Source organism: Corynebacterium lipophilum, assembly GCF_024102595.1.
Classification (GTDB): Bacteria; Actinomycetota; Actinomycetes; order Mycobacteriales; family Mycobacteriaceae; genus Corynebacterium; species Corynebacterium pseudogenitalium.
The window spans coordinates 1-57,671 of record NZ_JAEUWV010000006.1 but is presented as its reverse complement, the minus strand read 5'-3'; the positions used below and the strand labels follow the sequence as shown (position 1 = coordinate 57,671).

The following is a 57,671-nucleotide window of genomic DNA, read 5'->3' as shown; positions in this document are numbered from 1 at the left end:
CCGGATATCAAGGCCACGTATAAGATTGCCGTCGACGCGCCAGAGGCCTACACGGTCGTACTCAACGAGGAGGCAACCCGTGAGGGCAACGTGTGGTCCTGCACCATTGATTACCCACTGTCGACGTACCTGGTGGCAATCTGCGCCGGCGAGTACGAGTTCGTCGAAGACGAGTACGTCGACGATCTGAAGCGTATCCCGCTTCGCATCTTTGCCCGCGCCTCACTCATGGAGCACCTCGACGCAGAACGCTTGTTCCGCCAGACGAAAGACGGCTTCGCGTACTACCACAAGAATTTTGCGATTGCGTACCCGTTTGGCAAGTACGACCAGATTTTCTGCCCCGAGTACAACATGGGCGCAATGGAGAACGCCGGCGCGGTGACCTTCCGCGATGAGTACGTCTTTACTTCCGAGCCAACCCCGTATCGCCTCGAGCGCCGCAACGACACGATCCTGCACGAGATGGCGCACATGTGGTTCGGCGACCTCGTCACGATGCAGTGGTGGGACGACTTGTGGCTCAACGAGTCCTTCGCGACCTGGTCCGCGGCCATTGCCCAGACTGAAATCGGCGAGTACCCGAATGCGTGGACGACGTTCGCGGCCGTCGAGAAGGCATGGGCCTACCAGCAAGATCAGCTGCCGACGACCCACCCGATCGCCGCTGACGCCCCGGACATTGAGACCGCCGAGCAGAACTTCGACGGCATCACCTACGCCAAGGGCGCGTCCGTGCTGAAGCAGCTGCACGCATACGTTGGCCGCGACGAGTTCTTCGCGGGCGTGCGCGATCACTTCAACAACCACAAGTTCAGCAACGCTACCTTCGACGATCTGCTAGGCGCGTTGGAGAAGTCGTCGGGCCGCGATTTGAGCGAGTGGTCCCAGCAGTGGCTGCGCACCACCGGTGTGTCCACCCTTCGCCCTGAAATCACCGAGGATTCCTTCGCAGTCGTGCAAGAGTCCGACGTACTGCGCACCCACCGGGTCGGCATCGGGCTGTACAAGCTTGACGGCGACAAGGTCGTGCGCACCCACCACGTGAACGTCGATATCGAGGGGGCGCGCACCGAGGTTCCCGAGCTCGCCGGCATCGACCACGATCTCGCGTTGGTCAACGACGAGGACCTCACCTACTGCAAGATGCGCCTCACGCCGGAACACACCGAGTTCGTGCTGGAGCACATCGGGCAGATCGAGAACCCGCTTGCGCGCACCCTGTGCTGGTCATCCCTGTGGGAGGCCGTCCGCGACACGCTGCTGCCAGCGCGCAAGTTTGTGATGGCTGTGGCCAACTTCAGCCGCCTCGAAGACCAACCGAGTGTGCAGGAGCGCCTCCTCGCGCAGGCGACGCTGGCGGTCAAGCAGTACGTGGCATGGTCCTGGCAGCGCACCGGCTTCTACATGCTCAGCGAGGCATTCCGCGGCCAGGAGCCTGCAGGTATCTACCAGCGCGCGCTCGCCCGCCTGCAGCCTTCGAAGCAGAACACGACGTACTTCCACGAACTCCTACAGTCGCTGGATAACCAGGAGATTCGCTGGCTCGTGCTCACGAACCTTGTCGCAGGCGGCGCCATGCTGGCCAAGACCGCCAAGAACGAGGAGGATCCGTCCTCCGAGGGTGCGCTGTCGCGCCTGCGCATCGACGCCGTCACGAACAAACAGTGGGCGTGGGATGAGATCGTCAGCGGTACACGCACAAACCTCGAGGTGCGCTTCCTTATCGACGGCCTCACCTTCACCTCCGAAGGCATGGACGGCTTGGCCGAGCGCTACTTCGAGATCGCGCCAGAGCTGTGGGACAAACTGACCAACGAGATGGCTCAGAACACGCTCGAGGGCCTGTTCCCGCTGTGGGATATTTCGATTGCTACAGTCGAGCGCGCCGAGGCGCTCCTTGCGCGGGAGGACATTCCGGCGGGCCTGCGCCGCATCGTTTCGGAGGGTAAGGCCCGCGTGGAGCGCGCGCTGCGCAACCGTGTTGGCGACGCAGGCGCGGAAGGCGCAGCGAAAACGCTGCGCTAGAGGCTAGAGCTCCTCGACGATGCGGATCTGCGCCGCATCCGTGCGAGCCACGATAGAGGCGAACATGACCAGCGTGTCACCCTCAAAGAGCTTGCGCGTGATGCGGTGCACCGGGGTGTTCGCCGCCAAGGAGAGGCTCTCGCGCTCCTTATCGGTCGGGTTGGCCGGGAACAGGATGTCCTCGCGGCGCAGGTGAGGAGTCACGCCACCCAGGTCGGTACGCTGGCCACGTGCGTAGTCGACGGAGCTACGGCTGTACTTGGACTCATAACCGGGACGAACGTACGTGGTTTCAGCGAACACCGGGTTACCGTTGGCAAAGTGAACGAGCTCGCTGGTGAGCAACTTATCGCGGGAGTCTACGCCGAATGCAGAGACGACGATCTGCGGTGCGGGCGCAGCGGTCTCCGAAATCAGTTCGGAAGAGACGTCCAGACCATGCGCGATAAACTGCTCCGTCAGCGATACCTTGCCCGTCAAGTCGATGATCGGAGGTAGCGCGCGAACGAATGTGCCACCGGTGCGGCCACGCTTACGCTCAATAATTCCCTCGAGTTGCAATAGGTCCAGTGCATGGCGCACGGTCATGCGTGCCACCCCGTACATGTCTACAAGTTCGCGTTCTGGGGGTAGCTTGTCGCCGGGTTCGAGCTCGCGCGATTCGATCTGGCTCCGCAGAGCGTCAGCAATCGCTACATACGCTGGCTTTTTCGCCATAAATTCCTCCTATTTTTGCGGCTGCGTTTAGGTTCACTGCCGCCCGCCCATAACTCCAGGTGTGACGCCAAAAGGTACAACACCAAAATCTCAGTTGTTTCTAATATAGTTCATTGGACCATAAAAGTACCTAACAATAAATTTGAGCAAAATGCGCGACACTTGATGCGGCCACAAATGGCAAAGTCATACTTTCAGTTGAACCCTATCGACGTGCCAAATTCAGGAATCTCCAACGCCAATGCCAACATCGCCCAAGCCACTGCGAACACCCCCATTTGCGGTAAACCGGGTGCTCGACAGCCACTCGAAACGTAGCGCGTAAACTAGAGCACAATGTTTTCTATTACGCAGTTATCTCCATCAGTCTTAGCCAAATCCGTGAGCGTTCCAGATGTCGACGAAGCCGTCGACTCCGTCACATCGTGGTGGAACGATCCAGCCACACGGGACATTTTTGTCACCCGCCCACTGTGGATCCTGCTCATCCTTGCAATTGCACTCGTGCTGCATCTCGTGGTGCGCAGAGTCATCACGAAAGCGGCGAACAATGCCATCAATTCCCCGGGTAGTGCCCTACCGTTACGGCGCCGCGCTGGCGCTTCAGAGCCAGATACTGCCCACTCTCGCTCGCAGGAGCAACGACGTCAGCAGCGCATTCTCACGCTGGCGAACGTCGGGCGCTCCGCGGCAGCCATCGTCATCTGGGTGTGGGCGGTGCTTGCGGTGCTGGACCAGCTCGGGGTCAATGTTGCACCACTCGTCGCCTCTGCAGGCGTTGTGGGCGTCGCCCTCGGCTTCGGCGCGCAGTCGCTGGTGAAGGACTTCCTCAGCGGCATCTTCATGCTGCTGGAAAACCAGTACGGTGTCGGCGATGTCATCGCCGTCAACGGTATCGAAGGCACCGTCGAGCACGTCACGATGCGTATCACCACCGTGCGCGATATTGACGGCACACTGTGGTACGTCCGAAACGGCGATATTGATCTGCTGGGCAACCAGAGCGACGTCTACTCCGTTGCCCGCCTCGAAATCCCGGTTTCCATCCAGGCGGACCCAGATCAGGCAGCCAGCGTCGTCGAGGCCGCGATGCAGGACGCAGTAACGCGCCCCGAGATCGCGGATAAGCTCGTCGGCGAGGCGACCATGCTGGGTATTTCCAAGTTCGACCCAGAGTGCGCGACTCTGCGCGTGATGGTCAATACGCTGCCCGGCGAGCAGTGGGGCGTCTCCCGTTTTATGACTGCGGTTATCCTCGAGGCACTCCACGCGAACGGCGTGCCGCTGCCTGGCACGGAACCGACCTATATCCGACACTTGGACCACACCCCTGGAGGCGAAAACAACAATGCAGATCAGCAATAAGAGCGAAGCGGAGCAGACGCTCTACGAGGCCGTTGGCGGCGAGGAATTCTTCCGCACGCTCGTCCAACGCTTCTATGCCCAGGTCAAGGAAGACGACCTCATCGGGCCGATGTACCCCGACGATGATTGGGAAGGCGCCGAATCACGCCTGCGCTGGTTCCTCTCCCAATACTGGGGCGGCCCGCGCACCTACCAAGAGCGCCGCGGCAACCCGATGCTGCGCCGCCGACACTTCCCGTTCGCAATCCGGGAAGCCGAAGCGGACCGCTGGCTCGAGCTGATGGGCAAGGCCGTCGCCGAGTTTGACGACGCCACCTTGCCCCAGCCATACCGCGATGCCCTGTGGAATCACATGCAGCGGGTCGCGTACATGATGATCAACCAGGGCCCGCGGTCATACGAATAGGCTCAGCGACTTGCTGTGGTAGACGGTGCCGAAGGGGGCGTCGATACGCACCCACCTGCCGGCGCTTGAAATCCGCAGGTAGCGAGGCACCTCGACCGGGGCTTCGAACCCGGGGATGAGCCCGAGCGAGGTGCAGGTAAACACCGCGCGCATAGGGATTTCGAGCTTCGGACCACGCTCATCTGCGTCGACGGTGATGACGACGCCATCCAGGAGCGAGACTGGCGGGCCGAGCGGGCCCGCGAATTGGCGCGCAAGGTTGCGGCCTTCGTCGGCGAGCTGGCGCGCGGTCGCAATCGGCACCTCTTCGCGCAGCGTGAACCCTTGCGCCGGTGGCAGTGCCCCAGGCCAGTTCTGATCCTGCGCCGCGCCAAGTGTTCCCGTCGCAGTTTCGAGTGCCTCGAGAACCCGGCGCGCAGGCACCACCGCACCGTCGCGGGAGATAGTTCCGCGGACCCGGCGCGAGGCGACGCAGTCGAACGGGGTGGTGACAAAGACGTCGACGTCGTGTTCCCCGACTCGCTGGAACCGTGCGTAGGCGTCATCCTGGAGTGCGAGGGCGCGCTGCAGCAGGGCGCGCAGTCCGCGCTCCCCCTGCTCAACAGTCAGCGTTTCGGTGGTAGCCACCTATGCCTGCCCCAGCTCGTCGTCACCGTCGAGCGTTGTGTAGGCGCGGGCAAGGATGCCGAGCTCCTGCGAGGTGATTGCTCGCGGGCTCGCCGTCCGCTTATCCACGGTGACCTGTACGCAATCAATCACACAACAGACGCTGCCTTGTGCGTCCTTGATCTCCTGACGCGTCGTAAACGACGTGTTGCCGAGGTGGATCACCTGCGTATCAACGGTCACTGCCTGCGTGTTCGGCAGCACCGGGCGAACGTAGTCCGCCTCGATGCGCCGAACGAACACCACAAACTCGTACCCCTGAGACTCGAAGAACTCCTGGGCAAACGCGAGTCGCGCCTGCTGCGCGATCTCGATGTAAGCCGAGTTTGTCACATGGCCGTACCGGTCAAAATCGTTCCACCTCAGCGAGATGGAGTGCGTGTGAATCCTGCCGCGCATATTCTGTTCCGACATAGCCAATTCCTACCTTTTCCACTGTTAGCGGCTGAGCTTGCGGTGCGTGACGCGCGATGGCTTCGCCGCTTCCTCACCGAGGCGCTCAACCTTGTTCTTCTCGTAGTCGCCGAAGTTGCCCTCGAACCAGTACCACTTGCCTTCCTCAACGTTGCCTTCCCAGGCGAGGATGTGGGTACAGGTGCGGTCCAGGAACCAGCGGTCGTGCGAAATCACGACGGCGCAGCCTGGGAACTTCTGCAGCGCATTCTCAAGCGATCCGAGGGTTTCGACGTCCAAGTCGTTGGTCGGCTCGTCGAGCAGGATCAGGTTGCCGCCCTGCTTCAGCGTCAGCGCCAGGTTCAGGCGGTTGCGCTCACCACCGGAAAGCACCTTGGATGGCTTCTGCTGGTCAGCGCCCTTGAAACCGAACGCCGAGAGGTAGGCCCGCGACGGCATTTCGTTCTGGCCGACCACGATGTAGTCGAGCCCGTCGGACACGACTTCCCACACGGTCTTCTCGGGGTCGATGTTTTCGCGGTTCTGGTCAACGTAGGACAGCTTCACGGTCTCGCCGACCACGACGGTGCCTGCGTCTGGCTCTTCCAGCCCAACGATTGTCTTGAACAGGGTGGACTTACCCACACCGTTCGGGCCGATCACGCCCACGATGCCGTTGCGGGGCAGCGTGAAGGACAGGTCCTTGATCAGGACGCGGCCGTCGAAGCCCTTGTCCAGGTGCTCGACCTCGACAACCTTGTTGCCCAGGCGTGGAGGCGTCGGGATCTGGATTTCTTCGAAGTCCAGCTTTTTGTACTGCTCTGCCTCGGCAGCCATTTCTTCGTAGCGCTCCAGACGCGCCTTGTTCTTTGCCTGGCGTGCCTTCGGCGAAGATCGCACCCACTCGAGCTCGTTCTTCAGGCGCTTCTGCAGCTTCTGATCCTTCTTGCCAGCAACCTCGAGGCGCTCGGCCTTCTTCTCCAGGTAGGTGGAGTAGTTGCCCTCGTATGGGTAGAGCTTGCCGCGGTCGACCTCACAGATCCACTCGGCAACGTTGTCCAGGAAGTAGCGGTCGTGGGTAATTGCCAGGACGGCGCCCGGGTAGTTCTGCAGGTGCTTCTCCAGCCACAGGACGGACTCGGCGTCCAGGTGGTTCGTTGGCTCGTCGAGCAGCAGCAGGTCCGGTTCGGACAGCAGCAGCTTCGCCAGCGCGACGCGGCGGCGCTCACCACCGGAAAGCTTGGTCACCGGGCTATCGGATGGCGGGCAGCGCAGCGCTTCCATCGCCTGCTCAATCTTGGAATCGACCTCCCAGGCGTCAGCGGCGTCGAGCTCCTCCTGGAGCTTGCCCATTTCTTCCATGAGCTCGTCGGTGTAGTTCGTCGCCATCTCTTCAGCGATTTCTTCGAAGCGCTGCTTCTTATCGAAGATGTCGCCGAGGCCCTCTTCGACGTTCTCGCGAACGGTCTTTTCCTCGTTCAGCGGTGGCTCCTGCAGGAGGATGCCGACCGTTGCACCGGGATCCAGGAATGCCTCGCCGTTGTTTGGCTGGTCAATCCCCGCCATGATCTTGAGCAGCGAGGACTTACCTGCGCCGTTTGGCCCAACGACACCAATCTTGGCGCCGGGATAAAAGGCCATGGTGACATTGTCCAAAATGACCTTGTCACCGATGGCCCTGCGAACGTTTTTCATCGTGTAGATGAACTCAGCCACGTAAAAACCCCTTTAACTGAAGCGGACATACATCGTTTCACAGGGTACATCAGCGAAAGGTGAACGTGCGCTTCCCCGGCGCCGAGCGGGAGCGCAACCGCGGGCGTCAGAACGGCGCGGGGCCGTCGTCACTTTCGGCGCTACCAGCACCCACAGCTACCGGCTCGAGTTCAGGCGACTGCGGTTGGGGTTCCGCAGCTGACGCCGAGTCCACCGACGACGCCGACGCCTGCATCTTCATTTGCTCGAAGTAGAACTCGCGCTCCTCCTCCGTCATGAAGTCCACCGCCGTCTTGATCTTCACCGCGGGCTGACCCTCGAGTGTGTGGCCGTTCTCGGTGATCTTCCAGGAGGAGATTTGGTGCATGCCGAGCTCAAACGCAACCTTGTCGGCTTTCAGCACGGTGCGGTACCGGTTGAGCTTCTCCCCCGCGTCGTTAGTTTCTACCCAGGTCTCCGTGACCAACCGGCCGGAGACCATCACCGGCGCACCGCGGAACAGTGAGGTGCGCGCGTTGATGGCGAGCTGGTTCCAACACTCGACGTCGATGTAGAGTTGGTCCGTGTCCTCCCAAATGTCGCGGCCTTGGTTGTCTTGTTCACCTGTGCGCCGCCTGCGAGAGGACGCGATGCGCATCTTGCACACCGAGTTTCCCGACGCCGGGAACCACTTAAAGTACGGTGCTGCCGTCAAGTTTCCGCATACGGTGACGTTCATTTGACTCATTGTTGTGTCCTTTCAATTGTTTGCTGAACTGGTACAACTCGGAGCTTTCCAGTGCAGAAACAGAAAAGAAAGGATACGGTCCCGCGGCCTGTGGATTGATTTTTAGAATTCCACAGTTCTCAACAGATCTTCGGTTAGCCCTTGTGCTGCGGTGTATCCGACGTGTACTGTGCGAGCATTTCGTTGTAGGCGCGCCACTCGGCGTCGTCAGTCTCGTCCGCAATGCGGTCAACCTCGGCGGTCTCTGCGCGGTCCTCGCGCCACCACAATATGAACAACACACCGAACACGATGACCAGAGGGAACGAGCCCGACGCCCAGGCGATACCGCCGCCCACCTTCTGGTCAGCCAGCAGATCCGGGTCCCACGGCAGCAGCAGCGAGCGGTAGAACTCCTCGCCCATCACGGTGTTGAGCTGCATGAGGTACACGCCCATGAAGAGGTGCACCGGCATGGAGATCCACAGCCACAGCAGGCGCGTCTTCGCCGTCACGCGCCCCTCGATATAGTCCGGGCCGATGAGCTCCCAGAAGTAGAAGTAGCCCGACACCAGGAACACCGCGTTCATGATGACGTGGCCCGCGTGCTCCGAAATCATCAGCTCGTAGAGATCTGTGAACACGTACATGACGTAGAAGAACACCAGGAACTGCACCGCGGACACCGGCGGGTACGTCACGATGCGCAGGAACTTACTGCGCTGGAAGGACTCCGCCCACAGCCGGGGGTTGAACTCGCCGGACGGGTAGGCGTCGATAATGAGCGTCAGCGGCGCGCCCAGCACGAGGAACACCGGCACACCCATCGACAGAATCATGTGGACGGTCATGTGCGCCGAGTAGGAGGCCGGCATGTGCAGCCCAATGCCGGAGCACATCGTGACTACGACGGTCGCGCAACCCAGCAGCCACCACGCCGTGCGCCCCTTCGACCATCCGCTCACCCGGCGCGTCAGGTGCAGGTAGTAGACGGCCAGCAGGATCGCGATCACGCTGTAGAGCAGCTCGAAGCGCCAGAGCCCAACCCAGTTCGACCAGGTCAGTGGGTCCTCGAGGTTGTAGCCCATCTGGATCTGCATCGGGGTGAGGTTCGGGTCCCGCGGCGGTGGCGGCGGAGTGCGCCCGAGCGTCACTGCAAGGCCAGTCACAGCAGACATCACTAGCACTTCCACCGCGCCGAGTCGCACGAACGCTCTGCGTTGCGACGGCCCCTCCGCCTCAAGTGCCGGAATCGTCCGCTCGCGGTGTGCATAGCCCATGAATCCAAGCACCAGGATGCCGACCAGCTTGCCCACGAGCACCCACCCGTAGGCGTAGCGGGTGATGTCGTCCAGGTGCACGCGGATCGCGCCGTTAATCACGCCCGACACGGCCATCGCCACGAAGGCGAACAGCGCAATGCGCGAGTATCTGCGCACTGCCGGGGCCAATTCCGGCCCCAGCCTGAAACCGTGCGCCACCAGCGCCATCAGAGCGCCAACCCACACCAGCAGGAACACCAGGTGCCAGATGAAGGAGTTCGTGCCGTAATCGTGGTCGCCACCGGTCGCGGAGTGACCAGTCAGCGCCAGCGGCATAATCGCCAACAACGAGCCGATGAACAACGCCACCTGCGACCACCAACTCGAGACCCGATACCCCGCCACGGACACACACGCCGCGATCGCCGCAACGATCAACCAGACGCGGGCGTCAGCAACCTTGTCCAGCGCCAAGGCCCAGGCGTCGACCTCAAACATCACGGTGCTCAACGGCTGGCCTGAGACGTCGGAAAGCACCAGCGGCACCATCACCACTCCGATCAGCGCCAACCCCGCCGACGACGCCGCCCCCGTCCGGGAAGCAATCACCCCGTCGACGGTCAGACGCGCGCCGTTGAGGTCAGCGCCCGTCTGCTTCGGCGGCAACAACCACGCAGAGAAAAGGAAGGACCCAGCTGCCAGCGCGGCAAGCACCCACGCTGCGCCCCGCAGGGCCGGCAGGCCGAACGTCGTCACAGCCCCTGGGTCCGGGATGCCCAACGCCGCGAGCGAGGCGCCCGCGAACATCTCCGAAATCACCCCGGCGATGAGCGCTGCGACGAGCCCCGCCGCAAGATACAACGGAAACGCCGCTTTCACCGCCGACTTTGAGGCAACCTGCGCATTTGACATGCTCACTACCCTACGTTTGCAATCTGCATGTTCCCAAGTTTTTCGACGCCCACTTCTCCCCCTCTACGTCACAAGTGTGAACAATAGCTTCTTGCTCTGCCCCACCAGGACTCGGACCTGTCGAGGACAGTTCACTTAAAAGAACGCTGCCATCCACCATTCGCTGATTCCGCGCCGCGGACACTCGGCTTGCCACAGTCTGTCCGCGGCAGCACGTTCACCAGCCATTTGAGAAAACTAACCATTTAACCTGTCCGCCGCGCGGACACTCGAATAGCATTCTGCTGTCCGCCCCGCGGACAACCGGCTTGCCACACCATGTCCGCGGCAACACGTTCACCAGCCGTTTGAGAAAACCAACCGCTTAATCTGTCCGCCGCACGGACACTCACTCGATGATGCCTCAACCCCGAAAAACTGTCCGCCGCACGGACACTCACCCGGGGATGCCCCAACCCAGAAAACCTGTCCGCCGCGCGGACACTCGGACTGCGTTCTGCTGTCCGCCCCGCGGACAACCGGCATGCCACACCATGTCCGCGGCACCTCTCCCACCTCGCGGATTGAGCAGAACCAACCATTTGCCCTGTCCGCCCCGCGGACACTCACCCGATGATGCCTCAACCCGGAAAAACTGTCCGCCCCGCGGACAACCGGCATGCCACACCCTGTCCGCGGCACCCCTCCTACCTGGCGGATTGAGCAGAACCAACCATTTGCCCTGTCCGCCCCGCGGACAACAAGCCAGCGCTAAAGCAATGGTCGCATAAAAACACCGAGCTGGTTTTATGGCTCCGATTCAGCAGCGCGGCGCTGACGCTGTAGCTTCCCGTGTGCACGGGCGATGCGGTAGAAAGTCCGCAAGCTCGCGAGCTGCAACCCGCTGTCTTGCGCCTTCTGATAAATGGCGTCCGCGCTCAGGTCGGGGTGGGCGTCGAAAAGATCGAGGATCTGTTGTACATCTGAATCCGGAATACGTGGGATGTTTCGTTCGCGGTGAGGGATCGGGTTTTCTTTCTTGGGCCTCGGGTTGGCCTGGTAGTAGCGCCTCGAGCGCGAGATCCTCAAAATTTCACACGCACGGCGCATGGAGTGGCCGACGCTCATGAGCAGATCCAGGAACTCATTTTCTTGACGTACGCCCTCCTCGTACCGCTTCGTTTCCTCGGGATTTAGGATTCTTCCGCCGCGTCGGAGGTCTCGCCATTCTTCCTTGGCAGAGACCCCATAGCTTTTCCCAGGACATCGCTGGTGTCCTTCCAAAGCTTTACCTCTTTGCGCAGTCGAGCATTTTCTCGTTTCAGCGCCTCGTATTCTTTGCGTGGCATCGTTACTTCGTCGTTGCTCATGGTTTTCCTTTCGCTTGGGGCATAGCCAAGATACTGCCACACAGTTAAGGGCAAACCCCCAGGCGCTACGCTGTAGTGCATGGACACACGTGATCGGGATGCGCTGACGGCTGCCAAGTTGTATTACCGCTCGGAGCTGAGTCAGGCGGAGGTTGCTGCGGAGATGGGCTGCTCCCGTCCTACGGTGGCGAAGCTTCTGCAGCACGCGAAGGACCGTGGCTACGTCACCATCGAAGTACACGACCCGCAGGAGGCGGACGAGATCCTGATCGAGGATCTCACTTCTCGGTACGCGCTGGAGGGTGTGCGGATTGTTCACCCGGCGAACCCATCTGCAGCGATCATGGAGGATCTTGGGGTGGCTGGCGCACGCTACCTGGAGTCGATGCCGTTAGATGGCCTTTCGGTGGGGGTGTCCTGGGGAAAAACGCTGCTCAACATTGCGCGGAATCTACGACCGACGAACATGCGGGCGCGCCAGATTGTGCAGTTGAAAGGTGGGTCGTCGCGCTCCAACCTGGCAACGAATGACTTTGAGACGATCACCGGTTTCTGCACGGCGTTCAACGCGCCCGCGTTGACGCTCCCACTGCCTGTCATTTTCGAGCGGGTGGAGACTAAGGAGATCGTGGAGCAGGATTCCCACATCGCGGACGTGCTGCAGCAGGGGCGAGAGACGGACGTGGCGGTGTTCACGGTGGGTTCTGTGCGGAAGCAGAGCCTGCTGATGAATCTGGGGTACCTCTCTGAGGAGATGTCGCGGGAGCTGCTTGGGATTGCGGTGGGTGACGCTTGTTCGCGGTTCTACACGCGGGAGGGGGATGTGGCGTCGAAAAGAATTGATGATTTGACGGTGGGCATTGAGCTCGACGAGCTGCGGGCGAGACCACGTCGAGTGCTGGTAGCTGGGGGTTTGTACAAGGCTGAGGCGATTGAGACGGCGCTGTGGATGGGGCTGGCCAGTGATTTGGTGATTGATCAGCCGACGGCAGTTCGGGTGCTGGAGATTGCGAAGACTCGCTGATTGACGCCTTTTCTCCCCCATCTGGGGTGGATTGCACCCCCAATCAGAACATTTGCAAACTTTGATATTGCCATATGTTCCGAACGGTCTTAGAGTGGACACCGAAAGGTCAATCAGATACTGCAAAAGGAGTTGCACATGTCCACCCCGACCGTCTCCACACCGCACATCGTCCCAACCGGACCTATCGCCGAAACCGTCCTCATGCCGGGCGACCCACTGCGCGCGAAGTTCATCGCAGAGACCTACCTGGAAAACCCGGTGCAGTTCAACGCCGTGCGCAACATGCTCGGCTACACCGGCACCTACCAAGGCCACGAAGTTTCCGTGATGGGCTCCGGCATGGGCATTCCGTCCATCAGCCTTTACGCCTACGAGCTCATTCACTTCTTCGGTGCAAAGAAGCTCATCCGCGTCGGTTCCTGCGCATGCTTCCAGCCGGACATGAAGCTGTTCGACATCATCGTCGCCTCCTCCGCATCCACGGACTCGCACTTCATCGAGCAGTACGACCTGCCTGGCACCTACGCCCCGACCGCGTCCTGGAAGCTCCTCGAGGCAACCTACAAGGAGTCGCAGAAGCAGGGCGTCGACATCCATGTGGGCAACATCTTGTCCTCCGACGTCTTCTACAACTTCAAGGACGACATCAACGACCGCTGGGCCAAGATGGGCGTGCTCGGCGTCGAGATGGAATCCGCCGGCCTCTACGCCGTCGCCGCCGAGGCAGGCGTTGACGCGATGGGCATCTTCACCGTGTCCGACGTCATCGGCTCCGGCGAGAAGGCCACCGCCGAGCAGCGCCAGAGCGCGTTTACCCAGATGATGGAGCTGGCGCTTCCACTGGCCGCCGTCTAACCCCAACCCGTCCCCACACGTTTGAAGGAACTCACCATGACATCTCAAACAGTTCAAAAGGCGCTCAGCCCGAAGCGGGCCGTGCCGATCATCCTGTTTACCTTCGTGTTCTCGCTGATCATCGATAACGGTTTCAAGTTCATGACCGACTCGATGGGTGAGGCGCTCAACCTTTCCCTCAACGAGGTCAGCTTGCAGGCCTCGCTTGCTGGCGTGATCATCGGCATCGGCGCGGTGGTGTACGCGGCGCTGGCTGACGTGGTGAGCATCCGCAAGCTGCTGATGGTCGGTATCACGCTGACACTGGTCGGTTCGGTTATCGGCTACCTCGGCCAAAACGTGTGGGGGCTGGTCCTGGCAGGTCGCGTGGTGCAGACTACGGGCCTCGCTGCGGCGGAGACGCTCTACGTCATCTACGTGACCAAGCACCTCAGCGAGAAGGACCAAAAGACCTACCTGGGCTTTTCCACCTCTGCCTTCCAGGGCGCGACGCTCTTCGGCGCGCTGACCTCGGGCTACATCGCTACCCACATCTCGTGGACCGCGATGTTCTTGATCCCGCTCATCCTGGTCTTCGCCGTCCCGGTCATTATGAAGACGGTCCCGGAGGAGGCCTCGCTGGAGTCGGGCCACGTCGACTGGCTCGGGCTCTTCCTGATCGCTGTTCTGGCCACGAGCGCCATCATGTTCATGCAGGCGTTCCAGTTCCTGTGGCTCATTCCGCTCGCACTGGCGCTCATCGCGTTCATCGCGCACGTGAAGAAGGGCAAGCGCCCGCTGGTCAACCCGGAGTTCTTCCAGAACCGCGCTTACGTCACCGCCATCGTGCTCGTCGCGATTGTTTACTCGGTGCAGCTCGGCTACCTGGTGCTCTTCCCCGCAATGGCGAAGGCCGTCCACGGGCTCAGCGCTGACGACGCCTCCCTGCTGCTCATCCCGGGCTACACCGGCGCCGTCATCGTCGGTGCGCTCTCGGGCAAGATTGGCAAGTTCTTGCCGACGCGCCCCGCGATCTTCACCGCACTCGCCTCCATCACCATCGCGTTGCTGCTTCTCGCGGTCGGGATGGAAGCCAGCCCGTGGGTGTTCATGCTCTCTTCCCTGCTCTTCGCTTGCGGTTTCGCCCTGCTGTACGCGCCACTGGTCGCGACGGCAATCGGCAACATCCCCGCTGCGAAGTCGGGTATTGCAATCGGTTTCTACAACCTCACAATCAACGTCGCCGTCCCGCTCGGCATCGCGTACAGCGCGAAGCTGGTGGATCTCGGCCTTGGGGTGCCAGGCTTCCTGCCACAAAACTCGGGCAGCTACCCCACCGTCATGCTCATCCTGGCAGTCATCGCAGTCGCCGGCACCGCGCTCTATGCAGCGCTCACCGCGCGCATGAAGCAACCGGCTTAACCTGCACACTTTCTACAACTCAAGGAGTTTTTCAACATGCTTACTCGCCAAAATGTCGCCCAGATGATCGACCACACGCTGCTCAAGCCGGAGGCCACCCACGAGGACGTCACCAAGCTTATCGACGAAGCTTCGCACCTCGGCACGTTCTCCGTCTGCGTCTCTCCATCCATGCTGCCAATCGAGACCCCAGCTGACCTGAAGGTCGCAGTGGTGTGTGGCTTCCCGTCCGGCGCAGTCCCAACTGAGGCAAAGGCCGCTGACGCCGCGCACAGCGTTGCCAACGGCGCGGACGAGGTTGACATGGTCATCAACCTGGGTGCCGCCAAGGAAGGCAAGTGGGACGTCGTACGCGACGACATCGCCGCAGTAAAGAAGGCGTGCGGCGACAAGCTGCTCAAGGTCATCATCGAGTCCGCCGTCCTCACCGACGACGAGATCGTCGCAGCGTGCAAGGCTTCCATGGAGGCCGGTGCCGATTTCGTGAAAACCTCGACAGGCTTCCACCCCGCCGGTGGTGCTTCCGCGCACGCGGTGAAGCTGATGCGCGAGACCGTCGGCGACAAGCTCGGCGTGAAGGCCTCCGGCGGTATCCGCGACGCCGCCACCGCGAAGGAAATGATTGAGGCTGGCGCGTCCCGCCTGGGTCTGTCCAGCTCCGCTGCGGTGCTGGAGGGGTGGAACTAACAATGGCTACTGATCTTCGTGCACAGGCCGAGGCTTGGATCGCGCAAGATCCCGACCCCGCCACCCGCGAGGCATTAACCGCCGTCCTCGACGACGAGGCCGAGCTTGCGAAGGCCTTCGCTGGCCCGCTCCAGTTCGGCACCGCGGGGCTGCGCGGCGAGATCGGCTTCGGCGAGTCCCGCATGAACCAGGCCGTGGTCATGCGCGCCACCGCCGGGCTCATGGAATGGCTCAAGCAGCAGGTGGACACCCCTCGCGTGGTCATCGGGTGCGACGCCCGCCACGGCTCCTCCAAGTTCGCGCAAGCAGCAGCTGAGGTCGTCGCCGGTGCGGGTGGGCACGCCATGCTGTTGCCGCTGGCCCAGCCGACCCCGCTGACTTCCTTCAGCGTGCGCGCGCTCAACGCCGACGCCGGCATCATGGTCACCGCCTCCCACAACCCGAAGTGGGACAACGGCTACAAGGTCTACCTCGGCGGCCGCGTCGTCGCCGCAGACAACGCCGCCGGCTGCCAGATCATCTCGCCTGCCGACGCCGAGATCGCCGCCTGCATCGCCGCCGCACCCGGCGCGACGGAGCTCCCCCTCGACACAAACATCGAGCAGGTGGACACCCGCGAGGGCTACGTCGCCGCCACCAGCGCGCTTAGCGACCTCGACGGCACCCCACCGATCACGATCGTGCTCACACCAATGCACGGCGTCGGTGGCGAACTCGCACGCACCACCCTGGAGGCTGCGGGCTTTGGGGACGTAGTGGGCGTCGAGAAGCAGTGGAAGCCTGACCCTGACTTCCCCACCGTCGCCTTCCCCAACCCTGAAGAAGACGGTGCCCTCGACCTCGCCGTAGAGAAGGCGAACGAGGTCAACGCAGACGTCATCATCGCCCTCGACCCCGACGCCGACCGCTGCGCAGTCGCAGTCCCGGCGCGCACCACCCCAAGCGCGGGCACCCCGTTGGGCAACGGCTGGGTGAAACTCTCCGGCGACGAGACCGGCGCGCTGATCGGCGAGTACGTGGCGTCGCGTGCGCAGGGCGGCTCGACGGCGTGCTCGATTGTTTCGGGCAGGCTGCTCGGCAAAATCGCGGCAGCTCACGGGCTGGATCACGCGACGACGCTCACCGGGTTCAAGTGGATCGGGCGCACCCCGCAGCTCGTGTTCGGCTACGAGGAAGCGATCGGCTACTGCGTCGACCCGGCGCACGCCCGCGACAAGGACGGCATGTCCGCCGCGGTGATTGTCGGCTCGATCGTGGCGCAGCTCAAGGCCCGCAACATGAGTGTGCTCGAGCAGTTCGACGCCCTGGCCAGCAAGTACGGACTGTACCGCACCCAGCCGCTGACCTTCCGCGTCGAAGACCTCTCCCTCATCAGCGACGCCATGCAGCGCCTCCGCGCGCACACTCCGACGGAGCTCGCCGGTTCTGAGGTTGTCGAGTACGTCGACCTCAACAACGGCTACGGCGCCACCCCAGGCACCAACGGCATCCTGATCCGCACCGCGGACAACGATCGCGTAGTCATCCGTCCGAGCGGCACCGAACCGAAGCTGAAGTGCTACCTCGAGGTGGTCCTGCCAGTCGAAACGGGAGAGGCGCCTGACTGGACCGCCGCCGATGCCCGCCTGGCCACCATCAGCGACGCCACCCGCGCGCTGTGCGGAATCTAACTGCGCTATACTATCGAAGGCTTGGGCGCCGATTTATCGACGCCCAGCTCAGCCTCCATAGCTCAGTGGATTAGAGCAACCGGCTTCTACCCGGTGTGTCGCGGGTTCGAATCCTGCTGGGGGCGCTTTTCGTTTACCCCCGCTGCCTGGCGTTTTGCCTGGTGGCGGGGGTGTTTTTGCTGGTATGGTGGGTTTTGAAGAAAGGAGCCACAATGAGATTTACCCTCCTCGGAGCCGGAACCGGCATCATCACCACCCTTGCAGGCGCCAACCCTCTTTTCGGTCTCGCCTTCCTTGCCGTCGGTTACGGCATCGACAAGAACAAAAAGACAGCGTAACCATGCACCCCATCATTATCGATGAGCTGACAAGGGCGCGCCTATGGCACGTTCCGGAATGTGCCGAGCACTGTGGCGTCTCCCCTGCCACGTGGCGCGCCAGCTGCCCCGGCAGTCCCGTAAAGAACAGCCCACGAACAAAACAAAATAACTCGTAGCACACTCGTATGTGCTGGTAGGATAGCGGTCTATTAGGTTCGAGTACCGGTGGGGATCCTGAAGGCTCTCTAAAAGTTGGTGATCACTATGTCCAATATTCTTGACGTCGGCCAGTATGTGACTGAGCTCATTCCCGGCGTTGACAAGATGAAGCTCTACAAAATCTGCTTCTTTTCCCAAGGCTGGCACCTTGCCTGGACCGGAATGCCATTATTTGAAGAAGAGCTGCAAGCTTGGGCAAAAGGACCCGTCCCCTATGACCTCCGCCGCAGTACAGAAAACGTTGCGCGTGGCTGGACCATTCCAGATGTTCCTGGAGGAGATTCTTCAACACTTTCGTCATTTGCCCGAGCAACGATTGAAAGCGTTGTGAACTTCTACGGCTCGCTGACATCCGCGGAGTTGTCAGACATGAGCCACGGTCGAGCTTGGCAGGAAGCACGCAGCAACGCGGTCGGGGGCACGCATTGTAGCAGCGCTTTGAGCATGACCACGATGCGCGAAGAGTTCACGGAGTTGCTCCAGTCAGGACATTCTGTCCCAGACTCGCCTTCCCTGCCAGACGTGGATCACCTTCCTAGCTTCGATCATCTGCTTGCCACTGCACATGAAGTCGAAGCGGAATGGCACAACACCCTTTCACTCCTCGCGGACCGGTAATCAACGCAATTGTCTGACCACAGTGAAGCTTCCAGAGAGCAGCTTTTAGCTCAAATGCTCGTGGAGTTGGCGTGCGCAGTGAATCAAGGCTGCGGGGATCGTGTAAACGCGAACGGAGAACCGGAGAGTTATCTTGGATTTACTGTGGACCGGGCTTCTTTGGAAAGTGCAGTTTACGCCCCGTCCCAGTTATTCAGCGGCCAGCCCCGGTACGCCTCGGTGTTTGATAGAGGAGCCGCGCTGACCGTCCATATAGCCAATAACCATCCGTTTGCCGATGGCAACAAGCGCACCGCACTTATCGTTGGGCTCACTTATCTGCGCTTGTTTTCGGTTCATGTCCGAGAGCCAGAGGGCAAGGGACCTGATTTAGCCGCAGGCGAAGAAGGCGCCCGACTGATGGAGTACATCGTTACACATGCCGCGGATTTGGATTCGGTCATCGCACACACCAGCCGCGCATTTCAACGCTGGGCCGACATTGATGGTCTAGCGCGACGCTACCGACAAAAATAGCATCGCCCCCGATGTACCATGGCGCCATGTCCGTCTTAATGTCTTCCGCTCAGGCCCGCGAGTTGCTGGCCGCAGCGCATGAAACCGAGGAACGCACCCGGGAGAAACCGGCCGTTCCTTGGGGGTGGATCTTGTGCGCGGCGGTCTGCTTCGGGGCGAGCCTGCCGCTGATCTTTGTTCTCGACCAGTTTTGGCCGTTCCTCCTGTTTGTGCCATGTATCGGGTGCATCGTTGTCATCGAGCGACGCAGGTCAAACGGCGTGCGCTCAAGCATCCGACAGCCGGTCAAAGAGGACCCAAAAATGTCGTTTCTTCCCTTCGGCGTGTACTTCCTCTGCATATCGCTCTTGCAGGTCGCCCCGCTTCAGAACAAGGTGTTCTCGAGTCTGCTCGGCGCGTTCGCGACCGTCGTTTTCGTCGTTACGTACGCGAGGAGCTGGAGGACCAATGCCTGATATTTTGTTGCAACCCTCGTGCTTGAGCATCTGCGCCGCACTCTTTGCCGCCGAGTCCACCACCAGCGACGTCGGCGCCGCAGAGAACAAGGAGATGCACCCCAAGCGGCTGCGTACTCTCACCCAGCTAGAGAGCGACGCCTACCTCACGGCCATCGACGCGCTCAAAGAAGCCGGCTACGTCTCCCTGTTTACGGACCGCAAGGCGAACCCGGACAAGAACGTGGACTGGGTCTCTCTGACCGCTACCGGTGCCCGCGCATACCAGGACTGTATCGAGGAGTTGCGCTCGATTGCGGAGTCGGGCAGTCGGGTACCCTGAGGTGCATGACATTTCCCTCCCCAACTACTGATTCGTTCGCGCTGATTACCGGCGCTTCACAGGGCATCGGTGAGGCAGTTGCGCGCCAACTTGCTGCTGCTGGATATAACGTACTGCTGGTGGCGCGTCGAGAAGCGGTGCTGATGCAGCTTGCCAACGAGCTGGCACAAGCGCACGGCATCAACGCCGAAGTCTTCGCGGCAGACCTGTCCAAGGAGCGCGACGTGACCGCACTGCTGGACTACATCGGGCAGAAGAAGATCACCATCTGCGTGAACTCCGCCGGTATCGCCTCCTTTGGTCCGTTTATGAAGCAGGACTGGAACTACGAGACGGACCAGTTCAACCTCAACGCCACGGCGGTGTTCCGCATCACGAAGGCGGTGCTCGACCAAATGGTGCCGCGTGGCGAGGGTTCGCTGTGCAACGTGGGCTCGGCAGCAGGTAACATGCCGATCCCGAACAATGCCACGTACGTGTTTACGAAGGCGGGCGTCAATACGTTTACGGAGGCCCTGCACTATGAGCTCAAGGACAGCGGCGTACACTGCACTCTGCTCGCGCCGGGGCCGGTGCGTGAGGCTGAGGTTCCTGAGGAGGAGCAGTCGATCGTGGACAAGGTGGTGCCGGACTTCCTCTGGACCACGTACGAGTCCTGCGCGAAGGACACCATCAGCGCGATGCGCAGCAACAAGCGCCGCGTAGTGCCGGGTCCGCTTTCCAAGGTGATGGATTTCGTATCGACGTACGCTCCGCGCGGCGCCCTCGCCCCGATCATGGGGCGGTTCTACGCAAAGATGGGAGAAGAATAGATGGATGTCCCTGCAAAAAACGACCGCATCGTGTGGGTCGACCTGGAGATGACGGGCCTGGATACGTCCCGCCACGTCATCGTGGAGGTCGCAGCGCTCGTCACCGATGCCCAGCTTGAGATTCTCGACGAGGGCTTGGACCTCGTCGTCCACGCCACCGAAGATGAGCTCGCGGAGATGGATGACTTCGTCCTGAACATGCACACCGAGAACGGGCTTCTCGACGAGATCCGCTCCTCCTCCGTGTCCATCAAGGAGGCTGAGGACGCGGTCCTCGCGCTGATTGCAAAGCACTGCGACCCAGACCACCCAGCGCCGCTTGCTGGCAATTCCATCGCCACCGACCGGTCATTCATCCAGGAGCAGATGCCGCGTCTCGACGCCGCCCTACACTACCGCATGATCGACGTCTCCACCATCAAGGAGCTCTCACGCCGCTGGTTCCCGCGCGCTTACTACAACCAGCCCGAGAAGGGGCTGGCGCACCGCGCGCTCGCCGACATCGTGGAATCCATCCAGGAGCTCGACTACTACCGGCGTTGCGTATTCACCCCGGAACCAGGACCGGATTCTGAGGTGGCCGCCGACGCTGCAGCCGCCGCACACGCCCACTACCAGCGGTTTTTGCAATCCTAGGCTTTCATTGTAAAGTAGTTCCCGCTGTTGAAAAACAGCGATGGTGGCTGTAGTTCAGCTGGTAGAGCACCAGGTTGTGATCCTGGGTGTCGCGGGTTCGAGCCCCGTCAGCCACCCCGAGAGTGCCCCGTAACCTGCACAAGCAGGTTGCGGGGTACATTGCTTTTGACAGCAGGTACGTTAAGCCAAGAATTGTTGGGTTAAGCGGCTTAAGGGACATTTTGTGTGTTTTTACGGCGTGTCGCGATAAGGGACATTTTGTGTGTGTTTAGCTGCGTCCAGCCCACCCTTTTCTCACGCCTAAGCTGGGGTTCCACTGACCATCAATGCCGGTATCGAATTCTTTCGGCCGCCCATCCAGGTGACCGCGGCGTTGTAATTCTTCTCTGGCCCACGCAGCTCGTGCGGCCTTCTCGCCGACGCGTCCGAAGTCTTGTTGCCGGGCAAGCTCAAGAGGCGGTACCGGGTCTTGCGTGTGCATGTATAGCCACCAATCCATGGTGATGCGTTGATGTTCATCGAACATGCCACGGTGCTGGCCAGCTTTGTCTTTGAGCTGCTTGTTTATCCCGCCTTCTAACAGGTTCGTGGTGGCTTTTACATCTTGTGTCACGCCCTCTGGTGGGGCGAGGAAGACAAAGAGTTGGTCGTCTTGGATGAGCTTTTCAAACCTGCGCAGTGCACGACGTGCATTGCGGTGGGTGTACCACCATTGTTGGGTGTCGTTGACCCATGTTGGTACTTGACCTTGGGGGATATCACGGCGATAGGTGCGTTGTTTGAGCCAGTCGTCAAAGGTGATGCGGGTGGTGTGTACAGCGGCGATAAACCGTGCGGCATCATCGGTATCAGCAACGTTGACGAGCATGTAGCCAAGCTTGCGGATTGCTTTATGTGCTGGGTGGATCGGGTTTTTACTGATATCGCTAAACGTGTTGCGTTGTACGTGGACTAAGCAGCGCTGGATGGCTACGTGGGGCCATTTACTCCGGATTGCTTTTAAGGCTCCTCCTGAGCCGTCAGTGGTGATGATTAGCGGTGGGGCGATCTTGTCGAGGAGTTTGAGGTACTCCGATGAGCTTTCCCGCAAACACCAGTGCCAGGCAATGACGTGTGTGTCCGTACATGCAACGAGCAGGCATTTCTTGTGGAAGTAGGTGCCGTCGATAAAGACTTGGTCGTAGACGCGATATGGGTCTGTCATGTTGGGCACGGTGATAAACCACAGCAGTTGAAACCATCTGGTTAAGGTGCGTCTGGTCACCTTGTGTCGTTGAGCGACGCGGTCTGCGGGTTCCCCGGAAAGGATCCAGTCGAGAAAGATTTTGAAGTGGCGTACATCGTTGGTGCGGGCGCGGGGGTTGATTGTGGATGCGTTGCAGTTCGGGCAGCGCCAGCGTTGTGTGCCTGCGGTTGTGGTTCCGTTTTTTATCAGTGTGTGGCCGCATAGTGGGCAAGACGGCCGGTTTGTGATTGCCATAGCAATTGGCCTTACCGCACCACGGTCGGAGCCTATACCACAGGTGTGGTGGTATTCGGTGTTGATTTCTCGAAACGGGCGAATGGAACTGTTTTGAAAACCATATCTGGTTGCTGGCCGAGGTCATCCCGGGAAACCGGATAGATTTACACACACAAAATGTCCCTTAAGCCGCAGCAGCTAGGTAGGGCCTACCCCCAGGTCATCTCCTGCATCTCCGCGCAGGTCGCGGCGACAACGTCATGCCAAGAGCCGGTCATCTCGTAGATGCGGCGTTGCCGCTGGTAGCCGGCGCCGCGTTGCATGATCTCCAGCACCAGGTTCAGCTCGCGCGTGCACCCAAGCTGCGCAGCCACAGGCTGCAGGGTGTCCACCAACGTAACGAGTTCGTCGCGGAGCCAGCGTTCGTCGGTGTCGCGGCTGGTGATCACCAGCGCGTCGAGGCCGTAGCGGGCCCCGCGCCACTTGTTTTCGGCGACGTGCCAGGGCTGGAGCGTGGGGAGGGCTTCGCCGGCGTCGAGAAGTTGGTCGTAGTAGACGACCAAGCAGTGAGTCAGTGCGACGACCGCGGCGAGTTCGCGCAGGTTGGATGTGGCGTCGCTGATGCGGACTTCGATGGTGCCCCACTTGGCCGCGGGGCGGACGTCGAAGTGCATGGAGCCGGTGTGGTTGATCACGCCGGAGGTGCGCTGGTCGTCCATGAATTGGACCCATTCGGCCCAGCTTTGGAACTGGTACGGCATCCCGGCGGTGGGAAGCTGCTGGTAGAGCATGGTGCGGTTGGAGGCGTACCCGGTGTCCAGCCCGTCCCAGCCGGGGCTGGATGCGGAGATGGCGAGCAGGTGCGGGTAGTGCGTCATCACCGCGTTGATGATTGGCCAGACGCGGTCTTCGTGACTGATGCCGACGTGGCAGTGAATACCCCACAGCAGCATTTGCTGACCCCAGTACTGAGTACGGTTGATCATTTCCTTGTAGGAAATTTTGGGGCTGAGGGCTTGCTCGCGGAAGTCGGAAAATGGGTGGCCGCCGCTGGCCCACAGGTCGAGGTCGCGGGCGTCAGCTTCGGCGCGCACGACGGCCAAGCTCTCCGCCAGCTTATCGACGGCCTCTTTCGTATTCTTACATACCGGCGTCACCAGCTCGACCGTGTTTTGGAGGAACTCCCGCTCGAGGTGCACGTTGGGGTTCGTGGCGGAGATGGCGTCGATAATTTCGGGGGCGCGGGGTACCAGGTCCCGCGTCTCCTTATCGACAACACAGATCTCCCACTCCACTCCCAGTGTCGGCTCGGGGGAACGGGCGAACTCGCGGTATGGATCCATAAGTAGCCAGTCTAAACGCTGCGCTGGGCCCGCGCGGGGGTTTTATTCTCCCGCAAGGACGACAGTGATCGCCTCCGGCTTCTCGACGGCCTCCCGCGGCAAACTCGTATTCGCCGGCACATCCGTCGTCGCCCGAGGCGTACCACCGATCCGCTGCGCGAGCTCCGCCGCAACCGCGTCAGCACCCGGAGTGTTCGGGTTAAAGAACACGAAGGTTTGCGGGAACGCGCCGTAGGTCTGCTCCGGCATGTTCATCGCGGCGGCGTCATTGGAACGGTTCGCCACGTTGTAATGGGCGGCGAGGTCACCGGCGGTCCGGTTCGCCAGATCCGGGATGCCGGAGTTGTTGTAGACGTACACCTGCGCCTGCTCCCGGGCCAGGCCGGCGGGGGCTGGCGCTGGCTGTTCCTGCTCGGCTGGCTTTTCGGTGGGCTTGGCTTCTTCGGCTGGTTTTTCCTGCTCGCTTGGTTGCGCCTGCTCCGACGAGTTCGCCGGCGCCGAGATCGCGGTCGTTGCCTGGGTTGCTTGGGTGGCTTGGGCGGTCGTGGCTTCGGTGGAGCCCGGCGCGGCCGCGTCCTGGTTTCCGTCGCCCTTGTTCATGGCGTAGATGCCCCACAGCAGCAGAAGTGCCGCGACGGCCAGCAGGATCATCGCGACGCCCCGCTTCGGGAACGCCGCCGCCGGCGCCGCTTCGTAGTTTTGGTCGTAGTCGTCCTCTTCGGCGCGGCGGTGGGCGCCCTGGTACTCGTTCTCAGGATTCACATTAGTCACATGCGTCACTCTAAACGTTTTTGCACACGTTTACACCTTCCCACGCGCACCGCGTTCCCGGTTTCGCCAACCGTCAGTACATTCCGGTCGAGGTGTTTAAGGAGTGCGACGCTGGTCGCCGAAAATCGACCGGGCTGGGTGAAAATGCGCGACCTGCATCGCACGCTTCTAAGCGCACGCTACGAGCGAAAAAGGTATCAAACCTGGCGGTTGCGAGCCCGTGTCGGCCGCAAGTTGAGCGCTACATACAGTGCTCTCTCCTGTCGCTTTCGTTCCGGTCGAGGTGTTTAAGGAGTGCGACGCTGGTCGCCGGAAATCGACCGGGCTGGGTGCAAATGCGCGACCTGCATCGCACGCTTCTAAGCGCACGCTACGAGCAGTTTGGGGCGAGGAGCGGGCCGGGTGCGCACCAAATTCCTGCATGGAATTATGCGACCTGGACTTTCGCAGATCCGCTTGCCGAAAAACAGGAATGTGGTGTCTGAGTGGGAGGGACGCGCACCAGATTCCTGGTTTTTGGCGGGCACGTTTGGAAAATCCCAGGTCGCTAGGGGAAAACCCGGAATCTGGTGCGCGATCACGCCGGGTCGGGGAACAATCTTCGTAAACAAACGTCGCGACCTGGGGAAACGAAAGCGTTGGTCGACCGGAGCCGGCCCCAAACGCAAAATAGTTCCCGGGCGCGGGAACTTTTTCACAGCTCGAAGAGAGGAGCGGCTCAACGGTCGCGGAGGCGCTGCAGGCGGCGTACGAGTTGTGGGAATTCGGAAAGGGCGGAGGGGTCGTCGAGAAGGAGGTTGAGTTTTTGGTAATAGCGAACCGGTGTGAGCCCGAGCTGGGTGGTGATGGCCTCTTCTTTGGCGCCGATGGCGCGCGGGGCGTGGGCCTCGAAGGTGAGGATGGCGCGGTCCGAATCTGAAAGCTGCTCAGGCATGCCTATTATGGTAGCCATGACCATTCGACCGATCGTTATTTATGGCGACCCTGTCCTGCACAACCCGACGAAGCCGGTGGAGCAACCAGTCGAGGAGCTGCAGGAACTCATTGCGGACATGCACGAAACGATGGACGCCGCCAACGGCGTGGGCCTGGCCGCGAACCAGATTGGTGTGCCGCTGCGCCTGTTCGTGTACCACTGCCCTGACGGCGACACGATGCGCCGCGGCACCGTGATCAACCCGGTGCTGGAGACAAGCGAGATCCCGAAGACCATGCCGCGCGACGACGGCGAGGACGACGAAGGCTGCCTCTCCGTCCCGGGCGAGGGCTTCCCCACCGGCCGCGCGGACTGGGCCAAGGTCACCGGCCTGGATGAGAACGGCAACGAGATTGAGGTCGAGGGCACTGGGTTCTTCGCGCGTTGTCTGCAGCATGAGGTCGGCCACCTGGACGGCTTTGTGTACACGGACGTGCTCACCGGCCGCTACAAGCGCGAGGCAAAGCGCGCGATTAAGGCGAATGGGTGGACGGAGCCGGGCAACACATGGCTGCCTGGCACGGACGAAGACCCATTCGGACACTAAAGGCACTATAGCCAAGATGTTTCGCCAGGAAGCGCCCACTGTTGGGGGCAGGGTGACGGTCCGCTACCGCACGGAGTCCGGGGTCAATGAGGCGCTCGGGGAGGTCGTCGGGGTGGACCCGTTACGGGTGCGCCGCCGCGATGGGCGCGAGGTGACCATCACGGAGCCGGTGGCGGTGCGTTCGTTGGCGCCGAGGACGGTTCGGAATTCGGAGATTCGTCGAAAAGAAGTGGAGCTCGCGGAGGCGAACCCGGCACCGGTGCAGGAGTGGGTCGAGGGGTGGCTGGCCCGCGCGGGCGCCGCGAACCCGCAGGATAATACGGCAGTGCCGTTGGGCCCGTCGGCGGCACTCGCACCGCTGCCACTCACCGAGCTCAAAGATTTTTACGACGCCCACTCCCTCCCAGTGCGCCTGTTGGTGCCGGAGCGCATCGGCAAGGCGGCGGAGAAGCACGCGGCGCGACACCCGGAGCTGTGGGAGGTCGGCCCGGAGGAGATCGTGGGCGATGACCATCATCGGCGGCGTGTCCTGCGTCTGCGCTAGGATATTGGCATGCGCATCGCCACTTGGAACGTGAACTCTGTACGTACGCGGGCGGAGAGGATCGCCGCTTTCCTCGACCGCAACGACGTCGACGTGTTGGCCATGCAGGAAACGAAGACGAAGGACGCCACGTTCCCCTACTCAACGTTCGAGGCGGCGGGCTACGAGGTCGCACACGTGGGCTACGACCAGTGGAATGGTGTGGCCATCGCGTCGCGGGTGGGGCTGGAGAACGTGCGGACGCACTTTGAGCGCCAGCCGTCGTTCGCGAAGAAGGGAGATCCGGTTGTGGAGGCCCGGGCGGTTGGGGCGAGCTGTGGGGGCGTCGATATCTGGAGCTTGTACGTGCCGAACGGGCGCGAGATCGGCGACCCACACTACGAATACAAACTCGAGTTCCTCTACTCTCTGCGCGAGACCGTGGACCCGCAAACGTTGCAGCTGTTCACGGGCGATTTCAACATTGCGCCGCGCGACGAGGACGTGTGGGACATCGCCTGGTTTGAGGGCAAGACGCACGTCACGGAGCCGGAGCGCGCCGCGTTCCAGATGCTGCTGGAGTCCGGCTTGGAGGAGATCCGCCACGCGGACCCGTACTCGTTCTGGGATTACAAGTCCATGCGCTTCCCCAAGAACGAAGGCATGCTCATCGACTTCCACTTAGCGACGCCCCCTCTCGCCCGCCGCCTGCAACAGGCTTGGGTGGACGTGGCGGAGCGCGACGACAAGGGCGCATCGGATCACGCGCCCGTCATCGCTGATTACGACACCGCCGACCTCGCACTCGACCAGGTGCGGTAGCCATGTTGTCTCTGTTCAGTGGCCTCTCCCTGTGGCAGCTCATCGCCATGGGCATCGACTACGCCATCAAGTTCGTCATGATTGGCGTGGTGCCGTCGAACCGCAAGCCGTCGAGCGCGAACGCTTGGCTGCTGCTCATTCTGCTGCTCCCGTTCGTGGGCCTGCCGCTGTACCTGCTGATGGGGTCCAAGTACGTCTCGCAGCGGCGCCACCGCATCCAGAAGGAAGCGAACGCCGTCCTCAACGACGTCTACTCCGACATCCCGGACATTCCCGCCGGTCAGCAGGCGAACCCGGAAGTGACCTCGATGATCACGCTGAACCGCACCCTGACCGGCTTCCCCGCCGTGCACGGTAGCGCGGTCGCCATGTGGGCGGATTACGAGAAGACGATGGTGCGGATTGCGGAGCTCGTCGATAAGGCGGAAGAGTACGTCGACATCGAGATTTACGCGGTGGCCTGGGACAACACCACCGCCATTGTGTTTGAGGCGTTGGAGCGTGCCGTGGCCCGCGGCGTCCACGTCCGCCTCCTCTTCGACCACATCGGCTCCATGAAATACCCCGGCTTCCGCGCGCTCAAACGGCGCCTGACGAAGGCCGGCATCCACTGGCACCTCATGTTGCCGCTGAGCCTGCTCAAGGGCCGCTTCCGCCGCCCGGATCTGCGCAACCACCGCAAACTCATCCTTATCGACGGCCACACCGCCATGATGGGCTCCATGAACCTCATCGACCGCACCTACCTCACCCGCCAACACCGCGCCGCCGGACGCCAATGGGTCGACGCCTTCGTGGAACTCCAAGGGCCCATCGTCACCTCCATCGAGGCGCTGTTCGCCGTGGACTGGTACTCCGAATCCGGCGAACCCATCGAGCTCACCGCCCCCTTGGACCTCGGCGCCCCCGCGGATGCCAACCTGGTCCAGCTCATCCCCTCGGGACCCGGCTACCAGGCCGAACCGAACTTGCGGATGTTTAACACCCTCATCCACCACGCCAAAGAACACCTGGTGCTGTGCTCCCCCTACTTCGTCCCCGAGGACTCACTGCTGGAGGCCATCACCACCGCCTGCTACCGCGGCGTGCGCGTGGACCTGCTCGTCGGGCAGAAGGCGGACCAGTTCATGGTGCAACACGCCCAGTCCTCCTACTACCAACAGCTCCTCGAGGCCGGCGTGCACATCTGGGAGTTCCCCGCCCCCTACGTCCTGCACACCAAGTTCCTGCTCGTCGACCCCACCTCGAAGGAGCCCGGCGCCGCCGTCGGCGTGCTCGGCTCCTCCAACATGGACATTCGCAGTTTCTCACTCAACTACGAAAGCTCACTCTTAATTTGCGACGGCCCCCTCCTCCGCAACCTCAACCACCTCGCCGACACGTACTTGTCCGTGACGCGGGAGCTCACGCTGGAGCGCTGGAACACGCGGCCGTGGTACCGCCGCTACATCGACAACGTGATGAAGCTGACCTCGGCGCTGCAGTAGTTCACTGGCAGTGCCAAAGGACGCAACCACATCCGAAAAACCCGGCAAAAGCCCAGGTCACGGAAAACTGGTTGCGTCCTTTGGCACTGCCCCACAGCCAGGCGCACCAAATTCCCCCACGACCGACCAGCGACCTGGGAAAACGCCGAGGCCCCGTGCTCGAACCCGGGAATTTGGTGTCCCCCCATCTAGCTAGACACCAGATTCCTGGATTTTCGCGAGCAAACCCTACGTTTCCTCAGGTCGCGCATTTGGGGTGAACTGGAATTTGGTGCGCGCCCTCACACGCCAAACACCAAATTCCCCCACGACCGACCAGCGACCTGGGAAAACGCCGGAACCCTAGCCAAAACCAAGGAATTTGGTGCGTCGGGCGAATAAGCGACCTACTTGTTCGCCATCACGGCGGCGGCCGCGCCGCCCAGGCCCAGGATGCCGAGCAGCACGCCGACAACGATCAGGATCGTGTTGCGCGTCTTCTCGTCGACGCCGCCCTTGTCGGTGGCCTTGGCGTCTTGCGTGGTTGGGTCAGCTGGCGCCGCGGTGCTCGGGGCCGCTGAAGGCGATGGCTTTGCCGACGTGGTTGGTGGCGTCGATGGCCGCTTAGGTTGCTTCAGTTCCTTGGTGTCCGCGAGGTTGCGGCGGTTGGTGTCCTGGAAGTCGCCGAGTTTACCTTGGGAGAGCAGTGCGGATGCCCGCTGGCCCAGCACGGAGTCACCGAGTTGGGTGCTGACTTGGCGCAGCTCGTCCTCGGTGTAGTCGAGGAGGCTGATGTCGAAAAGCTCGCTGAAGACGATTTCGCCGGACTCGTTTTCGATCTGGATGTAGACCGGCACGTAGGAGCCGTACAGGCGCTGCGTGTCCGGGATTGGGATCTGGATTTCCTTGCGGGACTGCGGCCCGGCTTCCTTGGCGTCGCCGATGCCCTTGACCTTGATGGTCTGGACTGGGGCGATGCGGGAAAGTTCCTTGCCGTAGAATGCGCGCACGGTGAACTCATGGTCGTGGTAGCCACGGTTGCCGATGGTGCCCACAACCTTGTTGTCGGTGCGCACGGTGGCGATGCTGTTCTCGTCGGCCATGTAGAAGTCGGCCTTGCCGTCGTTCTTGAGGGCAGCGGCGGCGTCGAGTTCGCGGGCGTCGCGTTCGATGCCGCGGCGCTTCTCGGCGTCCTTGTCCGACTCGGAGTCGGACTCGGCGGGCTTGACGGAGACGTCACCGATGCCGCCAGCCTTGACGTTGAGGTTCTTCCACTCGGACGGGACGGACCACTCGCCGACGTAGCAGTCGGGGGCGCCGGCGCAGCCTGGGTGCGGGGCCTCCTGGTTGCCGCTCTTGTCTTCCTCCTGGTAATCGAAGGTGACGAACTGGTAGGCGTAGTTCATGGCGGATGGGCGATCGCTGAGCCAGTCTCCGTACTTGGTCCATTCGTAGACGGATTGGCGCTTGCCGTCGACCCACAGCATGCCGTTGTGGTTCAGGCCCAGGTTGTGACCGAGCTCGTGCATGATGGTGTTGCGTACTTTGTCCTCGGCGCCCATGCGGGCGTTCTTGGACACGTAGAAGCTCGTGCCGCCGATCAGTGCGCGTCCGGTGGCGTAGTTGATGGAGCCGTTGGCGGAGGGGGCGTCCATAAGGTCGCCGATGACACCGGAGCGGAAGATGCCTTCGCGCTCTTTGAGCAGGTCCACCGACGTGGTGATCAGCTCCGAGCCGGACGTTTCGGGCGAGTTGAAGTAGTGGTCCTTGTAGCCAAGGATCGGCCCGCCGCGGTATTCGTCGTCGCGGGCTTCGAAGTTCTTGGAGTAGCCCTTACCTGCGTCGATGTGCAGGTTGTAGCCGTGTGCGGCGAACTTCTTCACCAGCTGGTCCAGGATGAGCCCGGACGGGCGGTAGACGTTCGTGTTCATCTTCGAGCAGGCGTCGTAGCGGGCGAAGCCTTCGGGGTTGACGGCGAAGCGCGCCGCTTCCTGGCAGCCCTCGGTTTCCCATTCGGACTTCATCCAGTTCATCTGGAGGAAGATGTCTTTCTCATACGGGTTGGCGCCCCAGCGGTGCAACGGCATATCGACGCCATTTACATTCGCACCCTGCATTTCCCAGATGTCTAGCAGGCCGTCACCATCCGAGTCCAACGCCCCCAGCTGCGTTTCGATCTTGACCGTCATCTCGGCCTTCATCGTCGCGCCAGGCTCGACGGTCTGGACCCAGGTGCCGCTGAGGACTTCACCACGTTCCATGTTTTTGTTGTCAGAGCCCGCGTTCCACTCTGGGAGAGTCGCCGGATCCTGAGCGGTGGCAAGTGCCGTCGCACCCGGGAAGTTCGCGTCGACTCGGTAGGCGGACTTGTCCTCCCCGCGCAGGCTGTCCCCAAACTGCGCGGCGGTCATGGTGCCCTTCATTGGCTTGGCGTGGTTGTACATGCGGATCGCCAGCTCACGGGCGGTTCCGGCGTTGTTGGTCAGCTCGGTGACCACGTTGATCTCGTCGCCTTTGACGGTAAAGGTGCGCTTCATGGTGACTTCGCGTCGCGGGTCGGTGTGCTCCAGCACCGTGACGCCGTCCTCGGGGGAGCTCTCAGTCGTACTCTTCGCGATCGGCGCCACCACGCGCCCATCGGCCCAGCCGATCACACCGACCTGGTTCTCCAACTTGCCCGCAACCGACTTCGGGTTCATGTAGGTCAGGGTTGCCTCGTGGTAGCTCTTCCGGATGTGGAGCTGGGTCTGGATGGCATCATCATCTGAATTGACGGGGGACGCCGTCGCAGGCACGGCCGACACTGCGCCCATGCCGAGCGCGAGCGTCACTGCACCTGCAATCACTGTCTTGTGAAAACGCATCCTTTTACCTCCTCAAGCCCAGGTCACGCATAAGGTGTCTGAGATTCGACTGAACAACTGGGACTTCCTGCAGCGCGAGCAAACCGGCGCCTACCAGGAACCCAAGTGCACCGAGAATTACAGTAATCCACCCCGCTGCCGAACTCCCAGTCTCGGGGGCTGGGTCCGGCTCCGGCGTTGACGCCGGGGTGCTCGGGGTCGGTGTCGGCGTGGACGTGGGTGCCTCTGTCGATGGTGTCGGCGCAGCGGTCTGGCGCGGCTCACGCACGTACGCCGACACCTTCACGGTGCGCTGCGAGCCGTCCTGGTAGGTCACCACAACCGGCACCTCAACCTTCGACTTCGGCTTCACCGACGCGTCCGGCAGCACCTGCAACCTGCCCGAATACTTATCGACGTGCACCTGCCACCCCTTGGCGGCGAAGCTGGCGTCGATACCAAAGGTGGTCTCAGGCGGGACGCGCTGGCCCTGCGGCGTGGAAGCCAAGTCGCCGGCGTTGACGTAGATGTCGCTCCAGCGCGGGCGCTCTTCGTCGGCGATGGCCTTCTTGCGCAGCTCGGCGTCGATAAACTCCTCGGAGCCATCGGGGTACTTCACGCGCACGCGCACGTTGTACTTGGCGCCGCCCGGCGCGTCTTTCGGTAGCACGGCGGTGATGCGGCCCGTCTTCGTATCGACGCTCACATCCAACCCAGCGTTCTCCTCAATCGAGAACGTGGTGTTTTCCGGCACCGGGGTCAGCATCTCGTAGGACGTGCGGGTGCCGCCGGTCAGCGTTTCCGGCGCGTACCTCGGCGTGAATGTCTCCGCGTCCGGTTTGCTGTGCTTCACCCCGACGTGGAATGGCACATCGGTGGAACTGCCGTCCGGGTAGGACACCGTCACCACCGCGTCCAGCGGCCGGGCACCATTTTCCGGCGCACGCACGACCAGGTTGCCGGTGTCACGGTTCACGGACACCTTCCACCCATTGAGGTTCTTGTTGCCCTCGGCGTCCTCGAAGAACACGAAGTCGGTGCCCTCCGGCACGTTGCGAACATCCGTCCTATGCAGGACGATCGGCGTCCCCGGCAGCACCTCGCGGCCAGTTTCATAGGCGTGGTTGTAGCTGCCCGCGATCTGGCGCGGCAGGATGTTGAAGTAGACGGGGACGTGCTGGGTGGAGCCGTCGCTAAAGCTGGCCTTTACCATCACTTGCACGACGTCACCGGCCTCCAGGTCGTCGCCTGTGGCCTTGAACGTGACCATGCCTGGCTGCTCGCCGTCCTCGGCGGTGCCCTCCCGCTCAACGACGCTCGCGTCAGTTTCGCCCTCGATCGAGTAGGAGACCTGTGCCTCTTCCGGGATCGGCTGGTTGAAGAACACCTCGGCGCCCTGCATCAGGGTCGCCAGCGGCGCGTGGCTGCGGGTCTCTTCGCCCAGGCGGACGAACACGTCCGGGTACTGCAGCTTGTACTCTTCGGCGTACGGGGTTGGGTCGAGCACGTTGACCTTAATCACGCGCTGCTCGCCGGTGGAGAGCCGTACCCAGTACCTGCGCTCACCCTTCGATCCGCCCTCGGAGCGCGGCGGCTTCAAGAACACCTCGCCGTCCCTACCGATGGAAACCCAATCCGGCACCCCACCGGCCTTCAGTTCATCCTTCGTCGAGACGATCTCCATGCCGCTCGCGATTTCATCCGGTCTCATCACGTTCGTCTCAAGCGTCGTCCCCGCCTTCACGTTGATCGGCGTCCAATCCTCCGAGAAGTCAGACTCGACGTGAAGCGTCGCCAGCTCTTCGTACAGCGGGTCCCACACCTTGAAGGAGAACTTGTGATTCCACTTGTCACTACTGCCGACAACACGCACGTTGCCATCCGGCGTCAGCGACACCTGGTAGCCCTCCGCACCCAGGAACTTGGTATTCGGGTCCAACTTCGCCGACGGCACGAACTCGTACACCTCGCCAGGCTTTACGCTCTTCGAGGTAATCGCGAACTTCGGCTTCTCATGAGGAGTGCTGTCCGGTGAGAAGGGGTTCGTCCCCAAGCTCACTTCGTCCTCGTTGCTCACGCCATCGCCGTCGAAGTCCGCGGCTGGGATGGAGAACACACGCTCGTCCTCGCCAACAAACCCGATCAAGAAATCCTTCGCATCAGACGAGTTATCCGGGTAGTCCACCTCCACGCGCGCATGCGTGATGAAGGTGTTCATGAACCACTTCGAAACCCGCTCAAACTCCGGCTTCGAGTTCCCAAACTCCTGCTCGTAGGCCTCCGCGAACGCCTCCAGGCCTTTCGCCTTCACAACGAAACGGTTACCGTCGGAGGCGTCGACAAGCGCGTGGTCTAGCGCCGGCGACTTCCTGCCGTTCTGCTCGCCCTTATACCGAATCGAGCGCACCTTCACCTCAGCATTGCCGAACGGCGTCCCGCTTCGGAACTCCTGGCCCGGCTTCAGCCGCACCAGCAGCTCGCCCGGGTACGGGTCGTACTGCTCAGCCATGTATGGCTTCCGCGTCGTCGTAGTCGGCTTCACACTTGTCGACGTCGGCTTCGCACTCGAAGGCTTCGTCTGCTGCGCGCTGCTCGGCTTCGGCTGCGGCTGCGGGGTGCTGCTCGACGGCGACGGCTTTGGCTGCGGTTTTGCGCTCGTCGTTGTTGAAGTAGGCGCCGGCGTTGTCGTCTCCGGAAGCTTCGGCAACGGATTCTTCGCAACACCCCTATCCCTGGCGTCGAACGGGTTCGCCCCCTTCTTGGCCTCCTCGCCATTCGACACACCATCGCCATCAAAATCCCCATCCGGATCGTTGGCGAGGCGGCCGTCGAGACCCAAGAGACGCAGCGGCAACACCACGTTCTCCTGCACCGAGCCATCCGTGAACCTAATGTCGAAATCCAGTTCGTTGATCTTCGACTGGTCATCCAAAAACTTCTGAGGATTCCACTTATAAATGGAGTCCTTCCCCGACAGCACTTCTTTGTGATATTCGGTGGCAAGTACCCCAATCTCCGGTGCCCACACACTCACCTGAAAGCGATGCGTCGCATCAATGCCGCTCGTGGGTGTAGGGTGCCACGCCACGTCCGAAAACTTAATCTTCTTGATAAGCCGCTCGACCCTGCCTATCGACGTCAAGTCCCCCGACTCCAGCTCACTACGCCCCAGCTTCCCGGGCCTGACCTCCAGCAGCTTATATTTGATTGGATTCGTCTCGGCCAGCGCCGGGCCCTTCGCCTGCGCATTTGCCTGCACCTGCAGCTCTGTTGGCCCTGCAACCTGCACCAACGGCGTCACGATCAACGCCGCCGCCGCAACAACCACACCCCTCCGCAACCGGGTCCGCACACGCGAACCCGCCCGGCGAGCTTCATCTGCTGCCCGGCCGCGATTATTCGCCACAACGAATCCTTTCTGCAGCAAAAGCCAATGACACTCCCAGGGTAGTCCCCATTATTCGTTTTGCCTAAACCTCCGCAACTTTCTAAATGTTTTCTCATGTGGCGGGTGTGGTTTGTGGGTCTTGCCATCTCATGCGCTTCGTTGGACGTGCACCAAATTCCCCTCCAGCCCCCGCACGAACAGGGAAAACGTCGTCACCCCCTTCCGAAATCAAGGAATCTGGTGCACACCCCGCCCAGCCTGACACCAAATTCCCCTTTCACCCCTACACCACCAGGGAAAACACAGATGACATCCGCCGAAAACAAGGAATCTGGTGCAGACCTTGGAACCAAACGGGGGTCCGAGAAGTCTAAAAGATATGCGATACACACCAATGAACCAGTCAGACGCGCTCCAGCGAATCCTCACTTTTGCGAGGCCGCGTCCTCAACACATCGCGAGTGGGTACTCCGCGCTCGCCCTGTATCAACTGCCCTACCTTGTAGACTCAGCGCCGCTCACATTCATCGGCCCCACCCGAAAAACGCGCACCCCGACCCCGGAGGTTCCTGGTGTCACCCGCCGTGGCGCCGAACGCATCCTGGTAACAGAAGTACGCTACCCGGGGCAATTAATTCTCGCAGCGTCGCCAGTTCATGCCACTGTCCAGGCATTACAGATACTGAGGAAGGGAACATACCAACCGCCAGCGGTAGTGCCTGATGGCTTTGACCCACTGTTAGTGCGGGCAGTACAGCTGGTCGACTGCGTACGCAGGCACCTGCAGGTTTCACCAGATGCGTTGCTTGAGGCAGCTTGGGGCAGGGTTGATCGCCCGTGGTTGTTGAAGGTACTCAATCTGTCCAGTAGGTTCGCGGACTCGCCACGCGAGACGGAGCTGCGTCTGCTGCTTCGGGCTGTGACGAAGGAGCGTCAGCTGAAACTAAGTGAGCAAGTCCCGGTATATAGAGGCCGCCGCCTCGTAACGACGTTCGACTTCGCCATCGAACCGCTCAAAATCGGGATCATGTATGACGGCCAGCACCATTGGGAGTATGACCAGCGTCAGAAGGATGCCCGGATCAACTTGGATCTGGCGTTGGAGGGCTGGACCGTGGTCAGGTTCGCCGCCGCCACGTTTAGTGAGGTGGTTCCACGGATGGTAGAGCTCCTCGACAGGCCTCGATAGATAGGCGTGCACCAAATTCCCCCGCAGCCTTCCAGCCACCTGACGAAACGCCAACGGCGCCTCCAAAAACCAGGAATTTGGTGCCACGCGATCCAGCACAAGCACCAAATTCCCCCTCACACCCGAGCTGAACTGGGGAAATGCAAAACCCGCGCCCCAAAAGCAGGAATTTGGTGCGCGGGAAGGCAAGCGGCGAAAAGCTACGCGTCCCGCGCCTCAGTCAACAGCACGCCGATCACCCACAACGCCACGGCCCACACGGCGAAGATGCCGAGGGAGGCGCCGAGCTCCCAGTGTTGGGTGGGTTGGTTCATCATGAAGGCGATGAGGTTGTTGAAGGGGAGGAACTTCGCTACGTCTTGGCCGTATTTGGGGATGAACCCGACGATGGTCTCCAGGAGGAGCATCATGGACAGGCCGATCACGATGGCGGCGGACGTGTTGCGGACGATCCAGCCGACGCCCTGGGTGAACAGGGTGAGCAGCGCCATGCCGAGGGGTACTGCCCACAGGGCGCGCTGGGTGGCGCTATTTGTGGTCCAGCCTGCGGGGACGGCGGTGGTGAGGTCGGCGAGGATGAACGCCACGACCACGGCTAGCAGCGTCGCAACCACAACGCCGACGACGCCCACTACGACTTTGGCCAGGGCGACTTGCCAGCGCTGCGGTGTGAGGCGGAAGTTGGTGGCGGGGATGCCGAATCGGTATTCGGTGGTGACGGTCATGGCGGCTTGCACGATGACGACGATCCCGATGGTCATGGAGACGGTCGAGACGACGGTCAGGGGTGTGTAGGGCATGCCGGAGGTGTTGGCCAGCCAGCCGAAGAGTGCGCCGTAGATGCCGGCGACGATGATCATGGCGGCGCTGGTCCACCAGAAGGAGCGGGTGCTGCGGAGTTTGGTCCACTCGGAAAGTATGAGGTTCATGGTTACTTGCCCTCCTGGACTGTGCGGGATGCGAACTGTTCGGTGCCTTCGGTGGATTGGATGTAGGCGTCTTCGAGGGAGGCGTGGTGTTCGCTGAGTTCGGTGAGGATGACGCCGGCTTCGAAGGCGATGCGCCCGATGGTTTCGGGGGTGGCGTCGTTAATGGTGAGGTTGGGTCGGCCATCGGCGTCGGTGCCTGGGCTGATGGTGGCGCCCGGCGCGCCTGCTTCCACGGCCACCCGCAACGCCCCCAAGCCATCGTCCAAAGCACGCACCACAACGCGGGAGCCGGAGTGCGCCTTGATGAAGTCGTGGACGGAGGTGTCGGCGACGAGTTTGCCCTTGCCGATCACGATGAGGTGGTCGGCGGTCTGCGCCATTTCGGCGAGCAGGTGGGAGGACACCAGGATGGTGCGGCCTTCCTGGGCGAGCGCGCGCAGCAGGGAGCGGACCCAGCGGATGCCTTCGGGGTCGAGGCCGTTGACGGGTTCGTCGAGGATGAGGTATTCGGGGTCGCCGAGCAGGGCCGCGGCGATGCCGAGGCGTTGCCCCATGCCGAGGGAGAACCCGCCGACCTTCTTGCCGGCCACGTCGGTCAGCCCGACGAGGGAGAGGACTTCGTCGACGCGGGAGGCGGGGATGCCGGAGGCCTGCGCCTGCCACAGGAGCGTCGCGCGGGCGGAGCGGTTGGGGTGTACACCTTTGGCGTCGAGGAGGGCGCCGACTTTTTGGGCGGGGCGCTTGAGGTTGCGGTAGCTGGTGCCGTCGATAAGACAGCTGCCTGACGTGGGCTTATCCAGGCCGACAATCATGCGCATGGTGGTGGATTTGCCTGCGCCGTTGGGGCCGAGGAACCCGGTGACGATGCCGGGTTTGACGCGGAAACTCACGTCGTCGACGGCGCGGACGGGGCCGTAGACCTTTGACAGGTTTTGGACTTCAATCATGCGAAACAGTATGCCTGAGAATGTCTGGCAGCGCGGCACGCAGCCCCGGGTGTAGGGCGAGTTCTTCGAGTTTTTTCAGGGGAACCCAACGCAGCTCAACGCTTTCTTCGTTGGCGGTGGTCTCGAGTGGCTCGCCGGAGCGCACGCGCGCGAGCACGGTGGTGTAGGTCCAGCCACTGGGTGCGGGGCCGGAGGTGACGAGCTCCTTATCGACGTCCACTTCGCCCCAATCGATACCGCATTCTTCTTCCGTCTCCCTGAGGGCGGCTTGGGAGGCCGTTTCGTGTGAGTCGCGGGCGCCGCCGGGGATGCCCCACGTGTCGCCTTGGGCGGTCCAGGGTGCGCGGTGTTGCATGAGCACGACGGGCTCGCCGCCGTGCGTGGCCTGCAGGAAGAGCCCCGCGGCGCCGTGTTTGCCCCACATTTTCTGTCCGTTGGGCCCTTCGACCCATCCGTTGCCGTCTCCTTGCATGTGTTCCACTGTAGGTCGTTTCCTAGAAATAGGTCGGGCCCGGTGGTTATGGTTGAGGAATGACTGTCACGACGCCACCTCCCAGCGACGCCTGGTTGGATGATCTTGCGCTGCATCCGCAGCAGCGCGCGTCGAGTGGGCCGATTCGCGCGGCGCGGCGCCTGGCGGACTTCGTGATCACCACGCCGGGCAAGATGCTGGCGATGATGCTGGTGCTCACGGTGGCGGTGGGCGCGATTGGGTTCGCGCAGAGCCAGTCGATGAGTAAGCGTCAGCACGCGCTCGACGTCTTGGTGCAGACCACGGAGCCGATGAACCACTCCGCGCACGTGCTGCTCACCTCACTGTCGCAGGCGGACACGGTGGCCACGACGGGCTTCGTGCAGGCAGGCTTGATGACGCCGGATGAGGTGAAGGCGTATTTGGCGTCGATAGATCAGGCAGTGATCGCGGCGAGCGACATCTACGAGGGCGCCTCGGAGCTGACGCGGCCGGAGGACCAGGAGCGCATCCAGTCCCTGGTGCGCTCCATCCAACGCGACCTGCCGTTGTACGTGGCGTTCATGGAGCGCGCGAAGGTGAACCAGCGCCTAGGCAACCCGGTGGGTGTGTCCTATATGTCGGAGGCGTCCGGCATGATGCGTGAGCGGATGATCACCTCGGCGAACACGCTGTTTGCGCTGACGCAGCGCCAGGTGGCGGTGGAGATGGTGCGCCTCAACGCGCCGCAGTGGGTACCGCTTTCAGGTCTGGTGGCGGCGTTGCTGCTGCTCGCGGGGGCGCAGTGGTGGCTGTGGCGCACGTTCCGCCGCCGTTGGAATAAGGGCTTCGTGGCGGCGACGGCGGCGATGGTGGTGGCGCTGGCGTGGGTTGCGGGCTCGAACTTCATTTCGTGGCGCTCGGGCGTCATCGGGTTTGAGCAGGCCGCGGCGCCGCTGCGCCAGCTTACCGACGCCCGCCTCCGCGCCCAGGAAACCCGCACCGACGAGACGATGGCGCTGCTTCGCCGACAGTCCGTTGCGGAGTCGGCGGAGTCCTTCGAGTCCACGTACCAGGGGGTGAGCGCGGCGTTGGATACGGCGTCGGATGCGCCGGAGGTGGCGTCGGCAAGAAGGGCGCTGGAGCAGTGGTCGCAGGCGCATGGCGAACTCGTCTCGACGCTCGATGCCGGCCGGTTTGAGCGCGCCGTCGACGTGCTGATGGTCGATAGTGCGGACCACCCGAGCGCATCCACCGCGTACACGGAACTGGACGCGAACATGGTGGAGTTGATTGAGTCGGCGCGCGCCGAGATGCGCAACTACATCCACACCTCCCTGGACGCAACAAGGCTGGTGTCGACGGTAGTCGCGCTGCTGTCGCTGCTGGCGGTCATCAGCATGTGGTTCGGGGCGCAGCGGCGATTCAGGGAGTACGTATGATGCGCAGGGCTGGCTCGTTGTTGGTGGCGCTCGCGGTGGCGGTGGGCGCAGCGGGATGTGCGCCGCGGTCCTCGCTGGAAGAGCTGCCGACGGGGGCCGCGTCCACGGCGCACGAGGCAATCCCGTTGCCGCCCGGCGCGCTGCTGGACGGGGCGGGCAAGCAGCCGTCGATGGAGTTTGTGCCGCACGGACTGGACTGGGAGGGCTCGCTGCGCCCGCGCTCATCCTCCCCGGATGATGACCCCGCCCTGGAACAGATCCGGGAGCGCGGCCGGCTCATCGTGGGCGTGGAGCAGTCCCAGTACCTGCTGTCCTACCGCGATATGGTGCGCGGGCAGCTTCGCGGGTTCGAGGTGGAGCTGGCCCGGGAGATCGCCCGCGACCTTTTCGACGACCCCGAGGCGGTGGACTTCCGCTTCGTGGACTCGGCCTCGCGTGCGGAGCTGCTCCGGGAGGGGCGCGTGGACATTGTGATCAGGACGATGTCCATTACCCCGGAGCGCGCCTCCAAGGTGGCGTTCTCCACCCCTTACCTGAAGTCCCAGGTCAGGGTGCTGGCCCCGATTGATCGCGGCATCACGAGCCTGGACGACCTGCCCGAGCGCACCGTGTGCGTCGTCGACCGCACGACGCTGCTCAACATCGTGCGCACCCTCGCTCCGCACTCCCCGGTGCTGCGCACCCGCTCCTGGTCCGACTGCCTCATGGCCACCCAGCAGTTCCAGGCCGACGCCATCATCGCCGACGACGCCATCCTCGCCGGCATGCTCGCCCAGGACCCGCACACCGACATCCTGCCCGACGCGTTGGCCACCCAGTACTACGCCGTCGGCATCCCGCTTGAGCACGACTCAGTAGTGCGGCAAGTCAACGCGACCATCGAGCGCATCCGCACCGACGGCACCTGGCACCGCATGTTCCAGGAGTGGCTGTCGGACTCCACCACAGACCCCTACCCCCCACCGCTGATGTACCGGGAGGAACCCAATGAGCACGAATGACCCAGGCACCGAGGCCGTCGCCTTCGACCCCTTCGCCGACGACGACGATGACGACGACCTCTTCGAGTACGACGACTCCATGTCCGCACTCCTCGAAGACCTCGAGGCGCTGCGCCAGGAGAAGCGGCAGGAGGATACCTCGCAACGCTCGCGGCGCCGCGCACTCGACCGGTTCCGCGAGCTGCGCGGCACGCAGCGCGAGACCCGCACCGTCGCCGACGGCATGGTCGAACTGCCCTGGGTCCACCCCATCAACCCCACCGACGCCCTTCGGGACCCATCCACCTTCGAAGGCGTCCCCGCCCCGGCGCTGAAGCCCGGCGACCTGGTCGCCGAACAATACGAAGTGCTCGGCACCATCGCACACGGCGGCATGGGCTGGATCTATTTAGCCACCGACCACTTCGTCTCCGGGCGAAACGTCGTGCTCAAGGGGCTGCACTCGGCCCGCAACAAAGACGAGGAGGCCGCCGCCGTCGCCGAGCGCGAGTTCCTCGCCGACATCACCCACCCCGGCATCGTGAAGATTTTCAACTTCATCGACGACCCGCGCGTGCCCGGCGGGTTCATCGTCATGGAGTACGTAGGTGGGCCGTCGATAAGCAGGTGCGACGTTGACATCGCGATCGCCTACATCCTCGAAGTGCTGCCCGCGCTCGACTACCTGCATTCGCGCGGCGTCGTGTACAACGACCTGAAGCCCGACAACATCATCGTCACCGAAGACCAGGTCAAACTCATCGACCTCGGCGCCGTCTCAGGCATCGGCTCCTACGGCTTCATCTACGGCACCAAGGGCTACCAAGCACCCGAAGTAGCTACCGACGGCCCCTCCGTCCAATCCGACATCTACACCATCGGCCGCACCCTCGCCGCCCTCATCATCGACCTCCCACACGACGCCGACATCCCCACCCCCACCACCGAACCCCTCTTCCGCCGCTACATCTCCCTCTACCGACTCATCGCCCGCTGCTGCGCCCCCAACCGTGACGACCGCTTCGACTCCGTCACCCAACTCGAAGCCCAACTTCTCGGCGTCCTGCGCGAAGTGCTCGCCATCCGCGACGGCCGCACCTTCCCCGCCCAGCACTCACTCTTCTCCCCGCAGCGCCGCACGTTCGGCACCAAGCACGTCGTCTTCCGCACCGACCAACTTATCGACGGCATCACCCGCACCGTCACCATCACCCCCCAGGAAGTCAACATCGCCCTGCCCGTCCCACTTGTCGACGCCACCGACCCCGGCGCCGCCACCCTGCAGAGCACCACCTACTCCGAGCCCTCCGAAACCCTTGCCGCCCTGCGCCAAGCCCTCGCCGAGGACCGCCACCCCGACTCCATCGAAATCCCCTTCGCCGTCGCCCGCACCCTCCTCGACCTCGGCTTCACCACCCAAGCGCGCACCTGGCTCGACTCACTTGACGAGGGCCTGCGGAAGAATTGGCGCTACCACTGGTACACCGGCATCACCAACCTACTGACCAGCAAATTCACCGACGCCCAGGTCGCCTTCTCCCGCGTCCTGCAAATCCTGCCCGGCGAATCCGCCACCAAACTGGCGCTTGCCGCCGTCGCCGAACTCCTCCTCCAATCCGCCGACCTCCACGACACCGCGTTGTTGGAACCCCGCGTAGCCCGCGGCGCCGCCGGCATGAGCCGTCACCTCGACGAACTCCCCAACACCGTCTTCGAGCACCTCCACGAAACCGGCTCCCTCGACCCCGACTGGTCCATGGTCACCACCAACCCGGCCATGCTGCGCTTCCACGCCATCCGCCTCTACGCCCTGGTCTGGAGCACCAACCCCACCACCGTCTCCTCCGCCTTCGGACTGGCCCGCCAACTCATGCACGAAAACCAACCCGAGCTTGCCGCCGCAGCCCTGGACCGCGTCCCCGTCGCTTCCCGACACAACCGCCTCGCCCAACTCACCTCCATCCTCAGCCTGGTCACCGACCCCACCGAGCCCCGCATCCGGGAGGCCGCCCTTCGCCTCCAACGCATCCCCAACACCGAACCCCGCTACCTCCAAATCAAGGTCTTCATCCTCCGCGCCGCCCTCACCTACACCCTCGACGGCCACCAACCCGACCCCTCCCCCATCCTGGACACGAGGTTCACCGCCCACGAGCTACAAAACGAACTCGCCAGGACCCTGCGCGCCCTGGCCAGAGTGGCGCCCTACCTCCAACACCGCTTCGACCTCGTGGACATGGCCAACAAGATCCGCCCCGTGACGTGGTTCTAGGGTTTGGTTGGGTTTTGGAGGGGAATTTGGTGCCTCTGTTTGAGGCGCCAGTGCCAAAGGACGCATTCGAGTTTGCCTAGCCCTTTTACTACCAGTACGTTTGAACATCTGGTCCAATTCGGCGAGTTGCGTCTTTTGGCACTGGCCCCTAGCCAGGCGCACCACATTCCGGGATTTCCCCTAGCTGGCAGGTTTTTGCGTTTCCCAGGTCGCCGGTTTCCCGGGAGGGAATCTGGTGCGCACTCCACTAGGGGCGTCGAGCATACACCCCTCTTACCCGAGAATTTCCCATTATCCATCTACCCGCATCAGGACTTATCCAGCTGGACACAGCCTCAATTGCACGCAGTGCCCGGTCAACATTTTCAGCCTCCACAATGCGATCAGCCTTGACTAGGGGCTCGTGATGGGCACACCGGTTCCTCAGCCGATAAACAATTTGTATCTCGCCTGCAAACTCTTCAATAGAATGACGATGTTTAATGGCCGAGATAAGCTTCGGGTGGATAGTTGCACTATGCCGGTTATCAAAAATGTGAACCCAGAAATCGAGTGTCAACTCTGCAATCACACGCCCCGGAGGCGGATCCACTTCTCCCGCACGCCTTTTCGCTTTTTGTCATCCCCCGCCGATCAATGCTATTAAAGTTCAGCCCAGCGGGATTCGACGGGGAGTTTATATTGTCATACCACCTCTCCCCCAAGCTTTAGCAACGCATCGATCAATCCAATCGCGCAGCAGTACTTCAAAATGTTCAATGTCTTCAAGGAACGCTTTGGCAAGTTGTGCATTCCAAAGGTATAAGTCCACAGGATTTTTCTGGCTCGAAAAGGTCTCCATTCGCGGAACCGAGAACCAACACCCTAGGTCAGCGAGCGAGGCGGAGACTTCCGGGTTCTGACAGATCGGCTGGCTCTCTCGCACAGTCATAGCGCGAAGTATATATACCAAACGATATTAGCGTTAGTGCCACTCCATTGACTTACCCCTTCGAATCCGATAACCTCGACCAGCGAAGGCCCTAGGACGATCCCTGCATTAAGTTGCAAATCGCTGGGGTCACTGCTTTCCCACGTCCACCTGGCACCACATTCCGGGATTTTGACGGGCAAGCTTTGCGTTTCTCCAGGTCGTTGGTTTCTCGGGAGGGAATTTGGTGCGCCGCTTGAGATGACAGTGCTAAAAGACGCATTCGCTTTTACCTAGCCCTTTTACTACCAGTACGTTTGAACATCTGGTCCAATTCGAGTTGCACCTCTTGGCACTGCACCCCACCCAGCCCGGCACCAAATTCCTCAATTTCCCCTACCCCAAAGAAATTCCCCCAGGTCACAATCTGGACCTGGGGGAATTTGGTGCAAACCCAATCAGCGAGCTTAGAAGCCGCCTAGGCCAACGGCTGCGGCCGCGATACCGAGCAGCGCCAGCAGGCCGACGACGATGCCGGCGATGGCGCCACCGGACAGGCCACCGGTTTCCCCACCCTTACCCGGGTTATGCTGCTGCGAAGTCGACGGCGCAGGCGCTGGGTGGGCGGTTGGGCGAGTGGTCGGCTTGGCAGGGCGCGCGGGAGCTGGGGCGTCGTAGGTCCCGCTTGGCGCGGCATTCAACGAAGTCACTGGTGCTTGGCCGGCGCGGGTCGGAATGACGGCGTTGGCCTGGGTTGCCAGTGGCTTGGTTGGGCGTGGCCCGGCGCCGCCTTCCACCTTGCCCACGGTTTGTTCTGCCTTTTTGAGCAGGTCGGAGTTCTTCTTGCGCAGCTCCTTGATCAGCTTCGCGGTGTCTTCGCCGTTGTAGTTGAGGACGGAGAACTCGATGGTGTCGTCAGCGACGATGTCGTTGTCTTGGTTGAAGACACGGAAAGTGATCGGCATGGTGGAGCCGGTGTAGCCGGCGGTGTTGGTGATCGGGACGCTGATCGGGAGTTTGGATTCGTCGCTGAGGGCGCCTTCGATGGTGTATTCCTGCTCGTATCGGCCGCCGGGGTAGGTGGCTTGGAGGCGGAACTTGTGGATGTCGATGCCCAGGTTGGCGATCTCCATGGCGACCTTGGAGTCGGTCCGGTTGGCGATGATCATGTTGCCGGCGCCTTCTTCGGTGCGGACACGCAGACCTGCCTTGCCGTTGTTGAATTCGGCGGAGTAGACCTCGAGTTCGCGGACGGTTGGTTCGTCGTCGGCGTGTTCGTGGTCGTGGTCGTCGTGGCCGGGAGTGCCGGTGGTACCGTTGGCGCGCCCGATTTGTCCGCCGATGAAAGCGAGGTTTGGCCAGTCGGGGTCGATGTCGTAGTCGCCGGTGTAGCACTGGACGGTCTGGCATGCCTTCGGCAGCTTGCCCGTCGGACGAGAGCGCTCGTTGGAGTACCGGAAGTCGGTGAACTGGTAGAGGTAGTTCATGACTGAGAGGTAGCCGGGCACATAGTCGGAGATTGGTCGGCTGGTGTCGGCGAGTGGCCCGGAGTGGGTCAGGCCGAGGTTGTGGCCAAACTCGTGCAGGATGGTGTTTCGCAGTTGGTCCTGCGAGGTCATCATGCGGTTCTTTGCGACGTAGAAAGCGCCGTCCCCGATCAGGGCGTTGCCTGAGGAGAAGTTGGTGCGGGTTTGTTGGTCGCCGATGACGCCGACGCGGAAGACGGTTTGGCGGCCGTTAAGGAGGCGGTCGCGGTCCTCGAGCATCTTGATACCGGGGACTTTGCCTTCGAAGTAGTACGGCGTGAAGTCCTCGGTCGGGCCACCTTGTGGGTGCTCGAGGCGCATTGGGTTGTAGTAGTCGCCGGCGTCGATGTGCAGGTTGATGTTCTGCTGTGCGAAGGCGTCAACGAGGTCGTTGAGGGTTTGGCGCGATGGGCGGTACACGTTGGTGTTGGCTTCGGAGCAGTCGAGGAACTTGCGGAAGTCTTCCTCGGTTGGCGCGTATTTGCGCTGCTCGGAGCACTTCTTGGTTTCCCATTCGGACTTCATCCAGTTGAGTTGGAGGAAGAGGTCGACCTTCTTGGGGTCGGCGCCCCATTTGTGGAGCGGGAAGACCTTGCCGTTTTCGTCGGTGAAGCCGTTTTCTTCCCATTCGTCGGGGAAGCCGTCGCCGTCGGTGTCGATGGTGCCTTGGGCGACGTCGAGGGTTATGGCGGTGGTGGCGCGCAGCGTGCCGTCGGCGGGTACGTCTTGTTCCCAGACGCCGGCGACGAAGTGGGCGTCGTCACCTGTGCCGCCGTTGATGGCGTCGTGGCGCTGTTCGCCTTTGCCCTTGCTGGTGGCGCCCATGAAGTCGATGTTGAGTTTGTAGGCGTTGCTGACGTCGACGTGGTAGCCGTCGCCGCGGGGGACGCCGGTGACTTGGAAGTCGCGGTCGATGATGCCGCTGGCCATTTCGACGCGCATGTTGGCGGCCTGGCCGGTGGTGTTGCGCAGTTGGACGGTGACTTGGATGGAGTCGTCGCCGACGATGAAAGTGCGGGTCATCTCGACGCCCGAGTTGGGGTCGGTGTGGCGCAGCACGACGCGGTCGGTGTTCCCGACGGGCTTCGCTTCGACGACTTCGGTGGCGTTGCCGACGTAGCTCATGGGTGAGCCGTTGACGGCGCCGTCGATGTAGAAGGCGTTCTGCAGCAGGCGCGTGGTGCCTTCGGGATGGTTGAAGTACATCCAGGACACGCGCGCTTTGTTCACGTCGACGCGGAAGTTGCCGCTGTCGGAGTCGCGGTTGACGCCGATGGCGAAGCTGCCTGGGGTAATGGCCGCATCCGCGTGTGGGGCCACGACGATGCCTGCGGCGACGCTAACGCCTGCGAGTATCGCTGCGATGCGTTGTTTGCTAGTTTTGCCGGTCACTGTCGTTGTCCTCTCAGCGCTGCTGGTTGATTGGGAATGCTAGAAATGTGCGGAAGAAGTCGCGGTGCTCGTACAGGGAGTACCCGAGCCCGCCCAGGAAGGCGAGGAGGCCGAGCACGAAGCCCGCGATCTTCGCGCCTGGCGGAATCTCACTGCTTGTCGACGACCCCTTCTCCACCTCCTGCGGCCCCTTCACCACCTGCACTCGGAGGAGCTTGGTGGCCTGGGAGCCGTCCGCGAAGCTGACCACGACTGGGACTGGCACGATTCCAGGTTTCGCGCCAGCGGGTGGCGTGATGGTGAGTGCGCCGGTGGCGGCGTCAATGCCGATCTTCCAGTCGGCGAGCGCCTTCGGCAGCTGGCCGAGGGCAAACGCCTCCTTGGCGGCCCCGGCCGGCTTCGGCACTACGTAGGTGGTCGCCTTGCCCGGGTAGGCCTTGATGGTGTCGTTGAACTCCGGGGTGGCCTCGGCGAGGGACGGTTTGCCGTCGGTGGTCAGCACGGAGATGCGTGCGTTCGCGATGGTCGTGGAGCCGTCCGGGAAGCTGATGCGGACCGGGACTTCGCGTACGCCGGGGACCGCGTTCGGGCGAGCGCCGACGGTGAGGACGCCGGTGGTGGCGTCGATACGGGTGTCGAGGCCGCCGACTGGGTTGAGCAGCGAGTAGTGCGCGCCCTGCAGCGTCGGGGGGAGCGTGACGGTTTCGCCTGCGCGGACCTGGGTTGGGTCGTACGCGTTGGAGACTGCCCCGCCCATCGCCTTGACGGCGGTGACTTGCGCCTCGACGAGCTTCTGGGAGCCGTCTTCGAAGGTGACCACGATCGGGATCATGGTGCGGTCCCCGACGTGCGCCGATGCGGGGGCGGCGACGGTGAGTGCGCCGGTGGTCGCGTCGACGGCGGCCTTCCAGCCCTCCGCGGCGAAGTCGGCGGAGATGGCGTAGGTGGCTCCCTTCGGTGCGACCTTCGGCTCATGGGTTACGGCGTTGGCACCGATGGCCACGCCGATCGGGGTCCAGGACGGCTGCTCGCGGTGGGCCTGCGAGTCGCGGGCGACGTTGAGCTGCACTACCTTCGAGCCACCGTCGGGGAAGTTGATGCGCACGCCCAGGTCGTAGCCCTGGCCGGGCTTGGCGTCCTTCGGCAGGGTGACCTTGATCTGGCCGGTCTTCTCGTCGACATCCACGCGCAGACCAGCAACGCCGCCGAGCGCAGCTGCACCTTCCGGTTCGAACTTCACACCGGTCGGGATGTCGCCCTTCGGGGTGATGGTGACGGTGCCGTCGTCGCCGACGACGGCGTCCTCAAAGTCCAGGTTGGACGTGTAGGCCTGCGGCTTCGCGTCCCGCACGCCGATCACGGCCACGACCGTCTTGTGGGAACCGTCCGAGTAGCGCGCAACGACTTCCACGTTCAGCGGTTTCGCGTCCTGCGCTGGGGCGGTGGCGGTGATGGTGCCGGTGGTGGCGTCGATAAACAGGTCCCAGCCCTGCAGCTTGGAGGCCTTCGTCAGGATGGCGAACTCGGGGTCGGAGGCTGGGTCGAAAGGTTCGGTGAGGTTGACCTTGATGGTTTCGCCTTCGAAGGCCTCGCGGCGCTCGTACTCAAACTTCTGTGTTTGCGCGAACTGCGGCGCCAGCACCTGGAAGTGCGCGATGATCTCCTTCGTGCTGCCGTCCGGGTAGGTGACGGTGACGGGCACCTCGATAGTGCTGCCCTCCTCCGCGGTCAGGTCCGCCGAAAGCGTGATCTGGCCCGTGTGCTGGTTCAGCTTCACGCCTTCGGACTTCGTGCTAAACGACGCCTCCTTCGGCAGCGGCTGGCGCTCAAAGACCATGCCGTTGTAGCCCAGGCGGGCGTACGGCGCAGGTGAGGTGGCGGTGCCGCCGGCGCGGACGTAGGTGTCCGCGTAGGAGGACTCGTAACGTACGGAGTCCTTGACGGCTGCGGTGACCTCGACGGTGATGGTGTCCTGCTCGCCCTTCTCAGTGCGAACCTTCATGGTGTAGGTGCCCGGCTTCGCGTCACGCGACGGGGCGGCGTACACGGCGCCGTTGGCGAAGACGGTGAACCAATCCGGGTTCCCGGGCTCCGCGAGCACGCGCACGCCCTGCGTGGAGCGGGCGGGCGTCACGCCGGTTTCCTCGCCTGCGCGGACCTTGATGGGGTTCCACTCGAACTGGTCAGGGGCGGCGGGACCCGCAGGATCCGATGGATCCGTGGGGTCGGCGGGCTCGGACGGCTCACTTGGCTCCGGTGCGTTCTCGTCCACCGTCAGCTCGAAGGAATCACGCTTGTGCGTGCCGTCCTCCGTGACCTTGTCCACAACGACCTCGGAGGTGCCCTCCTTCGTCGGCGTGCCGACGATCGCGTGCTGCTCACCGTCGTACTTCAGACCCTCCGGCAGGCCCTCGACCTCGACGGAGGAGGCATCCTCGACGTCGAGCGGGATGTGCACGTCGGTGCCGGGGCGCACTGGCGGGACCTCGGAAGGTGCGATGTCGGCGTCCTCCGGCTCGCCGAGCTCAGCCGAGTCGGCGACCGTGATGGCGAACGTTTCCTCGAGCGGGTCGCCTGCGCCGGTGACGCGTGCAGTCACGTTGAACGTGCCGGTCTCAGTCGGGCGACCGTTGATAAACAGGTAGGAGCCGGAGCCAAGGCGGGTCTGGGCGGAGGTGCTCAGGCCCGCGGGCAGGCCCTCAAGCTCGATGACGGCGTCAGCCGGGACGTTCCACGCCATCACGCGGCGCGGCTGGATCAGGCGGTTCTGCCAGTACTTCTGGTCCTTGATCGGCTCGATGGTTGGGCCGTCGGCGAGGGTGACGTTGGCTTCGACGTCCTTGGTGGAGTCGTCAGCAAAGGTGATGGTCACCGGCACCTTGAACGTAGTGGTTTCGATGCCTTCGCCGGCGGTGGCGTTGAGGGTGCCGTCCTTGGAAAAGGTGAGGTGCCAGCCGGTGGGCGCCGAAAAGCCCTCCGAAAGTTCCCACTTCACGGGGGTGCCGATTTTGTTCCAGGCGGCGGTCCAGAAGTTGCGCTTCAGTTCAGGCCTCGACGTGGCGGTCTCACCGGGCGCGACGACGAGGTCCGGGAACTTGACGTCCGTACGCGCCGCCTCAGTGCGTGGCGTTTTCCATGATGTGGACTCAGCAGTGGGCTCCTGCGCCGTGGCTGTACCTGCCACCACCGGCGCGCCTGTGATTACTAACGATGCCCCAAGTGCGCATGCCGCTACCGACACCCCACCTCGCCGCTTCGCCCCGTTGCGACCGCTCACGTTGCCCATCATCGTTCCTTCTTAAAACTGTCCGTAAATTGCTAAACGCTACTCAGTGTACTCACTATGCAGACATTTGCCTTTACAGCTATTGACATGCCGTTTTAAATTCTAACGAATAACGGCCATACAACAAAGGTGTTGAACAATGACAGGCAGGCGCACGGGAGGCTACGCGCGGCGCGCAAGCGCCGCCGCCTTCTGGGCGATGGCGAGCTCCTCGTTCGTGGGGACGACGAGGACTTTCACGCGAGAATCGTCCGCGGAGATGATGCGCGGGCCGTCGTTGGGCAAGGAGTTGCGCTCCGGGTCGATCTTCACCCCGAACGCCTCCATGTTGTCCAGGGCATCCGCGCGCACAAACTTGTCATTCTCGCCGACCCCGGCGGTAAACGTGATCGCGTCCACCCTGCCGAGTGCCACCATGTAACTGCCGATGAAGCTGCGCAACCGGTTGATGTAGACATTGTAGGCCAGCCAGGCGTCGCCATCCTCGTTTTCGATCATGGCACGCAGCTCGCGGAAATCGTTCACGCCGGCTAGGCCTTTGACGCCGGAGCGTTTGTTCAGCAGCTCGTCGATCTCGTCGATGCTCATGCCGCCGTGCCGCGCGAGGTGGAAGATCACGCCCGGGTCGATATCCCCGGAGCGGGTCCCCATTACCAGGCCGGCTAGCGGGGTCAGCCCCATCGACGTATCAATCGCGTGCCCGTTCGCCACCGCCGAGCACGAAGCACCGTTGCCGAGGTGCAGCACGATCTGGCGGGTATGGTCCGGGTCCGTGCCGATCAGCCCCGGCACCTGGCTGGAAACAAACTCATGGGATGTGCCGTGGAAGCCGTAGCGGCGGATCTGGTTCCGGCTCGCCACCTCGGCGTTGATGGCATACAACGCGGCCGCCGGTGGCAGTGAGTGGAAGAAACCGGTATCGAACACCGCGACGTGTGGGATGTCCGGCAGCAGCTCGCGGGCGACCTCGATGCCGTCAATGTTGGCCGGGTTGTGCAGCGGTGCCAGCGGCACCAGCTCCCGAATCATGTCCACCACCGGGTCCACGATGATTTCAGGCTGGCTGAACACCATGCCGCCGTGCACCACGCGGTGCCCCACCGCCACCACGTCAAGCTCCCGCGGGCTCACGCCGCGCAGCGCCAGGCGCTCGAACGCCTCCTCCAAACCTTCCTTGTGCGTGGGGATGGATTTTTGCAGTACCCAGCGGTCCTCGCCGTGTGTGATGGTGATGCGGCCTTGGGGCTCCCCGATCTGCTCCACCAGCCCGGCAACAAACGGCGGATCGGAGGCGTCCGAATTCGGGTCGACGATCTGAAACTTCACAGAGGAGGAACCGGAGTTAATCACCAGTACGTAGCTCATTTACTTCACCCCTGCCTGAATCGCGGTCACGGCCACCGTGTTCACAATGTCGTCCACGGTTGCGCCGCGCGAGAGGTCATTGACCGGCTTGTTCAGCCCCTGCAGAATCGGGCCGACGGCCAGCGCGCTGCCAGTACGCTGCGCGATCTTATACCCGGCATTGCCCGCCTCAAGGTCGGGGAAGATGAACACGTTCGCCTGCCCCGCCACCGGGGAGTCCGGCGCCTTCTGCTTCGCGACGCCCCCATCGCACGCAGCGTCGAACTGGAGGGGGCCGTCAATAATTAAGTCGGAATCAATAGCGCGGGCGGCGGCAACCGCCTCGACAGCGCGCTCCACGTCAGGGCCCGCGCCGGAGCTGCCCGTGGCGTAGGAGAGCACCGCGACTTTCGGGTCAATACCGAATTGAGCGGCGGTCAACGCGGAGCTCACGGCGATTTCGCCGAGCTGCTGCGCGGACGGGTTGGGGTTGACGGCGCAGTCGCCAAACGCCCAGAGGCGGCCCTGCATCACCATCAGGAAAATCGACGACACCACGGACGCCTCCGGCCGCGTCTTAATGATCTGGAACGCCGGCTTAATCGTCTCCGCCGTAGTGTGCACCGCGCCCGAGACCATGCCGTCCGCGCGCCCAGTGTGCACCAGCATCGTGGCGAAGTAAGACACGTCCTGCATTACCTCGCGCGCCTGCTCCAGGGTCACGCCCTTGGATTTACGCAACTCGGCGAAGGTCTGCGCAAACTCCTCGACCAGGTCGGAGGTGCGGTGATCCAGCAGCGTCGCCGCCGACACGTCCAGCCCCAGCTCCTGCGCCTTCGCGGCGATCGCGTCGGGTGCGCCCAGCAACGTCAGCTTCGCGACGCCCCCCTCCAACAACCTGTGCGCCGCCTCAAGCACGCGGGGCTCCTCGCCTTCCGGCAGTACGATGTGCGCGCCGACCTCGCGAGCCTGACCCAGCAAATGCGACCCGAAGACCAGCGGGGACATCACCGGCGCGACCTCCGGGATAGTCAGGTCGGCCGCTTCCTGCACGTCCGTCACCGCCGCGAGCAGCATTGCACCGGAGCGCTCGACAGTCCGTTGCGCGAGGGTAGCGCGCTGCGGGGCGTCGACAAGCACGATGACCGCCGCACCGAGTGCCGCAGCGAGCTCCGCATCAAAGGAGCACCCCCCTTGCCCCACGAACAAGGTGGACTGTTCCTGGCCGGCGCAAGCAGCGTAGGCTTCGGCGAGCGTCTCCCCCGCGACGCAGACGGTGCGCAGGCCGTGCTGCGCCGCGAGCGCGTCAGTATCAGCACTGCCGAGGTTCGTGTTAGTGCAGGTAAGCAGTAGATGATGAGCCATAACCCAACCTTTAGAATCGTGGCGGACATAAATGCATATCATTCTACAGCCCCACCACAACACGCGCGCGTTATTTTGGGACACAGTTCACATTTCTCTGAAATTGGTCGTTGGATCTCACTTGTGGTGATGGGTGGACGGGCTGTTTCTTGTGCGGTGTGACGGTGCTGGCCAGCTCCCACTGCAGTAACCTGCAAAAAGTTCCCGCGCTCGGGAACCATTTTGGCTATCAGTCCGGTTCCGGTCGACCGACGCTCGCGTCTTCGCAGGTGGCGACTCCTGTCCACGAAGAACGTTCCCGATTTTCAACATGACCGGGAAATAATTTCAAACTCCCGCACCCAGAACGCTGCAGGAAGACTCGAAAATCGGTCTATCCTGCACCGGCTCGCCCCCACCTTGCAACAACGCAAAACGGCCAGTAAGCGTTGGACCCGTGGCCCTAATAGTCAACCACCAGGAAAACTACTTCGCCCTATTTCGGCCTTCGTGGCTTCATCCGACTTGCGACGGCTTAAGGGCAGAAAGAGAACCAGCCGCCTTTCCTTATCGGAAATGACGGCTAGTCGTGATGTTTGCAATTATGCCATTACGTCCGCGAACCTTCATCCCAGCAGTAGGTAGCAGACGGGGTACTTACACAGCTTGCTAGCGATGGTAGACATAGTCAACGGCCCGGAAACGAAAGCCCTTCATTAGTGAAGAAGGGTTGGGCTCAAGCTTCTCAATCCTGCGAAATTCCAAGCAGCTCAGACTCACGCCAACAGGTTGGCAGCACCCAGCAACGTCGTCAATGTACTGATGCACAAAAACCGACCCTACCCAGCACCGATATTCGTATCAGGCACCGGCTCGCCTTCGGTGTCCATCAACAACGCAAAAGCTGCCGCCCGCCACAACGGCGGACAGCAGCTTTTCTCACAAAGCGGTCAGTAAGTGTTTAGCCCGCGATCTCCCACAAGGGGCGACTGTGGGCTAAACGTTGTTCTTACTTCTGCTTCTTCTCCGGCTTAGCTGGAGTGGTAGGGGTCGCGTTGTCTTTCTTCGACGACAGTTTCGTCGTCTTACCAGACGAACCCTTCAGCTCCAGATCCTTGACCGAAGAGGAAGGACCACCAGGCTTGCAGTTGTCGTAGATGACCGTGCCAGCCAAGATGCCAGCGGCGATCAGCACGATACCTGCAGCGACCATACCCAGGTCAGCACCAACCGTGCGCAGCTGCGCGTTGATCTGCTCAGCCTGACGAGCCATCTCCGGGTTGAAGATGCCAGCCTGCTGCTGGATACGAGTGTTCACATCCTGCAGCTGAGCATCAACCTGAGCAGCCACATCGCTGAGCACCGGAATCTGAATCTGGGAAGCCAGACCCAGCGGCAGCAGCGCAATCAGCGGCAGACCGAAGCCAACAGCGGATGCGGCACAGCGACCAGCGTCGAAGCCGTTTTCCTTCGGATCGAACGGGTTGAGCCCCTTTTCAATTTCCTTGCCGTTTGGAACACCGTCACCATCGAAGTCACCGCTCGGATCCAGGATAGACTTGCCATCCTGACCAACCAGGCGGAACTGCGCCTCGCCTGGCTTGGTGTTCTTGCCGTCAGTGACACCGAACTTCGCCAATGGGTTCGCTACATCACCGAAGTCCTTCTTAAACTGCTCGAAGGTCAGCGTACGACGTGCGTCACCCGGCTGTCCGTACTTGCCAGTGAACTGCTTCGTCAGCTGGTCCATGGACGGTGCCTGGCCGGTAACTACCGGACCATTCGTGCCGAACTGCCAGTCAGTAGCACCCTTAGCCTTCGCATCCTGAGCCTTGATGCCCTTTGGCGTGTAAGGCTTGCCATCCTTGGTAAAGGACGGGGAAGCCTGACCCTTCGCACCAGGCTTGACCTTGGTCTCGTCTGGGTACTTAAACTCCAGGGAGTCCAGGCTGTCACCAGGAGCCGGTGCGGGATTCTCGCCTGGGGTCTGCGGGTTGTCGCCGTCGCCATCCTCCGGCTTCGGCTGAACCTCAGCCGTCGACTCGTTACCAGCCTCGTCGGTCACCGTAACCGTGCCACCAGGCTTCAGCTCCGTACCAGACGGAACATCAACCTTCCAGTTACCGTCCTTATCGGTAGGTACCGTCTTCTTCGTACCATCCGGGAACTCAACCGTGACATTCGAATTCGGACGATCATCCGAACCCTTGATGGTCTTATCACCCTCCGTCACCTTATCAATGGTCGGAGCGGTCTCATCCGGAGTGCTCGTCCCATCAGCAGGGTTGGAGCCCTTCTCGATCTCGTCACGGTTCTTCTTACCGTCACCATCGAAGTCACCATCCGGATCCAGCAAGGACTTACCATCCTTACCAACCAGATCGAAACCAGCTTTACCAAAGTTCTCAGAACCATCGTCGTAGACGAAATCAACCGTTACATCCGGCTTCGCCATCGGAGTGAAGTCCTTGACGAACTTATCCCAACGCTGCTCCTTCGGAGTCTCCTTCAGCTCAGGCATCTTCTCAGCAATCTTCTCACCAACCTTCTCGTAGGTCGGGGAAGTCGCCGTGACAACACCATCGGTCTGCGAAGTCTCAAACTTCCAATCCTCAGAACCCTCAGACGGCGTGGACTTCGCCGACTTCACAGGAACATCGGTCTTGCCCTCAAACGGCTTCTTCGACGGCTCAGTCTTACCAGCCTCAACGTTCTTACGATCACCGTAATTCGGCACGAACTTCGCAGCATCAGACCTCGGGTCAACGATCTTCACATCGATCTCACCAACAGTCTTGCCACCCTTATCAGTCACAATGACCTTGGCATCCTGCGGATCAGTACCCTCCGGCACCGTCACCTTGACGTTACCGTCCTCGTCGATCTCGACCTTCGAACCCGGAATCTCGTTGCCGTCCTTGTCAACAAGCTTGCCGGACTCATCACCCTTCGGGTTCTCAACCTTGCCAACCTCATGCGGCGTCTTATCAGCCGGAACCGTCGTGTTATCACCAGGAACGACCGAAGTCTCAGGCGTCTTGTCGGAGCCGTTGTCGTCAACACCCTTCTTGTGGCCGTTGACCTCAACCTCAACATCCTGCTTGCCACCGTCAAGATCCGGATCCTCAACAGTCACGTTGATCGGACCATCGACGTCCTTACCCGGGGTGACCTCAATTTCACCGGTCTCCGGATTGATCACGGCAGGAACATCCTTACCGTCCTCATCCTTAGCCGAAACCTTGGTGTCATCATCCGGGTTGTTGACGATGACGCCAGTGCCCTGCTTCTCATCAGTCGGATCAACCGGCTTCTTACCAGACTCGTCGACTGTGGTCTTGTCGGAGTCGTTGTCGTCAACACCCTTCTTGTGGCCGTTGACCTCAACCTCAACATCCTGCTTGCCACCGTCAAGATCCGGATCCTCAACAGTCACGTTGATCGGACCATCGACGTCCTTACCCGGGGTGACCTCAATTTCACCGGTCTCCGGATTGATCACGGCAGGAACATCCTTACCGTCCTCATCCTTAGCCGAAACCTTGGTGTCATCATCCGGGTTGTTGACGATGACGCCAGTGCCCTGCTTCTCATCAGTCGGATCAACCGGCTTCTTACCAGACTCGTCGACCGTGGTCTTAACGCTCACAGCCAGCGGGACGATGTCGGTGTGCTCGGTCTCGTTGCCATCACGATCAACCAGAACGTACTTCACTGTCACATTCGGCTTCTCCTCAGAAGCCTCAACAGCCTTCTCCGGCGTACCAGTGATCTTGCCGTTTTCAAACTTCAAGCCCTCCGGAAGACCCTCAACCGTAACCGAGCCCTGCTTCAGCTCGAAGCCCTGCGGCAACGGACCGAAGCCCTCCGGCTTCACATCCTGGGTGTACTCCTCACCAACAGTGCCAGCCTCCAGCGGCGTATCCGTGATCACAATCTTTGTGACGACACGCTCCTGCTGCTTCTCAGGCACAGTGGACTTCTCAGTCTTCTGGATACGCTTCGCTGGGTTTTCCTCGTCCGGATTCTCGTAGACCGGGTTTCCATCCTTATCGGTGACACCAACGTACTTGTCCGCCATGACCTCAACCTCACGGGTGACGGTCACCTCAGTGGTACCAGCCTTGGTTGGAGTACCCGTGATCTTGCCGGTTGCCTCATCAATCGTCAGACCCTCAGGCAGCCCCTCGGCAGAATACTTCGGAGCTGTGCCCTCAACCTGGTTATCCGGTGCCTTGGCAAACATCGAAGCGACGTCTTCAGTCTTGTACTCGTCATACCGCGAACCCAGTGGCAGTGGTGCAGGAACAACAGCGGTAAACGAGTCCGCGATCTCCCAACGATCAGAAGGCTCACCCGACGCAGGATCCACACTGACCACAGCGGCCGTGTAGACAGTGGTTTCCTTCAGGTCTTCAGGAGCCTGGAAATCACAAGACTTCAAGGCGCCCTTGTCGTCG

46 protein-coding genes and 2 tRNA genes (1 of these 48 running past the window's edge) are annotated in these 57,671 nt (G+C 62.1%); 25 read left to right on the top strand and 23 right to left on the bottom strand.

Annotation, left to right across the window (positions count from 1 at the left end; translation table 11 throughout):
* A protein-coding gene (gene pepN / locus JMN37_RS05980) for an aminopeptidase N (protein WP_071573596.1) crosses the window boundary here: on the top strand, positions 1–2,028 show its 3' portion. It extends 381 nt beyond the left edge of the window; the window shows 2,028 of its 2,409 coding nt (coding positions 382–2,409); the start codon falls outside the window, past its left edge; it ends in the stop codon at positions 2,026–2,028.
* Between the two features lie 3 nt (positions 2,029–2,031).
* Here pepN and JMN37_RS05975 read toward each other — a convergent pair whose 3' ends face one another.
* The gene (locus JMN37_RS05975) at positions 2,032–2,745 is read right to left on the bottom strand and encodes a GntR family transcriptional regulator (protein ID WP_071573566.1); all 714 of its coding nucleotides are present in this window, start codon (positions 2,743–2,745) and stop codon (positions 2,032–2,034) included.
* 381 nt (positions 2,746–3,126) lie between these two features.
* Here JMN37_RS05975 and JMN37_RS05970 point away from each other — a divergent pair, with 381 nt between their 5' ends.
* On the top strand, positions 3,127–4,110 hold the full coding sequence (locus JMN37_RS05970; protein ID WP_071573567.1) for a mechanosensitive ion channel family protein: 984 nt from the start codon (positions 3,127–3,129) through the stop codon (positions 4,108–4,110).
* Positions 4,094–4,516, top strand: coding sequence for a globin (locus tag JMN37_RS05965; protein WP_071573568.1), 423 nt, complete (start codon positions 4,094–4,096; stop codon positions 4,514–4,516). The genes JMN37_RS05970 and JMN37_RS05965 overlap by 17 nt, the downstream gene beginning before the upstream one ends.
* On the opposite strand, the gene JMN37_RS05960 is transcribed toward JMN37_RS05965, so the two are convergent.
* From JMN37_RS05960 to JMN37_RS05930, 7 genes are all read right to left on the bottom strand, one after another.
* Positions 4,505–5,143: a DUF8185 domain-containing protein gene (locus JMN37_RS05960; RefSeq protein ID WP_071573569.1), complete on the bottom strand. Its 639-nt coding sequence runs from the start codon at positions 5,141–5,143 to the stop codon at positions 4,505–4,507. The two genes, JMN37_RS05965 and JMN37_RS05960, sit on opposite strands and share 12 nt — an antisense overlap.
* A complete protein-coding gene (locus JMN37_RS05955; protein ID WP_071573570.1) occupies positions 5,144–5,596 on the bottom strand; it encodes an acyl-CoA thioesterase in 453 nt (150 codons plus the stop codon).
* A 24-nt stretch (positions 5,597–5,620) separates the two neighbouring features.
* Positions 5,621–7,291 (bottom strand): energy-dependent translational throttle protein EttA, encoded by a 1,671-nt coding sequence (ettA, locus tag JMN37_RS05950; protein ID WP_070478427.1) that lies wholly within the window; start codon positions 7,289–7,291, stop codon positions 5,621–5,623.
* A 106-nt stretch (positions 7,292–7,397) separates the two neighbouring features.
* Positions 7,398–8,018: a single-stranded DNA-binding protein gene (locus JMN37_RS05945; RefSeq protein WP_252931355.1), complete on the bottom strand. Its 621-nt coding sequence runs from the start codon at positions 8,016–8,018 to the stop codon at positions 7,398–7,400.
* A 134-nt stretch (positions 8,019–8,152) separates the two neighbouring features.
* Complete coding sequence (locus tag JMN37_RS05940; protein WP_252931354.1) at positions 8,153–10,171, bottom strand: bifunctional copper resistance protein CopD/cytochrome c oxidase assembly protein; 2,019 nt, start codon at positions 10,169–10,171, stop codon at positions 8,153–8,155.
* A 786-nt stretch (positions 10,172–10,957) separates the two neighbouring features.
* Positions 10,958–11,278 (bottom strand): hypothetical protein, encoded by a 321-nt coding sequence (locus JMN37_RS05935; RefSeq protein ID WP_252931353.1) that lies wholly within the window; start codon positions 11,276–11,278, stop codon positions 10,958–10,960.
* A 65-nt stretch (positions 11,279–11,343) separates the two neighbouring features.
* Complete coding sequence (locus JMN37_RS05930; protein ID WP_252931352.1) at positions 11,344–11,520, bottom strand: hypothetical protein; 177 nt, start codon at positions 11,518–11,520, stop codon at positions 11,344–11,346.
* A gap of 79 nt (positions 11,521–11,599) precedes the next feature.
* On the opposite strand from JMN37_RS05930, the gene JMN37_RS05925 reads away from it, so the two are divergent.
* The 14 genes from JMN37_RS05925 to JMN37_RS05865 all read left to right on the top strand — a co-directional run bounded on the left by JMN37_RS05925 (position 11,600) and on the right by JMN37_RS05865 (position 21,174).
* Entirely contained in the window at positions 11,600–12,544 is a 945-nt protein-coding gene (locus JMN37_RS05925) for a sugar-binding transcriptional regulator (RefSeq protein ID WP_252931351.1), read from the top strand.
* A gap of 138 nt (positions 12,545–12,682) precedes the next feature.
* A complete protein-coding gene (gene deoD, locus JMN37_RS05920; RefSeq protein ID WP_071567637.1) occupies positions 12,683–13,402 on the top strand; it encodes a purine-nucleoside phosphorylase in 720 nt (239 codons plus the stop codon).
* 36 nt (positions 13,403–13,438) lie between these two features.
* Positions 13,439–14,803 carry an MFS transporter gene (locus JMN37_RS05915; protein WP_252931350.1) on the top strand — a complete coding sequence of 455 codons (1,365 nt, stop codon included), beginning with the start codon at positions 13,439–13,441 and terminating at the stop codon, positions 14,801–14,803.
* 36 nt (positions 14,804–14,839) lie between these two features.
* Complete coding sequence (deoC, locus tag JMN37_RS05910) at positions 14,840–15,490, top strand: deoxyribose-phosphate aldolase (RefSeq protein ID WP_070362007.1); 651 nt, start codon at positions 14,840–14,842, stop codon at positions 15,488–15,490.
* 2 nt (positions 15,491–15,492) lie between these two features.
* On the top strand, positions 15,493–17,160 hold the full coding sequence (locus JMN37_RS05905) for a phospho-sugar mutase (RefSeq protein WP_252931349.1): 1,668 nt from the start codon (positions 15,493–15,495) through the stop codon (positions 17,158–17,160).
* Positions 17,161–17,211: 51 nt separating this feature from the next.
* Positions 17,212–17,285, top strand: a tRNA-Arg gene (locus tag JMN37_RS05900).
* A gap of 87 nt (positions 17,286–17,372) precedes the next feature.
* Positions 17,373–17,498: a hypothetical protein gene (locus JMN37_RS11315; protein ID WP_256472759.1), complete on the top strand. Its 126-nt coding sequence runs from the start codon at positions 17,373–17,375 to the stop codon at positions 17,496–17,498.
* A gap of 246 nt (positions 17,499–17,744) precedes the next feature.
* Entirely contained in the window at positions 17,745–18,317 is a 573-nt protein-coding gene (locus JMN37_RS05895) for a Panacea domain-containing protein (RefSeq protein ID WP_252931348.1), read from the top strand.
* 9 nt (positions 18,318–18,326) lie between these two features.
* The gene (locus JMN37_RS05890) at positions 18,327–18,833 is read left to right on the top strand and encodes a type II toxin-antitoxin system death-on-curing family toxin (RefSeq protein ID WP_252931347.1); all 507 of its coding nucleotides are present in this window, start codon (positions 18,327–18,329) and stop codon (positions 18,831–18,833) included.
* Between the two features lie 26 nt (positions 18,834–18,859).
* Complete coding sequence (locus JMN37_RS05885; protein ID WP_252931346.1) at positions 18,860–19,288, top strand: hypothetical protein; 429 nt, start codon at positions 18,860–18,862, stop codon at positions 19,286–19,288.
* Complete coding sequence (locus tag JMN37_RS05880; protein WP_071573580.1) at positions 19,281–19,610, top strand: hypothetical protein; 330 nt, start codon at positions 19,281–19,283, stop codon at positions 19,608–19,610. Before JMN37_RS05885 ends, JMN37_RS05880 begins: the two co-directional genes overlap by 8 nt.
* Before the next feature lie 5 nt (positions 19,611–19,615).
* The gene (gene cmrA, locus JMN37_RS05875; protein WP_071573581.1) at positions 19,616–20,422 is read left to right on the top strand and encodes a mycolate reductase; all 807 of its coding nucleotides are present in this window, start codon (positions 19,616–19,618) and stop codon (positions 20,420–20,422) included.
* Positions 20,423–21,058, top strand: a complete 636-nt coding sequence (orn, locus tag JMN37_RS05870) for an oligoribonuclease (RefSeq protein WP_252931345.1) — start codon at positions 20,423–20,425, stop codon at positions 21,056–21,058.
* Positions 21,059–21,101: 43 nt separating this feature from the next.
* Positions 21,102–21,174, top strand: a tRNA-His gene (locus JMN37_RS05865).
* 152 nt (positions 21,175–21,326) lie between these two features.
* On the opposite strand, the gene JMN37_RS05860 is transcribed toward JMN37_RS05865, so the two are convergent.
* The 4 genes from JMN37_RS05860 to JMN37_RS05845 all read right to left on the bottom strand — a co-directional run bounded on the left by JMN37_RS05860 (position 21,327) and on the right by JMN37_RS05845 (position 25,568).
* Positions 21,327–22,538: an IS1249 family transposase gene (locus JMN37_RS05860; protein ID WP_252931344.1), complete on the bottom strand. Its 1,212-nt coding sequence runs from the start codon at positions 22,536–22,538 to the stop codon at positions 21,327–21,329.
* Between the two features lie 191 nt (positions 22,539–22,729).
* Complete coding sequence (locus JMN37_RS05855; protein ID WP_070478205.1) at positions 22,730–23,863, bottom strand: glutamate--cysteine ligase; 1,134 nt, start codon at positions 23,861–23,863, stop codon at positions 22,730–22,732.
* 42 nt (positions 23,864–23,905) lie between these two features.
* A complete protein-coding gene (locus JMN37_RS05850) occupies positions 23,906–24,634 on the bottom strand; it encodes a LytR C-terminal domain-containing protein (RefSeq protein WP_071573094.1) in 729 nt (242 codons plus the stop codon).
* Between the two features lie 718 nt (positions 24,635–25,352).
* Positions 25,353–25,568, bottom strand: coding sequence for a DUF3263 domain-containing protein (locus tag JMN37_RS05845; RefSeq protein WP_070361851.1), 216 nt, complete (start codon positions 25,566–25,568; stop codon positions 25,353–25,355).
* A gap of 16 nt (positions 25,569–25,584) precedes the next feature.
* Here JMN37_RS05845 and JMN37_RS05840 point away from each other — a divergent pair, with 16 nt between their 5' ends.
* The 4 genes from JMN37_RS05840 to cls are packed head-to-tail and all read left to right on the top strand — an operon-like array spanning position 25,585 to position 28,989.
* Positions 25,585–26,157: a peptide deformylase gene (locus JMN37_RS05840; RefSeq protein WP_070363431.1), complete on the top strand. Its 573-nt coding sequence runs from the start codon at positions 25,585–25,587 to the stop codon at positions 26,155–26,157.
* A gap of 16 nt (positions 26,158–26,173) precedes the next feature.
* Positions 26,174–26,701 carry a GNAT family N-acetyltransferase, cg3035/Rv0428c family gene (locus tag JMN37_RS05835; RefSeq protein WP_252931343.1) on the top strand — a complete coding sequence of 176 codons (528 nt, stop codon included), beginning with the start codon at positions 26,174–26,176 and terminating at the stop codon, positions 26,699–26,701.
* A 9-nt stretch (positions 26,702–26,710) separates the two neighbouring features.
* Positions 26,711–27,502: an exodeoxyribonuclease III gene (locus JMN37_RS05830; protein ID WP_252931342.1), complete on the top strand. Its 792-nt coding sequence runs from the start codon at positions 26,711–26,713 to the stop codon at positions 27,500–27,502.
* Between the two features lie 5 nt (positions 27,503–27,507).
* Positions 27,508–28,989 (top strand): cardiolipin synthase, encoded by a 1,482-nt coding sequence (gene cls, locus JMN37_RS05825; RefSeq protein ID WP_071573173.1) that lies wholly within the window; start codon positions 27,508–27,510, stop codon positions 28,987–28,989.
* A 386-nt stretch (positions 28,990–29,375) separates the two neighbouring features.
* Here cls and JMN37_RS05820 read toward each other — a convergent pair whose 3' ends face one another.
* Positions 29,376–31,832, bottom strand: a complete 2,457-nt coding sequence (locus JMN37_RS05820) for a zinc metalloprotease (RefSeq protein ID WP_071573092.1) — start codon at positions 31,830–31,832, stop codon at positions 29,376–29,378.
* A 4-nt stretch (positions 31,833–31,836) separates the two neighbouring features.
* Positions 31,837–35,217 carry a Rib/alpha-like domain-containing protein gene (locus JMN37_RS05815; protein ID WP_143110550.1) on the bottom strand — a complete coding sequence of 1,127 codons (3,381 nt, stop codon included), beginning with the start codon at positions 35,215–35,217 and terminating at the stop codon, positions 31,837–31,839.
* A 697-nt stretch (positions 35,218–35,914) separates the two neighbouring features.
* Between JMN37_RS05815 and JMN37_RS05810 the strand changes: the two genes are divergently transcribed.
* A complete protein-coding gene (locus JMN37_RS05810) occupies positions 35,915–36,388 on the top strand; it encodes a DUF559 domain-containing protein (RefSeq protein ID WP_143110549.1) in 474 nt (157 codons plus the stop codon).
* Between the two features lie 200 nt (positions 36,389–36,588).
* Here the strand turns inward: JMN37_RS05810 and JMN37_RS05805 are convergent, their stop codons facing one another.
* From JMN37_RS05805 to JMN37_RS05795, 3 genes are read right to left on the bottom strand one after another with little or no spacing between them, the layout of a single operon-like run.
* Positions 36,589–37,317, bottom strand: a complete 729-nt coding sequence (locus JMN37_RS05805; protein WP_071573089.1) for an ABC transporter permease — start codon at positions 37,315–37,317, stop codon at positions 36,589–36,591.
* A 2-nt stretch (positions 37,318–37,319) separates the two neighbouring features.
* Complete coding sequence (locus tag JMN37_RS05800; RefSeq protein ID WP_071573088.1) at positions 37,320–38,264, bottom strand: ABC transporter ATP-binding protein; 945 nt, start codon at positions 38,262–38,264, stop codon at positions 37,320–37,322.
* Positions 38,257–38,736, bottom strand: a complete 480-nt coding sequence (locus JMN37_RS05795; RefSeq protein WP_252931341.1) for an NUDIX domain-containing protein — start codon at positions 38,734–38,736, stop codon at positions 38,257–38,259. Before JMN37_RS05795 ends, JMN37_RS05800 begins: the two co-directional genes overlap by 8 nt.
* 59 nt (positions 38,737–38,795) lie before the next feature.
* Here JMN37_RS05795 and JMN37_RS05790 point away from each other — a divergent pair, with 59 nt between their 5' ends.
* The 3 genes from JMN37_RS05790 to JMN37_RS05780 are packed head-to-tail and all read left to right on the top strand — an operon-like array spanning position 38,796 to position 43,409.
* On the top strand, positions 38,796–40,157 hold the full coding sequence (locus JMN37_RS05790) for a GlnX family signal transduction membrane protein (protein WP_252931340.1): 1,362 nt from the start codon (positions 38,796–38,798) through the stop codon (positions 40,155–40,157).
* Positions 40,154–41,158, top strand: coding sequence for a glutamate ABC transporter substrate-binding protein (locus tag JMN37_RS05785; RefSeq protein WP_252931339.1), 1,005 nt, complete (start codon positions 40,154–40,156; stop codon positions 41,156–41,158). The genes JMN37_RS05790 and JMN37_RS05785 overlap by 4 nt, the downstream gene beginning before the upstream one ends.
* Positions 41,145–43,409: a serine/threonine protein kinase gene (locus JMN37_RS05780; protein WP_071573085.1), complete on the top strand. Its 2,265-nt coding sequence runs from the start codon at positions 41,145–41,147 to the stop codon at positions 43,407–43,409. Before JMN37_RS05785 ends, JMN37_RS05780 begins: the two co-directional genes overlap by 14 nt.
* Positions 43,410–44,085: 676 nt before the next feature.
* On the opposite strand, the gene JMN37_RS05775 is transcribed toward JMN37_RS05780, so the two are convergent.
* The 6 genes from JMN37_RS05775 to JMN37_RS05750 form a co-directional block, all read right to left on the bottom strand.
* Entirely contained in the window at positions 44,086–44,340 is a 255-nt protein-coding gene (locus JMN37_RS05775) for a hypothetical protein (protein ID WP_143110548.1), read from the bottom strand.
* A 446-nt stretch (positions 44,341–44,786) separates the two neighbouring features.
* A complete protein-coding gene (locus JMN37_RS05770) occupies positions 44,787–47,237 on the bottom strand; it encodes a hypothetical protein (protein WP_071573084.1) in 2,451 nt (816 codons plus the stop codon).
* Positions 47,238–47,250: 13 nt separating this feature from the next.
* A complete protein-coding gene (locus JMN37_RS05765; RefSeq protein WP_071573083.1) occupies positions 47,251–50,523 on the bottom strand; it encodes a YPDG domain-containing protein in 3,273 nt (1,090 codons plus the stop codon).
* A 162-nt stretch (positions 50,524–50,685) separates the two neighbouring features.
* On the bottom strand, positions 50,686–51,888 hold the full coding sequence (locus tag JMN37_RS05760; RefSeq protein ID WP_071573082.1) for an acetate kinase: 1,203 nt from the start codon (positions 51,886–51,888) through the stop codon (positions 50,686–50,688).
* Positions 51,889–53,232 carry a phosphate acetyltransferase gene (gene pta, locus JMN37_RS05755; protein ID WP_071573081.1) on the bottom strand — a complete coding sequence of 448 codons (1,344 nt, stop codon included), beginning with the start codon at positions 53,230–53,232 and terminating at the stop codon, positions 51,889–51,891. It abuts the gene before it with no gap.
* A gap of 988 nt (positions 53,233–54,220) precedes the next feature.
* Positions 54,221–57,671 (bottom strand): putative Ig domain-containing protein (locus tag JMN37_RS05750; protein WP_252931338.1); only part of this gene is annotated, 3,451 nt, incomplete at its 5' end.

Excerpts from the sequence above, each read along its gene's own strand:
- JMN37_RS05925 (WP_252931351.1), top strand. The coding sequence starts at position 11,600 with ATGGACACACGTGATCGGGATGCGCTGACGGCTGCCAAGTTGTATTAC.
- JMN37_RS05800 (WP_071573088.1), bottom strand. The coding sequence starts at position 38,264 with ATGATTGAAGTCCAAAACCTGTCAAAGGTCTACGGCCCCGTCCGCGCC.
- JMN37_RS05790 (WP_252931340.1), top strand. The coding sequence starts at position 38,796 with ATGACTGTCACGACGCCACCTCCCAGCGACGCCTGGTTGGATGATCTT.
- cmrA (WP_071573581.1), top strand. The coding sequence starts at position 19,616 with ATGACATTTCCCTCCCCAACTACTGATTCGTTCGCGCTGATTACCGGC.
- JMN37_RS05860 (WP_252931344.1), bottom strand. The coding sequence starts at position 22,538 with ATGGCAATCACAAACCGGCCGTCTTGCCCACTATGCGGCCACACACTG.
- JMN37_RS05955 (WP_071573570.1), bottom strand. The coding sequence starts at position 5,596 with ATGTCGGAACAGAATATGCGCGGCAGGATTCACACGCACTCCATCTCG.
- pta (WP_071573081.1), bottom strand. The coding sequence starts at position 53,232 with ATGGCTCATCATCTACTGCTTACCTGCACTAACACGAACCTCGGCAGT.
- JMN37_RS05780 (WP_071573085.1), top strand. The coding sequence starts at position 41,145 with ATGAGCACGAATGACCCAGGCACCGAGGCCGTCGCCTTCGACCCCTTC.
- JMN37_RS05765 (WP_071573083.1), bottom strand. The coding sequence starts at position 50,523 with ATGGGCAACGTGAGCGGTCGCAACGGGGCGAAGCGGCGAGGTGGGGTG.
- JMN37_RS05905 (WP_252931349.1), top strand. The coding sequence starts at position 15,493 with ATGGCTACTGATCTTCGTGCACAGGCCGAGGCTTGGATCGCGCAAGAT.
- JMN37_RS05820 (WP_071573092.1), bottom strand. The coding sequence starts at position 31,832 with ATGCGTTTTCACAAGACAGTGATTGCAGGTGCAGTGACGCTCGCGCTC.
- JMN37_RS05935 (WP_252931353.1), bottom strand. The coding sequence starts at position 11,278 with ATGAGCGTCGGCCACTCCATGCGCCGTGCGTGTGAAATTTTGAGGATC.
- JMN37_RS05805 (WP_071573089.1), bottom strand. The coding sequence starts at position 37,317 with ATGAACCTCATACTTTCCGAGTGGACCAAACTCCGCAGCACCCGCTCC.
- JMN37_RS05945 (WP_252931355.1), bottom strand. The coding sequence starts at position 8,018 with ATGAGTCAAATGAACGTCACCGTATGCGGAAACTTGACGGCAGCACCG.
- JMN37_RS05760 (WP_071573082.1), bottom strand. The coding sequence starts at position 51,888 with ATGAGCTACGTACTGGTGATTAACTCCGGTTCCTCCTCTGTGAAGTTT.
- JMN37_RS11315 (WP_256472759.1), top strand. The coding sequence starts at position 17,373 with ATGAGATTTACCCTCCTCGGAGCCGGAACCGGCATCATCACCACCCTT.
- JMN37_RS05785 (WP_252931339.1), top strand. The coding sequence starts at position 40,154 with ATGATGCGCAGGGCTGGCTCGTTGTTGGTGGCGCTCGCGGTGGCGGTG.
- JMN37_RS05835 (WP_252931343.1), top strand. The coding sequence starts at position 26,174 with ATGTTTCGCCAGGAAGCGCCCACTGTTGGGGGCAGGGTGACGGTCCGC.
- JMN37_RS05845 (WP_070361851.1), bottom strand. The coding sequence starts at position 25,568 with ATGCCTGAGCAGCTTTCAGATTCGGACCGCGCCATCCTCACCTTCGAG.
- JMN37_RS05940 (WP_252931354.1), bottom strand. The coding sequence starts at position 10,171 with ATGTCAAATGCGCAGGTTGCCTCAAAGTCGGCGGTGAAAGCGGCGTTT.
- JMN37_RS05895 (WP_252931348.1), top strand. The coding sequence starts at position 17,745 with ATGTCCAATATTCTTGACGTCGGCCAGTATGTGACTGAGCTCATTCCC.
- JMN37_RS05885 (WP_252931346.1), top strand. The coding sequence starts at position 18,860 with ATGTCCGTCTTAATGTCTTCCGCTCAGGCCCGCGAGTTGCTGGCCGCA.
- JMN37_RS05840 (WP_070363431.1), top strand. The coding sequence starts at position 25,585 with ATGACCATTCGACCGATCGTTATTTATGGCGACCCTGTCCTGCACAAC.
- JMN37_RS05830 (WP_252931342.1), top strand. The coding sequence starts at position 26,711 with ATGCGCATCGCCACTTGGAACGTGAACTCTGTACGTACGCGGGCGGAG.
- JMN37_RS05775 (WP_143110548.1), bottom strand. The coding sequence starts at position 44,340 with ATGACTGTGCGAGAGAGCCAGCCGATCTGTCAGAACCCGGAAGTCTCC.
- JMN37_RS05855 (WP_070478205.1), bottom strand. The coding sequence starts at position 23,863 with ATGGATCCATACCGCGAGTTCGCCCGTTCCCCCGAGCCGACACTGGGA.
- JMN37_RS05965 (WP_071573568.1), top strand. The coding sequence starts at position 4,094 with ATGCAGATCAGCAATAAGAGCGAAGCGGAGCAGACGCTCTACGAGGCC.
- deoD (WP_071567637.1), top strand. The coding sequence starts at position 12,683 with ATGTCCACCCCGACCGTCTCCACACCGCACATCGTCCCAACCGGACCT.
- JMN37_RS05915 (WP_252931350.1), top strand. The coding sequence starts at position 13,439 with ATGACATCTCAAACAGTTCAAAAGGCGCTCAGCCCGAAGCGGGCCGTG.
- JMN37_RS05975 (WP_071573566.1), bottom strand. The coding sequence starts at position 2,745 with ATGGCGAAAAAGCCAGCGTATGTAGCGATTGCTGACGCTCTGCGGAGC.
- JMN37_RS05880 (WP_071573580.1), top strand. The coding sequence starts at position 19,281 with ATGCCTGATATTTTGTTGCAACCCTCGTGCTTGAGCATCTGCGCCGCA.
- JMN37_RS05930 (WP_252931352.1), bottom strand. The coding sequence starts at position 11,520 with ATGAGCAACGACGAAGTAACGATGCCACGCAAAGAATACGAGGCGCTG.
- orn (WP_252931345.1), top strand. The coding sequence starts at position 20,423 with ATGGATGTCCCTGCAAAAAACGACCGCATCGTGTGGGTCGACCTGGAG.
- deoC (WP_070362007.1), top strand. The coding sequence starts at position 14,840 with ATGCTTACTCGCCAAAATGTCGCCCAGATGATCGACCACACGCTGCTC.
- JMN37_RS05795 (WP_252931341.1), bottom strand. The coding sequence starts at position 38,736 with ATGCAAGGAGACGGCAACGGATGGGTCGAAGGGCCCAACGGACAGAAA.